54 protein-coding genes, 1 tRNA gene and 1 pseudogene (1 of these 56 only partly in view) are annotated in these 56,184 nt (G+C 64.7%); 18 read left to right on the forward strand and 38 right to left on the reverse strand.

Going from position 1 to position 56,184, the window contains the following annotated elements:
• Positions 1-209: 209 nt before the first annotated feature.
• Positions 210-1,364: an AI-2E family transporter gene (locus tag DVS29_RS18900; RefSeq protein WP_118182021.1), complete on the reverse strand. Its 1,155-nt coding sequence runs from the start codon at positions 1,362-1,364 to the stop codon at positions 210-212.
• 170 nt (positions 1,365-1,534) lie between these two features.
• Here DVS29_RS18900 and DVS29_RS18905 point away from each other — a divergent pair, with 170 nt between their 5' ends.
• The 4 genes and pseudogenes from DVS29_RS18905 to DVS29_RS18920 all read left to right on the forward strand — a co-directional run bounded on the left by DVS29_RS18905 (position 1,535) and on the right by DVS29_RS18920 (position 5,559).
• A complete protein-coding gene (locus DVS29_RS18905; protein ID WP_118182022.1) occupies positions 1,535-2,749 on the forward strand; it encodes a DUF2863 family protein in 1,215 nt (404 codons plus the stop codon).
• 243 nt (positions 2,750-2,992) lie between these two features.
• Positions 2,993-3,882, forward strand: a pseudogene (locus tag DVS29_RS18910) (response regulator transcription factor).
• Between the two features lie 104 nt (positions 3,883-3,986).
• On the forward strand, positions 3,987-4,661 hold the full coding sequence (locus DVS29_RS18915) for an energy-coupling factor ABC transporter permease (protein ID WP_118182023.1): 675 nt from the start codon (positions 3,987-3,989) through the stop codon (positions 4,659-4,661).
• A 289-nt stretch (positions 4,662-4,950) separates the two neighbouring features.
• Entirely contained in the window at positions 4,951-5,559 is a 609-nt protein-coding gene (locus DVS29_RS18920; protein ID WP_118182024.1) for a BspC domain-containing protein, read from the forward strand.
• 141 nt (positions 5,560-5,700) lie between these two features.
• Here DVS29_RS18920 and DVS29_RS18925 read toward each other — a convergent pair whose 3' ends face one another.
• Positions 5,701-6,882, reverse strand: coding sequence for a M14 family metallopeptidase (locus tag DVS29_RS18925; protein WP_118182025.1), 1,182 nt, complete (start codon positions 6,880-6,882; stop codon positions 5,701-5,703).
• A 51-nt stretch (positions 6,883-6,933) separates the two neighbouring features.
• A complete protein-coding gene (yaaA, locus tag DVS29_RS18930) occupies positions 6,934-7,716 on the reverse strand; it encodes a peroxide stress protein YaaA (RefSeq protein ID WP_118182026.1) in 783 nt (260 codons plus the stop codon).
• Between the two features lie 58 nt (positions 7,717-7,774).
• Between yaaA and DVS29_RS18935 the strand changes: the two genes are divergently transcribed.
• Positions 7,775-8,383, forward strand: a complete 609-nt coding sequence (locus tag DVS29_RS18935) for a putative toxin-antitoxin system toxin component, PIN family (protein ID WP_118182027.1) — start codon at positions 7,775-7,777, stop codon at positions 8,381-8,383.
• A 182-nt stretch (positions 8,384-8,565) separates the two neighbouring features.
• Positions 8,566-9,738 (forward strand): pyridoxal phosphate-dependent aminotransferase, encoded by a 1,173-nt coding sequence (locus DVS29_RS18940; RefSeq protein WP_118182028.1) that lies wholly within the window; start codon positions 8,566-8,568, stop codon positions 9,736-9,738.
• A 52-nt stretch (positions 9,739-9,790) separates the two neighbouring features.
• Here the strand turns inward: DVS29_RS18940 and DVS29_RS18945 are convergent, their stop codons facing one another.
• Positions 9,791-10,447, reverse strand: a complete 657-nt coding sequence (locus DVS29_RS18945; protein WP_118182029.1) for a glutathione S-transferase family protein — start codon at positions 10,445-10,447, stop codon at positions 9,791-9,793.
• A 197-nt stretch (positions 10,448-10,644) separates the two neighbouring features.
• Between DVS29_RS18945 and DVS29_RS18950 the strand changes: the two genes are divergently transcribed.
• The 6 genes from DVS29_RS18950 to DVS29_RS18975 all read left to right on the forward strand — a co-directional run bounded on the left by DVS29_RS18950 (position 10,645) and on the right by DVS29_RS18975 (position 17,516).
• Positions 10,645-12,207, forward strand: a complete 1,563-nt coding sequence (locus DVS29_RS18950) for a 3-hydroxyacyl-CoA dehydrogenase (protein WP_118182030.1) — start codon at positions 10,645-10,647, stop codon at positions 12,205-12,207.
• Positions 12,204-12,992, forward strand: coding sequence for an oxepin-CoA hydrolase, alternative type (locus DVS29_RS18955; RefSeq protein ID WP_118182031.1), 789 nt, complete (start codon positions 12,204-12,206; stop codon positions 12,990-12,992). Before DVS29_RS18950 ends, DVS29_RS18955 begins: the two co-directional genes overlap by 4 nt.
• Positions 12,989-13,726 carry a histidine phosphatase family protein gene (locus DVS29_RS18960; RefSeq protein ID WP_240655684.1) on the forward strand — a complete coding sequence of 246 codons (738 nt, stop codon included), beginning with the start codon at positions 12,989-12,991 and terminating at the stop codon, positions 13,724-13,726. Before DVS29_RS18955 ends, DVS29_RS18960 begins: the two co-directional genes overlap by 4 nt.
• Positions 13,727-13,806: 80 nt before the next feature.
• Entirely contained in the window at positions 13,807-14,904 is a 1,098-nt protein-coding gene (locus DVS29_RS18965) for a phosphotransferase (RefSeq protein ID WP_118182032.1), read from the forward strand.
• Between the two features lie 19 nt (positions 14,905-14,923).
• On the forward strand, positions 14,924-16,153 hold the full coding sequence (locus DVS29_RS18970) for an acyl-CoA dehydrogenase family protein (protein WP_118182033.1): 1,230 nt from the start codon (positions 14,924-14,926) through the stop codon (positions 16,151-16,153).
• A 661-nt stretch (positions 16,154-16,814) separates the two neighbouring features.
• A complete protein-coding gene (locus DVS29_RS18975) occupies positions 16,815-17,516 on the forward strand; it encodes a glutathione binding-like protein (RefSeq protein ID WP_118182034.1) in 702 nt (233 codons plus the stop codon).
• A 46-nt stretch (positions 17,517-17,562) separates the two neighbouring features.
• Here DVS29_RS18975 and DVS29_RS18980 read toward each other — a convergent pair whose 3' ends face one another.
• From DVS29_RS18980 to DVS29_RS19115, 28 genes are all read right to left on the reverse strand, one after another.
• Positions 17,563-18,033, reverse strand: a complete 471-nt coding sequence (locus DVS29_RS18980) for a MaoC family dehydratase (RefSeq protein WP_118182035.1) — start codon at positions 18,031-18,033, stop codon at positions 17,563-17,565.
• Complete coding sequence (locus DVS29_RS18985) at positions 18,030-18,491, reverse strand: MaoC family dehydratase (RefSeq protein WP_118182036.1); 462 nt, start codon at positions 18,489-18,491, stop codon at positions 18,030-18,032. The genes DVS29_RS18980 and DVS29_RS18985 overlap by 4 nt, the downstream gene beginning before the upstream one ends.
• A gap of 53 nt (positions 18,492-18,544) precedes the next feature.
• Positions 18,545-19,675, reverse strand: coding sequence for an acyl-CoA dehydrogenase family protein (locus DVS29_RS18990; RefSeq protein ID WP_118182037.1), 1,131 nt, complete (start codon positions 19,673-19,675; stop codon positions 18,545-18,547).
• A 10-nt stretch (positions 19,676-19,685) separates the two neighbouring features.
• Positions 19,686-20,879 (reverse strand): acyl-CoA dehydrogenase family protein, encoded by a 1,194-nt coding sequence (locus DVS29_RS18995; RefSeq protein WP_118182038.1) that lies wholly within the window; start codon positions 20,877-20,879, stop codon positions 19,686-19,688.
• A gap of 50 nt (positions 20,880-20,929) precedes the next feature.
• Positions 20,930-21,406, reverse strand: coding sequence for a DUF1178 family protein (locus DVS29_RS19000; RefSeq protein WP_118182039.1), 477 nt, complete (start codon positions 21,404-21,406; stop codon positions 20,930-20,932).
• A gap of 187 nt (positions 21,407-21,593) precedes the next feature.
• On the reverse strand, positions 21,594-22,223 hold the full coding sequence (locus DVS29_RS19005) for an NUDIX domain-containing protein (protein ID WP_118182040.1): 630 nt from the start codon (positions 22,221-22,223) through the stop codon (positions 21,594-21,596).
• Positions 22,224-22,273: 50 nt separating this feature from the next.
• Entirely contained in the window at positions 22,274-22,570 is a 297-nt protein-coding gene (locus DVS29_RS19010) for a DUF2818 family protein (RefSeq protein ID WP_118182041.1), read from the reverse strand.
• Complete coding sequence (gene nuoN / locus DVS29_RS19015) at positions 22,570-24,042, reverse strand: NADH-quinone oxidoreductase subunit NuoN (RefSeq protein WP_118182042.1); 1,473 nt, start codon at positions 24,040-24,042, stop codon at positions 22,570-22,572. The genes DVS29_RS19010 and nuoN overlap by 1 nt, the downstream gene beginning before the upstream one ends.
• 24 nt (positions 24,043-24,066) lie before the next feature.
• On the reverse strand, positions 24,067-25,557 hold the full coding sequence (locus DVS29_RS19020) for an NADH-quinone oxidoreductase subunit M (protein ID WP_118182043.1): 1,491 nt from the start codon (positions 25,555-25,557) through the stop codon (positions 24,067-24,069).
• Positions 25,558-25,571: 14 nt separating this feature from the next.
• The gene (gene nuoL, locus DVS29_RS19025; RefSeq protein WP_118182044.1) at positions 25,572-27,677 is read right to left on the reverse strand and encodes an NADH-quinone oxidoreductase subunit L; all 2,106 of its coding nucleotides are present in this window, start codon (positions 27,675-27,677) and stop codon (positions 25,572-25,574) included.
• 17 nt (positions 27,678-27,694) lie between these two features.
• The gene (gene nuoK / locus DVS29_RS19030) at positions 27,695-28,000 is read right to left on the reverse strand and encodes an NADH-quinone oxidoreductase subunit NuoK (RefSeq protein WP_118182045.1); all 306 of its coding nucleotides are present in this window, start codon (positions 27,998-28,000) and stop codon (positions 27,695-27,697) included.
• Between the two features lie 20 nt (positions 28,001-28,020).
• Positions 28,021-28,701 carry an NADH-quinone oxidoreductase subunit J gene (locus DVS29_RS19035; protein WP_118182046.1) on the reverse strand — a complete coding sequence of 227 codons (681 nt, stop codon included), beginning with the start codon at positions 28,699-28,701 and terminating at the stop codon, positions 28,021-28,023.
• Positions 28,702-28,824: 123 nt separating this feature from the next.
• Positions 28,825-29,313 carry an NADH-quinone oxidoreductase subunit NuoI gene (gene nuoI / locus DVS29_RS19040; protein WP_118182047.1) on the reverse strand — a complete coding sequence of 163 codons (489 nt, stop codon included), beginning with the start codon at positions 29,311-29,313 and terminating at the stop codon, positions 28,825-28,827.
• A 14-nt stretch (positions 29,314-29,327) separates the two neighbouring features.
• On the reverse strand, positions 29,328-30,392 hold the full coding sequence (gene nuoH / locus DVS29_RS19045) for an NADH-quinone oxidoreductase subunit NuoH (RefSeq protein ID WP_118182048.1): 1,065 nt from the start codon (positions 30,390-30,392) through the stop codon (positions 29,328-29,330).
• The gene (gene nuoG, locus DVS29_RS19050) at positions 30,393-32,729 is read right to left on the reverse strand and encodes an NADH-quinone oxidoreductase subunit NuoG (RefSeq protein ID WP_118182049.1); all 2,337 of its coding nucleotides are present in this window, start codon (positions 32,727-32,729) and stop codon (positions 30,393-30,395) included. It lies immediately after the preceding gene.
• Positions 32,730-32,912: 183 nt separating this feature from the next.
• Positions 32,913-34,241, reverse strand: a complete 1,329-nt coding sequence (gene nuoF, locus DVS29_RS19055) for an NADH-quinone oxidoreductase subunit NuoF (RefSeq protein ID WP_118182050.1) — start codon at positions 34,239-34,241, stop codon at positions 32,913-32,915.
• Positions 34,238-34,723: an NADH-quinone oxidoreductase subunit NuoE gene (gene nuoE, locus DVS29_RS19060; protein ID WP_118182051.1), complete on the reverse strand. Its 486-nt coding sequence runs from the start codon at positions 34,721-34,723 to the stop codon at positions 34,238-34,240. The genes nuoF and nuoE overlap by 4 nt, the downstream gene beginning before the upstream one ends.
• Positions 34,724-34,904: 181 nt before the next feature.
• On the reverse strand, positions 34,905-36,158 hold the full coding sequence (locus DVS29_RS19065; RefSeq protein ID WP_118182052.1) for an NADH-quinone oxidoreductase subunit D: 1,254 nt from the start codon (positions 36,156-36,158) through the stop codon (positions 34,905-34,907).
• Positions 36,159-36,167: 9 nt separating this feature from the next.
• The gene (locus DVS29_RS19070; RefSeq protein WP_118182053.1) at positions 36,168-36,770 is read right to left on the reverse strand and encodes an NADH-quinone oxidoreductase subunit C; all 603 of its coding nucleotides are present in this window, start codon (positions 36,768-36,770) and stop codon (positions 36,168-36,170) included.
• A gap of 20 nt (positions 36,771-36,790) precedes the next feature.
• Entirely contained in the window at positions 36,791-37,270 is a 480-nt protein-coding gene (locus DVS29_RS19075; protein WP_006052903.1) for a NuoB/complex I 20 kDa subunit family protein, read from the reverse strand.
• A 61-nt stretch (positions 37,271-37,331) separates the two neighbouring features.
• A complete protein-coding gene (locus tag DVS29_RS19080) occupies positions 37,332-37,691 on the reverse strand; it encodes an NADH-quinone oxidoreductase subunit A (RefSeq protein ID WP_118182054.1) in 360 nt (119 codons plus the stop codon).
• A gap of 174 nt (positions 37,692-37,865) precedes the next feature.
• Positions 37,866-37,950, reverse strand: a tRNA-Leu gene (locus tag DVS29_RS19085).
• Between the two features lie 113 nt (positions 37,951-38,063).
• Entirely contained in the window at positions 38,064-38,474 is a 411-nt protein-coding gene (gene secG / locus DVS29_RS19090) for a preprotein translocase subunit SecG (protein ID WP_118182055.1), read from the reverse strand.
• A 146-nt stretch (positions 38,475-38,620) separates the two neighbouring features.
• Positions 38,621-39,421, reverse strand: coding sequence for a triose-phosphate isomerase (gene tpiA / locus DVS29_RS19095; RefSeq protein WP_118182056.1), 801 nt, complete (start codon positions 39,419-39,421; stop codon positions 38,621-38,623).
• Positions 39,422-39,611: 190 nt separating this feature from the next.
• A complete protein-coding gene (locus DVS29_RS19100) occupies positions 39,612-40,628 on the reverse strand; it encodes an NAD(P)H-quinone oxidoreductase (RefSeq protein WP_118182057.1) in 1,017 nt (338 codons plus the stop codon).
• Positions 40,629-40,811: 183 nt separating this feature from the next.
• Entirely contained in the window at positions 40,812-42,950 is a 2,139-nt protein-coding gene (pnp, locus tag DVS29_RS19105; RefSeq protein ID WP_118182058.1) for a polyribonucleotide nucleotidyltransferase, read from the reverse strand.
• A 371-nt stretch (positions 42,951-43,321) separates the two neighbouring features.
• On the reverse strand, positions 43,322-43,591 hold the full coding sequence (gene rpsO, locus DVS29_RS19110) for a 30S ribosomal protein S15 (protein ID WP_118182059.1): 270 nt from the start codon (positions 43,589-43,591) through the stop codon (positions 43,322-43,324).
• Positions 43,592-43,744: 153 nt separating this feature from the next.
• Positions 43,745-45,103, reverse strand: coding sequence for a branched-chain amino acid ABC transporter substrate-binding protein (locus DVS29_RS19115; RefSeq protein WP_118182060.1), 1,359 nt, complete (start codon positions 45,101-45,103; stop codon positions 43,745-43,747).
• A 200-nt stretch (positions 45,104-45,303) separates the two neighbouring features.
• On the opposite strand from DVS29_RS19115, the gene DVS29_RS19120 reads away from it, so the two are divergent.
• Positions 45,304-45,855 (forward strand): hypothetical protein, encoded by a 552-nt coding sequence (locus DVS29_RS19120; protein WP_118182153.1) that lies wholly within the window; start codon positions 45,304-45,306, stop codon positions 45,853-45,855.
• 143 nt (positions 45,856-45,998) lie between these two features.
• Here DVS29_RS19120 and DVS29_RS19125 read toward each other — a convergent pair whose 3' ends face one another.
• The 6 genes from DVS29_RS19125 to DVS29_RS19150 all read right to left on the reverse strand — a co-directional run bounded on the left by DVS29_RS19125 (position 45,999) and on the right by DVS29_RS19150 (position 53,077).
• Positions 45,999-47,546, reverse strand: a complete 1,548-nt coding sequence (locus DVS29_RS19125) for a 2-isopropylmalate synthase (RefSeq protein ID WP_118182061.1) — start codon at positions 47,544-47,546, stop codon at positions 45,999-46,001.
• Between the two features lie 360 nt (positions 47,547-47,906).
• Positions 47,907-48,776: a CDP-diacylglycerol--serine O-phosphatidyltransferase gene (pssA, locus tag DVS29_RS19130; protein ID WP_118182062.1), complete on the reverse strand. Its 870-nt coding sequence runs from the start codon at positions 48,774-48,776 to the stop codon at positions 47,907-47,909.
• Between the two features lie 17 nt (positions 48,777-48,793).
• Positions 48,794-49,432: a phosphatidylserine decarboxylase gene (locus DVS29_RS19135; protein ID WP_118182063.1), complete on the reverse strand. Its 639-nt coding sequence runs from the start codon at positions 49,430-49,432 to the stop codon at positions 48,794-48,796.
• Between the two features lie 150 nt (positions 49,433-49,582).
• Positions 49,583-50,626, reverse strand: a complete 1,044-nt coding sequence (gene ilvC, locus DVS29_RS19140; RefSeq protein ID WP_276314320.1) for a ketol-acid reductoisomerase — start codon at positions 50,624-50,626, stop codon at positions 49,583-49,585.
• Between the two features lie 45 nt (positions 50,627-50,671).
• Positions 50,672-51,163 carry an acetolactate synthase small subunit gene (ilvN, locus tag DVS29_RS19145; protein WP_118182065.1) on the reverse strand — a complete coding sequence of 164 codons (492 nt, stop codon included), beginning with the start codon at positions 51,161-51,163 and terminating at the stop codon, positions 50,672-50,674.
• Between the two features lie 150 nt (positions 51,164-51,313).
• Complete coding sequence (locus DVS29_RS19150; RefSeq protein WP_118182066.1) at positions 51,314-53,077, reverse strand: acetolactate synthase 3 catalytic subunit; 1,764 nt, start codon at positions 53,075-53,077, stop codon at positions 51,314-51,316.
• Between the two features lie 407 nt (positions 53,078-53,484).
• Between DVS29_RS19150 and DVS29_RS19155 the strand changes: the two genes are divergently transcribed.
• The 5 genes from DVS29_RS19155 to DVS29_RS19175 form a co-directional block, all read left to right on the forward strand.
• Positions 53,485-54,048, forward strand: a complete 564-nt coding sequence (locus DVS29_RS19155; RefSeq protein WP_118182067.1) for an RNA polymerase sigma factor — start codon at positions 53,485-53,487, stop codon at positions 54,046-54,048.
• Positions 54,045-54,494: a DUF3619 family protein gene (locus DVS29_RS19160; protein WP_118182068.1), complete on the forward strand. Its 450-nt coding sequence runs from the start codon at positions 54,045-54,047 to the stop codon at positions 54,492-54,494. Before DVS29_RS19155 ends, DVS29_RS19160 begins: the two co-directional genes overlap by 4 nt.
• 16 nt (positions 54,495-54,510) lie before the next feature.
• Positions 54,511-55,266 (forward strand): DUF3106 domain-containing protein, encoded by a 756-nt coding sequence (locus DVS29_RS19165; RefSeq protein ID WP_118182069.1) that lies wholly within the window; start codon positions 54,511-54,513, stop codon positions 55,264-55,266.
• Between the two features lie 133 nt (positions 55,267-55,399).
• Positions 55,400-55,912: an RDD family protein gene (locus DVS29_RS19170; protein ID WP_240655693.1), complete on the forward strand. Its 513-nt coding sequence runs from the start codon at positions 55,400-55,402 to the stop codon at positions 55,910-55,912.
• A gap of 240 nt (positions 55,913-56,152) precedes the next feature.
• Positions 56,153-56,184 carry the start of a UDP-2,3-diacylglucosamine diphosphatase gene (locus DVS29_RS19175; protein ID WP_118182071.1) on the forward strand. The gene runs 913 nt beyond the window's last position, so 32 of the gene's 945 nt are visible here — the first part of the coding sequence; it begins with the start codon at positions 56,153-56,155; the stop codon falls past the right edge of the window.

The following is a 56,184-nucleotide window of genomic DNA, read 5'->3' on the forward strand; positions in this document are numbered from 1 at the left end:
GCAGTTTCCAACCCCGCAGCCTGCTGTTCACGCACACCACAATCACGCAACTTCAGTGCGCTGAACACGACCCGCAAACCACCCGCGAACCGCGCCTCATCGCACTTTCCCGCTTCCCCGCGCCCCGGTCCCGAAGCGCGAAAGACCGAGATTCTAGACACATGAACAGCCCCGCGCAACCCCACGGCGAAAAATATTTTCGCCGTGCATCATGACGCTTCGCGAGGCTCGTCGGACGCATCGTGCGCGGTGGCCGCAGCAGTACCCGCAGCAGCGCCTGAACTACTTCGCTGCCGCATCTCGAGCGCAAGCGCCCGAGCCTCCGGCGATCCGATCGTCCAGTCATGCAGCACGGCGTAGGCGACGGCGAGCAAGGTCGGTCCGATGAACACGCCCAGAAACCCGAACGCGAACGCGCCGCCGAGAATGCCGAGCATCACGAGAATGAGCGGCATGTCGCTGCTCTTGCCGATCAATATGGGCTTGACCACGTTATCGGCCATCCCCACGACGAGCACGCCCCAAATCACCAGAAAGATCGCCCAGCCCGTCGAGCCGCTGTGATACAGCCAGATCGCGGCCGGCAGCCAGACGATGACCGGGCCGCCCGGCGCGACCGACAGAAAGAACGTCGCGAGGCCCAGTAAAGCCGGCGCAGGCACACCGGCGATCCAGCAACCGACGCCTTCCAGTACGCCCTGCACGAGGGCCGTCCCGAGAATGCCGTAGACCACACCCTTAACGGTGCCGCCCGCGAGCGTGAGCAGATAGTCGGCGCGCGGACCGGCGATCCGCCGCATGCCGGCGTTCAGCCAGGCGGCCGCGCCCTCGCCCCCTGTATAGAAGAAAAACGCGAGCACGATGCTGAGCGCAAGCAGCCCCACTCCATGCGTGACCGCGATCGCCGCGGCAAGGATCCAGTGCCCCATCGGCTTCGCCAGTGCATGCAACTGCGCGACAAAATCGGCGCTGCTGCCCGTCACGCGCACCCAGAACGACTGGATGCTGTCGCCCACGAGCGGAATACGCACCACCCAGTCAGGCAGGCTGGGCGGCCCCGCATCGAAGAGACGCTGCACGAGCGCGATGATGTCGTGAACATGCGCGCCCAGTGCAACGCCCGCGTAGACGAACGGCCCGAGCAGCACGACGAGGATCAGCAGGACGATCAGCACCGCCGCGAGCTTCCTGCGCCCGCCCATCGCGCGGGCGAGTCGCCGGTAGAGCCCCCACGAGCTGTAGCTGAGAATTGCGCCCCACAGGAGTGGAGTCGTAAACGGCGCGAGCACCAGCAGCGAACCGCCGACGAGCACAATGAGTGCGAACACCGCCGCGAGCCGTTCGATCAGTTGATCCGATTTCAAGATAGACCTCTTTCTTTTGCTTCGTCCGTGAAACGATGTGCGTCAGCGAAGCGCCGCATCGTTCAGCAAAACGTCCACCGACAAGGCGATCCGCCACCTGCACACGCAAAAGATGGCGCGCGCCAGAAGAGACTAGAATATACGGTTCTCCGAACCTAATTTCCGGATTTATGCGCTCGCGAATCGCAAAACGCCTCCCTCCCGACGCCGACAAGCTCGTCGGCCTTTCGCTCGCGCTCTTCGCGTCGGGCAGCCGCATCGAAGACCGCTTCTGGGAAGCGAAGCTCGACACGCTGCTGACGAAGATCGTCCGCAACGGTAACCAGACCACGCTCGACGCCGCGCTCGATCACCTGCAGCACAATCATCCGGACGCCTACGGCGCGTTGGCCGACATGGCCGAAACGCACAGCGAGTCGTTCATCGTCGAGCACGATGGTGTGCAGCACGAAGCATTGCTGATCGCGGCGCCCGTGCTCGCGTGGACGCGCTACGCGATCCCGTCGGGGCCGCTGAAAAGCGACGCGGCCGACGCGCTGCGCGCCCACCTGCAGGCTCACGTGCTCGCCGACGGCACACGTGTCGCCATGGCACCGTTCCTGTACAGCATCGATCAACTGCCGCGACATCACGTCGAGACGTGGCGCGTCGCCCAGCAACTCGCCCAGGCGGCGATCGGCAGCGGCAACGTCAAGCTGAACTTCGGCGAACTGCCGGAGACCTCGCCGATTCTCGCCGACCCGCGCTTCCTGCTGGCCGTCGTGACGAGCCCGGTCGGCGCGCCGGTGTTTCGCTGGCAGGAAGAAGAGCACGGCTCGCGCATCGAGCGCGGTCAGTGTCTCGAACAGTGGTCGACCCAGGGCGGCGCGAATCTCGCGGTCGTGCTGCCGGGCTGCGAATTCGAATGCCTGCTGCCGGACGCGTACTACTCGGCCTGCCGCGACGCCGACGAGCGCGTGCGCCCGCACACCGTGTCCACCGCCGTGCGCTATCTGTACGACACGATCGGCGCGGCGCCGCAGGAACTGCGCGCGGTCGTCGCCGGGTTCGGCGAGCGGCGCATCGACGAATACCGGATCGGTTTCACGAAGCGCGGCAGCAACGACGTGATCTACGGCGTCGTCTGGCCGCTCTACGGACGCGAGAACGCGGAAACCGGGATCGACGAAGAGCCGCAGGAAGCGTCGACCGGCGAAGGTCCGCTCGAAGAAATCGTCGCGCTGCTGAAGGAAACGGGCGTCACGGAAATCCGCCGCCACTCGGGCCGCTTCGAGCCTGAATATTGCGACGACTGCGGCGTCCCGCTGTACGCCGACCCGCTCGGCGAGATCGTGCACGCGGAAATGCCCGAAGACGCGGAACCTGCCCAGCCGCATTTTCACTGAGCGGGCGCAGTATTTTCCGCTTTTCATAGTCAGCCGTCTTACCCGACAAGGCCTCGCTTTGTGCGAGGCCTTGTCGCACGGGGCTTTCGCGTCGTCGCGCTCGCGTCGACACATCGTCCTATATCGTCTGGCCAGGCCGACGCAGCCCCACAAATTTGCCATCATGCCTCTCAGAGCGCATCACGACGCGGCCGTCGCGCCGTTCGAACCGCGCATCTCGCAACGACCATCTGGAGGCAGGGCATGCGGTTTTCTCTTCTCAATCCCGACGCGGAACGCCGCGAAGGGCTCAAGGCGTTGATCCGTCAGATCGACCGGCACGCACGCTTCAGCGAAGCTCACGACTGGCGTCAGGCAGACCGCGCGCTGCGTCGTACGCCACCCGATCTGCTCGTCATCGACTGGGAAGACTCGATGAGTCTCGCGGACCTGCGCAAGCTGGTTGCGCAGCATCCGTCGCTGGCCATCGCGGTTCTGACCGACGAGGCGTCGCTGTCATGGGTTCGCGCGCTCGTCGACGAAGGCATGCTGGGCATCATCCCGCGCGGCACCAATCCGGACCTGATCGTGCGCGCGCTCGAAATCGTGGTGCTGGGCGGCCACTATGTGCCCGCGTGCGCGCTTCATACCAGCAAGGACAAGGAACGCTCCACGGACGTCGCCGTGCGCCCGTTCAATCCGGTCAACCCGGGACCGAAGCGCGTGCGTCCGGTCATCACCCTGTCGCCGCGACAGGAGCAGATCATGCGCTGCGTCCACATGGGCAGCACGAACAAGATGATCGCGCGCACTCTCGGCATCAGCGAGGGCACGGTAAAAATTCATCTCACGAGCATCTTCCAGCAACTGGGGGCACCCAACTGGGGGCACCCAATCGCGCGGCGGCGGTCGCCATTTACAACGGCTGGATGGCTGCGCAGCTCGAGGTGCTGCGCAGCGGCACGACTTCAAAACCCCGGCCCAGGCATGGTCAACATGGTGTGGTGCCGCTGCGACGCCGCGGCGCCAAGGCGTTCGTCTACGCACTGCCGGCGCCGGGCCAGTCCACGTCCCTGCCAATGGCCGCCGAACCGACGGTTCCGTTCGGCAAGCCTCGTCCGTCCGACGATCCACCCACGCCCGAAGCTGCCTGACGGATAGCCGGTGGACAGCCCGTGGACTGCCGGTGAGCCTCGTTGCCCCGTCTGGCATGGAATCCGCTCACACCTTTTGGGGATCAACGAGTAATATGAGAAACATGGGTTTTCTCTACACACCGCTTCCATTGTGGGTCGCTGCCGGTGGCTGGGTCGTCGCCGCGGGGCTCCTCGCGCTCGCATTGTGGAGAAGGCCGTTCAAGCGTCTTCAGGACGCCACGCTGCAGCACGTGTGGCTCGCGATCATCGTGGCAATCGCGGTGCTGTGGGCCACCAACGCGTGGCTCGACGACGGCACCGTGATGCACCTGCTGGGCGCGACGCTCGTCGTCACGCTATTCGACTGGGCGCTCGCGCTGGTCGCGATGGGCGTCGTCACGGGGCTCGCCGCGGTCGTGTTCGACGCGCAATGGCAAGGCATCGCGATCACGTTCCTGATCTTCGGCGCATTCCCCGTCGCGGTGTCCGCGCTGATCCAGCGTGCATGCATCGCGTGGCTGCCTCGCAACCTGTTCGTCTTCATCTTCGGGCAGGGCTTCCTGTCTCCCGCCATCACGGTCGCGCTCACCTCCGGCCTCGCGCTGGCGGTACACATCGGGCTGTCGGACGGCTCGCTCAAAGTGGTGCCGATCGGCTACGCGTTCAGCGTGCTGCTGCTGGCGCTCGGCGAATCGTGGTTCACCGGCATGTCCACCGCGTTGATCGCCGTCTACCGGCCGGCGTGGGTCACCACCTACGACGTGCGACGATACCGGCTCGGCGGCCCGCGCACCTGAGCGCGCCGGGCTTGCCCGCTCCTTCCCTCGCGAACAGCAAGACAACGGAGACAGCGCCCATCAGCCGCGTTTGACACGTTCCGCGCGTGCCCTTCCGCGCAATGGCACAATGTCGTCCCGGGCGTGCCGACACGAGTGTCGGTCTTCAATGAATCGGCCTTCAATCGTCGCGCTGTGCAAAGCGATCGAGTGTTTCCACCACGACCCGTTAAAATAGTTGTGTCACGATTGAACTCTCATTAGCCGTTGGGCATCTTATGTGCCTGAGATCTGAACAGCATCTAACTTGATGGATCGCACCACCGTACCGCGCCGATTGCTGCGCCTGGTCGGCCGGGTGATGGTCGTGGTGTCGGGCGTATCGCTCGCGCTGTCCGTCCCTGCGTTCGCCGACCAGCTCGAACAGCACAACGAACTCGTCAACAAATTCATCACCGACATGCACGCCGATCCGCTCGTCGCGGACTGCGCGGCGCATGCGGACTTCGTGGTCAGCACGTCCACTGCCTTCGATCACGTCGACTTCCCGCCCTCCTCGTTCGACAGCTCGCACGCCACGGTCACGCCGTGGAACGATTCGTTCGACGAAGGCAAACAGCGCGTGAAGGTCGACAACATCGTGACCATCGAAGGTCTCGGCATCCGCACGAACAACGTCGGCGATCCGATGGACCTGAAGTTCCGCTGCGGCTATCTCGGCAACCAGATGCTCGCGTTCAGCTGGAACGATCCGGTGCCGATGGCGAAACCGCGCTCGGAGCTGGGCGGGTCGAGACACAGCGCGAAGGGTCACCACGTCGCAAAGAAATCCACCGGCAAGGCCGCGAAGGGCAAGGCAACCGGCAGCAAGTCCAGCGCGTCGAAATCGACGAAGAGCAAGAAGAAGACGACGCATTGATGCGTCGCCGATCGCAAGCGAAACAAGCTCGGCAAAAGCGACAAGAGCCGCAAGCGCACAAGCAAAAAGCGGGAGCCGGCAACGGCTCCCGCTTCTTTCCCGCACTCACGCACCGCAAGCTCGGCGATCACCAAGCCCGCATCACTGCGCCGCGCGATACCCCTCGATATGCATCAGGATCGCGTGCAGCATCGCCGCACCGAGCGACGCGCTGCGCTCGCCGTTCCAGCCCACGCGCGCATCCGGCAGATTCGCGTTGTCCTTGAACGGCATTTCGAGCGTCAGGGAAAGACACCCATAGCGGTGCCCGATGTACTTCGACGCGAGCTTCAGCGCATCCTCGCGGTACTTGCTCGCCGCGTAGCCGTATTTGTCCTGGAAGTCGACGCTCGCGAGCTTGAAGGTTTCGATGAACGCCTTCTGCTCGTGCCCCTGCGCTTCGGTGAAGCCCGGCAGCATCTCCGACCCGGCCACGAACACATACGGCAGCGCCTCGTCGCCGTGGATGTCGAAGAACATGTCCACGCCGGTCGCTTCGATCGCATCGCGCACGAGCAGCACTTCCGGGCTGCGCGCCGCGTCCGGCTCCATCCACTCGCGGTTCAGATTGGCGCCCGCCGCGTTGGTGCGGAGATTGCCGTGCACGCTGCCGTCCGGATTCATATTCGGCACGATATGAAAGACCGCGTGATCGAAGATACGGCGCGCGACCGGATCGCCCGCCCAGTCGCCCCAACCCGCCAGCCGCTTCACCAGCCCCTCGACGAACCACTCCGCCATCGTCTCGCCCGGATGCTGGCGCGCGATGATCCAGATCCGCTTCAGCTTCGCGCCTTCCGCGCCGTCCAGGACCTCGGCGCCCGGCGCGCCGAGCGTCAGCATCGACATCGGCCGGCCCTCGACGGTACGTCCCAGTTCGGTCAGCGTCGCATGCGGCATCTGCTGCACGGCGCCGAGAAACTCCGAGTGACGCTCCTCGCTGTACGGCTCGAAGTACGCGTAGTAGATGCGATCGAACTCCGGCGTGTGATCGATCGTCAGCACACGGCCGTCGTACGCGGTCGGCACGCGGAACCAGTTCACGCGGTCATAGCTCGCCATCGCCTCGTAGTCTTTCCAGCCTTCGGCGAACGCGCACTCCGACGCGTTCTCGAAGGTCATCACGCAGCGCTCGCCGCGCGCGCCGGATAACCGGAAGTAGAACCACTGCGCGAACTCCGCGTGCGAATCGCGCCGCACGCGCAGACGGATCGCATCCGCGCTTTCGCAGGCGACGACCTCGATCGCGCCCGCGTCGAAATTGCTGGTAATCGATAAAGTCATAGCTGTTCCCTGCGACTGACTGTCTGCTGTGCTCGCCCGCAAGCGCCGTGCTCAGGGCGCGATGCGCCGGCGGAACACATAGGTGGAATCGTTCGACGCATCCGCATCGAATGCATAGCCTTCGGCGTCGAAGCCTTGCAGCGCCGTCGGCTCGTCGAGCCGATGCTCGACCGCGTAGCGCGCCATCAGGCCGCGCGCCCGCTTCGCATGAAAGCTGATGACCTTGTAACGCCCGCCCTTCCAGTCCTCGAACACCGGCGTGACGACGGGCACATCGAGCAGCTTCGGCTTCACCGAGCGGAAGTATTCGGTCGAAGCGCAGTTCACGAGCACGCGCGCGCCTTTCCGGTTGCGCGCGAACTGCTCGTTGAGCGCCTCGGTGATGCGCGGCCCCCAGAACGCGTACAGATCCTTGCCGCGCGCGTTCTCGAAACGTGTGCCCATCTCGAGCCGGTACGGCTGCAAGAGATCGAGCGGACGCAGCAGCCCATACAGCCCGGACAGCACGCGCACGTGGTTCTGCGCGTAGTCGAGATCCGCCGCGGACAGCGTCTTCGCGTTGAAGCCCTCGTACACGTCGCCGTTGAACGCGAGCACCGCCTGCTTCGCGTTGCTCGCGTCGAAGGTGGTGGACCAGTCGGCGTAGCGCTGGAAATTGAGCTGTGCGAGCGGATCGGACAGATCCATCAGCGACGCGATCTGCTGCGGCGACAGCCGGCGCAGGCCGTCGATCAGTTCGGCCGCGTCGTCGATGAAATCGGGAAGCGTGTGCTTGCGGATGTGAGGCGGGGTGTCGTAGTCGAGAGATTTCGCCGGCGACAGAACGATTATCATAGAGGCTTTCAGGCACGCCGTGCCTGGCGGTCAAAAGACGAAAGCCAGATTGTAACGAATGCCCGATTCCGCTGCCTCGCGTCCTTCTCCTTCCACGGCTTCCGCGGCTCCCTTGCGGGCCGTGCTCGATTCGAATGTGTGGATCGACATTCTCGTGTTCGACGATCCGCACACGCGCCCCATTCTCGCCGCGCTCGAACAGGGCACGCTGTGCGCGCCGATCGACGCGCGCTGCCTCGGCGAACTCGCGCGCGTGCTCGACTATCCGCAGTTCGTGCAGCGCGCGGTGGACAAGGCCGCGGCGCTCGCCACAGTCGCACGCCTCACGGTGCCGGTCGATCCGCCTGCGCGGGACGCCACCGACGCAGCGCAGGCACAAGCCGACGCGCGTCCGCTGCCGAAATGCAAGGACCGCGACGACCAGAAGTTTCTCGAACTGGCGCACGCATCGAGCGCCGACTGGCTCGTGTCGAAAGACCGCGCGGTGCTGAAGCTCGCAAAGCGCGTCGCACGCGACTTCGGCTTTCGCATTGCGCAGCCGGCGCCGTTCGTCGAGCAAAGCGGTCTCGGTGTCAGCACGAGCAATGGCCCGAGCAAACCAGCAACAGGAGCAACAGCAGCACAACCCGCAGCACAGCAGTCTTCAGCCGAACAGACGCCCGTCTAGCGGACAAATGCGCGAAAACCCGCGCCCCGCGTCCGGACTCGCCGCACGCTAGCGCGCGATTCCCTACAATCGACGTCTGACACTCCACGCCACCGTCGCCAGGACGTCATCGTCAGACCGCCAGACCGCCGGAACCAGAACAGCAACCGAACCGCAGCCTGCCCACCGCCCCGGACCCGCTCATGAACGCACCGAACGATACGCCGCACTCGCCCAGCTTCCCGTCCCGCCTGCCGAGCGTCGGCACGACGATCTTCACCGTGATGAGCGCGCTCGCGGCGGAGAAAGGCGCGGTGAATCTGGGCCAGGGCTTTCCGGATTTCGACTGCGATCCGCGCATCGTCGATGCGGTCAGCAACGCGATGCGCGCCGGCCACAACCAGTACCCGCCGATGGCCGGCGCCGCGCCGCTGCGCGAAGCGATCGCGAACAAGATCGAGCGCGTGTACGGCCGCCGCTACGACGCGGGCAGCGAGATCACCGTGACGGCGGGCGCCACCCAGGCACTGCTGACGGCGATCCTCTGCGCGGTGCATCCTGGCGACGAAGTGATCGTCGTCGAGCCGACCTACGACAGCTATCTGCCGTCGATCGAACTGGCGGGTGGCAAGCCGGTATTCGTCACGCTCGAAGCGCCGGACTACGCGATTCCGTTCGACCGCCTCGCCGCCGCGATTACGCCGAAAACGCGGCTCCTGCTGATCAACACGCCGCACAATCCGACCGGCACCGTCTGGCGCGCGGAAGATATGCAGAAGCTCGATGCGATCCTGCGCGGCACCAATGTGCTCGTGCTGTCCGACGAGGTGTACGAACACATGGTCTACGACGGCGCGCCGCATGAAAGCGTGTCGCGCTATCCGGGTCTCGCGGAGCGCAGTTTCGTCGTGTCGAGCTTCGGCAAGACCTTCCACGTGACGGGCTGGAAGATCGGCTATGTCGCAGCTCCTGCCGCGCTCACCGCCGAGTTCCGCAAGGTCCACCAGTTCAACGTGTTCACCGTGAACACGCCGATGCAGCTCGGGCTCGCGAGTTACCTCGCCGATCCCGCGCCGTATCTGAACCTGCCCGCGTTCTACCAGCAGAAGCGCGACTTCTTCCGCGCCGGCCTCGCGAACTCGCGCTTCAAGCTGCTGCCGTGCGAAGGCACCTACTTCCAGTGCGTCGACTACTCGGCGATCAGCGACCTGCCCGAAGCGGAATTCGCGACGTGGCTCACCGGCGAGATCGGCGTCGCGGCGATTCCGGTGTCCGCGTTCTATCACGAGCCGCACGAATCGGGCGTCGTGCGCTTCTGCTTCGCGAAACAGGAGAGCACGCTCGCGACCGCGCTCGAGCGGCTCGCGAAGCTCTGAGTCAGTCACGGAGCGCGCGATGCGAACAAACCCGACGGCATCCCTAGCGCGCTCAATTGCCCTTCCAGATGGCGCCTCTCGCGAACGCCGCCTTGCGGTCCGCGTTCACCTTCAGTGCGGCGGCCCGGTCGCTGAACGCCTGCAGATAAGCGCGCCAGTCGATGCCCGCCTCGGCCAGAAAGTCGCGGCCGTAGACGATCTGCGTCGACTGCCCGACGAGCGGCAGGCTCGCATAGCCCGCGGCATCCGCCACGGAAAAACGCTCGCCACGCACGAACGGCGCGAACTTCGCGAGCCGCTTGAAGCCCTCAATGTGCCGAACCAGCAGCTTCTCGGTGCGCCCCTTCGTCGCGTCCGTGATGGTGCCGCCGAAGAACGCCTGCTTGTACAGATTGCGCGCGACCAGTTCGAGATGCACGTCGATGAAGAACATCAGTTCGCGCTCCTTCGCCGCTTCCCACGGGTCCGCGGAAAAGATCCGCTTCTCGGGATACGATGCGGCGAGATACTCGACGATCGCCTGCGACTCGCACAGCGAGCCCTGTTCCGTGACAATGAACGGGATCTTGCCGAGCGGCGAATGCGCGAGCATCGGCTCGGCCTGCGAGGGCGCCGTCGGTACTTCCTCATACGGAATGCCGTACTCGAGCAGCACGAACTTCACCTTGTTGAAGTAGTTCGACTGCGCAAAACCATGCAGCTCAATCATCCGGTGTCTCCTTCCGGTTCGAGGTCGAAGGTGGCGCAGGCAGCGGCGGCGAGAAGCTGTGCCAAACAGCGCCGACGCATCGCGCGCGATGCATTCGCCGGGCCATTGCGAGATCTCCATGATGGCCCCGCAAATGAATTGCAGGACAAATCGCACGATCGTGCTATCTTAAAAATAACCATGGAGTCACGCAAGTCATGACCTCTCGCGAATCAACCAGAGCCATCGAAACGATCGGCATCGTCGGCACCGGCGCAATGGGCCGCGGCATTGCGCAGATCGCCTCGCTGTCGGGCCTGACCGTGCGCCTGTTCGACACGAACCCGGCCGCCGTCGGCGCCGCGCGCGACTATCTCGCGGACACGTTCGCCAAACTCACGTCCAAGGGCAAGCTCGACGACGCGAAAGCACGCGCCGCGCTCGCGTGCGTAAGCGGTGCGGAATCGCTCGCCGCTTTCGCGGACTGCGATCTCGTGATCGAAGCGATCCTCGAAAAGCTCGACGTGAAGCGCGAGCTGTTCCGCGAGCTCGAAGGCATCGTCGGCGAAACGTGCGTGCTCGCGTCGAACACGTCGTCGCTGTCGATCACCGCGATCGCGGCCGGCTGCAGCCGCCCCGAGCGCGTCGCGGGCTTCCACTTCTTCAACCCGGTGCCGCTGATGAAGGTTGTCGAAGTGATCGACGGTCTGCGCGGCGACCGCGCGGCCGGCGACGCGCTGATGGACCTCGCGCGCCGCGTCGGTCACACGCCGGTGCGCGCGAAGGACATGCCCGGCTTCATCGTCAACCACGCCGGCCGCGGGATGAACACCGAAGGCCTGCGCGTCGCGGGCGAAGGCGTCGCGAGCTTCGCGGACATCGACCGGATCATGCGCGAGCAGGCCGGCTTCCGGCTCGGGCCGTTCGAGCTGCTCGACCTCACCGCGCTCGACGTGTCGCATCCGGTGATGGAGTCGATCTACCACCAGTTCTACGAGGAGCCGCGCTTTCGTCCGTCGCCGATCACCGCGACGCGGCTCGCGGGCGGTCTGATTGGCCGCAAGGCGGGCGAAGGCTTCTACGCGTATCCCGACGGCAAGCAGCAGGTCGAAGCCGTTGCACCCGCGCCTACCGCGCTGCCGGCGCGCGTGTGGGTGAGCCGCCAGCATCCGGAAGCGCGCGAAGCGCTGCTGCCGATCATCGCGAAGACCGGCGTGCCGCTCGACGAGAGCGCAACGCCGGCAGCGGACGCGCTGATCGTCGTCACGCCGTTCGGCACCGATGCAACCACGGCCGCAGTCGAAGAACAGCTGGACGCGCGCCGCGTGGTCGCGATCGACACGCTGTTCCCGGTAGCCGAAGCGCAGCGCCGCACGCTGATGACGACGCCCGCCACCACCCGCGCCGCGCGCGACGCCGCGCACGCGCTCTTCGCGCACGACGGCGTGCCCGTCACCGTGATTCGCGATTCGGCGGGCTTCGTCGCGCAACGCGTTGCCGCGACGATCGTCAACATCGGTTGCGACATCGCACAGCAGCAGATCGCGACACCCGAGGACATCGATCTCGCGGTGACGCTCGGACTCGGCTATCCGAAGGGCCCGCTCGCACTCGGCGACGCCCTCGGCGCGGCGACCATCCTCACGATCCTGCGCAACATGACCGCGGTGCTCGGCGACCCGCGCTATCGCCCGTCACCGTGGCTCGCGCGGCGCGCGCAGCTCGGCCTGTCGCTGACCCAGGGCGATGCCGCCGATGCCCCTGATGGAGCCGCACAATGAGCGCCGAACTGCTCGCGTCGACCGCGCCTGGACATGACGGCACGCTGGTGCTGACGCTGTCGAACCCCGGCATGCGTAACGCGCTGCACCCCGACATGTACGCGGCCGGCATCGAAGCGATCGACAGCGCGGACCGCGACCCGTCGATCCGCGCGATCGTGCTGACCGGTGCCGACAACTTCTTCTGCGCGGGCGGCAATCTGAACCGCCTGCTCGAGAATCGCGCGAAAGATCCATCGGTGCAGGCGCAAAGCATCGATCTGCTCGGCGAATGGATCACCGCGCTGCGCGAATCGCGCAAGCCGGTGATCGCAGCAGTGGAAGGCGCCGCGGCCGGCGCGGGCTTCTCGCTCGCGCTCGCTTGCGATCTGATCGTCGCAGCGGAAGACGCGAAGTTCGTGATGTCGTACGCACGCGTCGCGCTGACGCCGGATGGCGGCGGCTCGTGGTTTCTTGCCCGCGAGCTGCCGCGCCAGCTCGCTACCGAAGTGCTGCTCGAAGCAAAGCCCATCAGCGCGACGCGACTCTACGACACCGGCGTCGTGAATCGCGTCGTGAAGCCGGGCACCGCGCGCGATGCCGCGCTTGCGTGGGCCGACGAGCTCGCGCAGCTGTCGCCGAACGCGACCGCGCGGATCAAGTCGCTGGTCGGCGCGGCGCCCGAACAGCCGCTCGCCGCGCACCTCACGGCCGAGCGCGACAGCTTCGTCGCGTCGCTGATGCATCGCGACGGCCTCGAAGGCATCAGCGCATTCCTCGACAAACGCAAGCCCGACTACTCATGAGCCTGCCCGAGCCTCTCGACACGTCCGCATGGCAGCCGCCGAAGCGGCGCCGCATCTACCTGATGCGTCACGGCGACGTCACCTATTTCGACGACACGGGCCGGCCGATCCACCCTGAAACCGTGCCGCTCAACGAGCGCGGCTGCGCGGAAGCGAGCGCCGCCGGGCGCGCGTTCGCGGAACAGGCGCTGACGTTCGACCGCGTGATCGTCAGCGGCTTGCCGCGCACGATCGAAACCGCGCGCCGCGTGCTGGCGGAAACCGGACAGCGTGCCGAGCTCGAAGTCGAGCCGACGTGGGAAGAGATCCGCGGCGGCAAGCTCGGCACGATTCCGGCCGCGAATCTCGAAGCGGCGTTTCTCGGCGCGTTCGATGGCATCGTCCCCGAAAGCACGCAGTTCCTCGGCGGCGAAACGATCGGCGCGCTGTTCGACCGCGTGCTGCCGGCGCTGCACGGACTGCGCGAAGACGCCGCATGGGACACGGTGCTGCTCGTGCTGCACGGCGGCGTGAACCGCGCGATCCTGTCGCACGCGATCACGGCGGGCGGCCGCACGTTCTTCGGCCACCTCGCGCAGGCGACTGGCTGCATCAACGCGCTCGACGTCGGCGACGAACCACGCGACTGGGTCGTGCGCACCGTCAATTACAGCCCGAGCGCACCGTTGCATCGCGATACCCGCAGCACCACGATGGAAAAGCTCTACGCGCAGTTCCTGCAGACACGCGGATAGCGCGTCGCTCGCGTGCGAACGCCACAACCGATGCAGCCAGCCGGCACGCATCGCGACATGACAACGGGAGGAGACACCCGATGACGCAACCGAACCCGGACTACGCCGCCTTCGAAGGCACGCGCGAGGTCGCGCCCCGTCACCGCTTCGATCACGATGCGTTGTCCGCGTGGCTCGCGCAGCACGTCGAAGGCTTCGCGGGTCCGCTCACCGTCGAGCAGTTCGCGGGCGGCCAGTCGAACCCGACCTTCAAGCTGATCACACCGTCGCGCGCGTACGTGATGCGCGCGAAGCCCGCGCCCGTCGCGAAGCTGCTGCCGTCGGCGCATGCGATCGAACGCGAGTATCGCGTGATGGATGCGCTCGCGGACACCGACGTGCCGGTCGCGAAGATGCTCGCGCTGTGCGACGACGAAAGCGTGATCGGCCGCGCATTCTACGTGATGGAGTTCGTCGAGGGCCGCGTGCTGTGGGACCCGGCACTGCCCGGCATGTCGCCTGCGGAGCGCGGCGCGATCTTCAACGAGATGAACCGCGTGATCGCGGCGCTCCATAAGGTCGATCCCGCGAAGGTGGGCCTCGCCGACTACGGCAAGCCCGGCAACTACGTCGCGCGGCAGATCGGGCGCTGGAGCAAACAGTACCAGGCATCCGAGACCGAATCGATCGATGCGATGAACCGGCTGATCGACTGGTTGCCGCAGCATCTGCCCAACGCGGCCGACGAGCGGACCACGGTCGTGCATGGCGACTTTCGCCTCGACAACCTGATCTTCGATCCGCACGAGCCGCGTGTGCTCGCGGTGCTCGACTGGGAGTTGTCGACGCTCGGCGACCCGCTCGCCGACTTCGCGTATCACTGCATGACGTGGCACGTCGACCCCGCGCAGTTCCGCGGCATCGCAGGGCTCGACTGGGCCGCGCTCGGCATTCCGGACGAGCCGCACTATGTGCAGCGCTATCGCGAGCGAACCGGCTTCGGCATTCCCGGCGACTGGAACTTCTACCTCGCGTACAACATGTTCCGCATCGCGGCGATTCTGCAAGGGATCATGAAGCGCGTCGTCGACGGTACGGCCGCGAGCGCGCAGGCACTCGACGCGGGCCGCCGTGCGAAGCCGATGGCCGAGCTCGCGTGGCAGTACGCGCAGAAGGTGTCCACCTCTTCCCAACCTTGAGCGAACCACGAGGTCACAGATGAATTTCGACTACACCCCGAAGGTCGACGCGTTGCGCGAACGGCTGCTCGCGTTCTTCGACGAGCACATCTATCCGAACGAAGCCGCGTTCGCCGCGGAAATCGCGAAGAATCGCGCGGAAGGCAACGCGTGGGTGCCGACCGAACTGATGGAAACGCTCAAGGCGCGCGCCCGCGAGGCCGGGCTGTGGAATCTGTTCCTGCCTAACTCCGAGCGCGGCGCGGGTTTGACCAATCTCGAGTACGCGCCGCTGTGCGAGATCATGGGCCGCGTGCCGTGGGCGCCGGAAGCGTTCAACTGCAACGCGCCCGATACCGGCAACATGGAAACCATCGAACGCTACGGCAGCGACGCGCACAAGCGCGAATGGCTCGAACCGCTGCTCGAAGGCCAGATCCGCTCGGCGTTCCTGATGACCGAGCCCGAAGTGGCATCGTCGGATGCGACCAACATCCAGACCCGCATCGAGCGCGACGGCGATCACTACGTGATCAATGGCCGCAAGTGGTGGTCTTCCGGCGCCGGCGATCCGCGCTGCAAGGTCTTCATCCTGATGGGCAAGACCGATCCGGCCGCGGAGCGTCATCGCCAGCAGTCGATGATCTTCGTGCCTGCGGATGCGACGGGCGTCACCGTGCATCGTCCGCTGACGGTGTTCGGTTACGACGACGCGCCGCACGGTCACATGGAGATCTCGCTCGACAACGTGCGCGTGCCCGCGTCGAACATCCTGCTCGGCGAAGGGCGCGGCTTCGAGATTGCGCAGGGCCGGCTCGGCCCGGGCCGCATCCACCACTGCATGCGCCTGATCGGGCTCGCGGAGCGCGCGCTGGAACTGATGTCGAAACGCGTGCTGAAGCGCGTCGCGTTCGGCAAGCCGATCGCGTCGCAGACGGTCACGCAGGAACGCATCGCCGAGGCGCGCTGCATGATCGATCAGGCACGTCTGCTGACGCTCAAGACCGCGTACATGATGGACACCGTCGGCAACAAGGGCGCGCGCGGCGAGATCGCGATGATCAAGGTCGTCGCGCCGAACATGGCCTGCCAGGTGATCGACTGGGCGATGCAGGCGCACGGCGCCGCGGGCATGAGCGACGATTTTCCGCTCGCCTATGCATACACGACCGCGCGCACGCTGCGCTTCGCCGACGGCCCGGACGAAGTGCACCGCAACGCGATCGCGAAGCTCGAGCTGTCGAAGTATCTGGATCGCGACGCGGGTTGATCACGTTCTAACGTCGCAATGCGGAAGTTGCGGCAGCGCGTTGATGCACGCCTGCCGTACGCGTTCGACGACGTGCGCCCAATCTTCATCCACCGATGTCTGGCGGAACAGGCGCGTGGTGGATGGATACCATGGCGTCGTGTCGCCCGTCTTCATCCAGCGCCAGTCGGTCGGCATCGCCGACAGCAGCGGCGGCGCGAGCGCGTCCAGCGCGGCCGCGAATTAGCCGAGTGCAAACAGCCCGGCTGCCGCGTGTTCGACGTCGCCGCTTGCGGGTTCAGCATCGACAGGTTCCATTGCTCATCTACCGTAACCAGACCGGAGCCGCCGGCATCGATCTGCAACGACGACGCTTAAGGTCGATCGCTCATTGTGCAGGAATGCCTGGTATCCGCGGGACGATTCGTGCATGGATTCGCCGCTTTTTATCGCGGGCCATGCCGCAACTGCCGACACTACTGCGCAGCGCTCAACGGCGTCGCGCATTGATCGCGCTTCGCTGCATGCTCAACGAGTGAAAGCCAGCCTTAAGCGTCCTGCCGCGCGCCCTGCAGCATCAAACGATCTGTGCTGTAATTTTCGCCTGCCGCGGTGGACTCTGCGCATCTGTGCGCGCTGACGCCGCTATCCGGAACCGCACAACGCACGCAAGGAAACGACGATGATCGACGCTTATAGCTGGGCGACCCCGAATGGTCACAAGGTCCACATCATGCTCGAAGAAACGGGGCTCGCGTATCGCGTGCACGCGGTGGACATCGGCGCCGGCGACCAGTTCAAGCCCGAGTTTCTCTCGATCAGCCCGAACAACAAGATCCCCGCGATCACCGACTCCGAAGGCCCCGGTTCGACCGACGGCAAGCCGTTCCCGCTGTTCGAATCGGGCGCGATTCTCGTCTATCTGGCCGAGAAGACCGGGAAGTTTTTGCCCACCGATCCGGCGGCACGCTACGCGACGCTGCAGTGGGTGATGTTCCAGATGGGCGGCCTCGGCCCGATGCTCGGCCAGGCGCACCACTTCCGCATCTATGCGCCGCAGCAGATCGAATACGCGGTGAACCGCTATACGAACGAAGCGAAGCGGCTCTATAACGTGATGGACGCGCAGCTCGGCAAAACCCGCTACCTCGCCGGCGACGACTACACGATCGCGGATATCGCCGCGTTTCCGTGGACGCGTTCGTGGCAGAACCAGGGCATCGATCTCGATGCGGTGCCGAACGTGAAGCGCTGGCACGAAGAGATCGCCGCGCGGCCCGCAGTGCAGCGCGGCGTCGAGGTGCTCGCGTCGGCACGCAAGCCGTTGATGGACGACAAGGCCAAAGAGATGCTGTTCGGCACCACGCAGTACACGAAGCGGTGAACGCGCGCAGGCGCCGCGGCGGCTCAAACACGAACCCGAACCCGCGCTAGAAGTAGTGGCGCGTGATGAACTCGGCGACACACACCGACCGCTCACCGCCCTGCCGTTCGAATGTCACGAGCCACTCGACCTGCACGCCGTCGCCGTCGATCGGCGTGCTTTTCACCACCGCGAAGCTCGCGCGCACCAGCGAGCCGACCGGCACCGGCGACATGAAGCGCACCCGGTTGAGCCCGTAGTTCACGCCGAGCCGATGCTCGACGTGAACGGTCTTGAACAGCAGCGATGGAATCAGCGCGAGCGTCATGAAGCCATGCGCGACCGGACCGCCGAACGGCGATTCGCGGCGCGCGCGTTCCGGGTCGACGTGAATCCATTGCGTGTCGCCGGTGGCATCGGCGAAACGATCGACGCTCGGCTGGTCGATCGTCTGCCAGCCGCTCACGAACGGCGCGGCACCGACCAGCGCGGCGAACCCTTCCGCGTCGGCGATCACGGACGGCGCACCGGCCGTCATGCGCGTGCCTGCGCGGGATCGCGCAGCCCGAAAATACCCTTCGAACGCACAATCAGCACGATCTCGTCGTGCTGATTCACGCATTCCCATTCGGTCGACACGATGCCGCGGTCGGGCTTGCTCTCCATCACGCGCTTCGCGACGATCTTGTTGCGCATCCGGATCGTGTCGCCGACGCGCACCGGCTTGACCCAGCGAATCTCGTCGATGCCGGGCGAGCCCATCGACGTCGAATCCGCGAGGTAATTTCGCACCAGCAGACCCATCATCGCCGAACACGTGTGCCAGCCGCTCGCGACCAGTCCGCGGAACGGCGATGCGGCTGCCGCGGCATCGTCGAGGTGAAACGGCTGCGGGTCGAACTGTTCGGCAAACCGAACGATTTCATCGCGCGCGAACGTGTACTCGCCGACGTCGATCGCCATGCCGATTTCCATATCTTCATACGCAACGGTCATGCTGTGCTCCTCGTCCGTTTGCTCCCGCCGGAAGGCCGTAGAAAGCCGCGCGCTCAGGCTTCGCTCGTCGCGAACGACGGCAGCGCGGCAAAGCGCGCGAGATGATGATCGACGTCGCCGAGCGTCGTTTCGATCATCGTCAGGCGCTTGAACAGATGTGCGGCCGCGACTTCGTTCGTGACGCCCATGCCGCCGTGCAACTGGACGGCCTGCTGGCCGACAAAACGCGCCGCCTGCCCCACCCGCACCTTCGCCGCCGAGACCGCCTGGCGCCGCACGTCGGCATCCGCATTCGCGTAACGCACGGCCGCGAGATAGGTCAGCGAGCGCGCCTGTTCGGCGTGGATCAGCATCTCGACCATCCGGTGCTGCAGCGCCTGGAAGCGTGCGATCGGCGCGCCGAACTGCTGGCGTGTCTTCGTGTAGTCGACGGTGGCGTGATTCAGTGCATCGAGCGCGCCGACGGCTTCCGCGCACAGCAGCACGATGCCGTAGTCGGCGATCCGCTCGAGCGTTGCGGCGCCATGCTGGGAGCCGCCCAGGCGCCGCGCGGGCGTCGCATCGAACGCGAGCGTCGCCGCGCGCTGGCCATCGATGGTCCGGTAGTCGTCGAGCTTCACGCCCGACGCGCCACGTTCAACCACGAACAGCGCGATCTCGCCATCCAGCCGTGCGGGCACGATCCAGTAGTCCGACTGCGCGCCGTGTTGCACGAGCGATTTCGTGCCGCTCAGTGCGTAGGCATCGTTCGCACCGCCGCCGGTTGCGATGGTCGCGATCTCGAACAGATCGTGACGCGCATGCGGCTCATGGAAAGCGATTGCGAGACGGATCTCGCCCGTCGCGGCGCGTGCCAGTAACGCGGCATCGTCTTCACTATTGCCAGCCACGCGCAGCGCCTCGATCCCCACCGCAGTCGCCCAGTACGGCTCGACGACTAGCGCGCGTCCCAACTCCTGCATCACGACCAGCATATCGACCGCGCCGCCGTCGAAGCCGCCCTGCGCCTCAGGCACCGGCAACGCGGTCAAGCCGAGCTCGGCAAACGCCTGCCAGTGTTCGTGCGACACGCCGTCCTTCGAGTGTACGATCGCCTGGCGCGCCTCGAAGCCGTATTGCTTGTCGAGATAGCGGCGCAGCGCGTCGGCGAATTGCTGCTGTTCGTCGGTAAAGTTGAAGTCCATGCGCCGCTCCTCACAGTCCCAGAATCATCTGCGCGATGATGTTCTTCTGGATTTCGTTCGAACCGCCGTAGATCGACGTCTTGCGGTAGTTGAAGTAGTACGCCGCGAGCGGCGCCGCATCGTCGTCCACGATGCTGTGTTCGCGCTCGCCCGTGAGGAACGCCGGATCGAATGCCGCGGCCACCGGGCCCACGGTTTCGACCATCAGCTCGGTCAGCGCCTGCTGGACTTCGGTGCCCTTGATCTTCAGCATCGATGCCTCGGGCCCCGGACCACGCCCGCCCGCTTCGCTGCTCACCACGCGCAGCACCGTGACTTCGAGCGCCATCAGCTCGATCTCGAGATTCGCGACCTTTGCGCCGAACACCGGATCGTGCAGCAGCGGTTTGCCGTTCTTCCGCTGGTTCAGCGCAAGCTTCTTCAGGAATTCGAGCTCGCGTTTCGACTGGCCGACACGCGCGATGCCCGTGCGCTCGTGGCCGAGCAGGTACTTCGCGTAGGTCCAGCCGCGGTTCTCCTCGCCGACGAGGTTTTCGACGGGCACCTTCACGTCTTCGAGGAAGACTTCGTTCACCTCGTGCTCTTCGTCGAGCATGATGATCGGCCGCACGGTGACGCCCGGCGTCTTCATGTCGATGAGCAGGAACGAGATGCCCTCCTGCTTCTTCGCGCCGCTATCAGTGCGCACGAGGCAGAACATCATGTCGGCGTACTGACCGAGCGTGGTCCACGTTTTCTGGCCGTTCACCACATAGTGATCGCCAACGCGCTCGGCCTTCGTGCGCAGCGACGCGAGATCCGACCCGGAGCCCGGCTCAGAGTAACCCTGGCACCACCAGTCGGTACCATCGAGAATGCGCGGCAGGTAGTGGCGTTTCTGCGCTTCGCTGCCGTATTTCATCAGCACCGGCGCGACCATCGACACACCGAACGGCAGCACGCCGGGCGCGCCGATGCGGGCGCATTCTTCGTCCCAGATGTGACGCTGCGTCGCGTCCCAGCCGGGGCCGCCGTACTCGCGCGGCCACGCGGGCGCGGACCAGCCGCGCGTGCCGAGCAGGCGGTGCCAGCTCGCGAAGTCTTCGCGATTCAGGCGTTTGTGGTGGTGGACTTTGTCGCGCAGCTCGTGAGGCAGATTCGCTTCGAGCCAGGCGCGGACGTCGGCGCGGAACGCGTCGTCGGCGGGGGTGTAGTCGAGATTCATGCGCAGCGTCTCCTGGCCGCGGCCGGTGCCGCCGCGCGGAGACCGCTGCGTTACTGCAACGGTTCCTTCAGTGCGTCGGGCACGGGCAACGGCATCACATCGATGCCTTCTTCGACCAAGGCGCGCGCATCTTCGAGCGTTGTCACGCCACGAATGTTGCGAGCCGGCGCTTCCTCATAGTGGATGCGCCGCGCCTCCTCGGCGAAGCGGTCGCCCACGTTCTCCGTCTTTTCAAGGACCTCGCGCAGCGCGCGCATCACGCGCGCCTGGATCGCGCTGACATCCGGATTCGCGCCGCCTGCCACCGCGGCTGCCGCACTGGACGCACTGGCCGCACCCGGCTGGCTGCTTTCGGTCGCACCCGACAGATTGAGGCGCGGCGCCGACGGCAGGCGGTTCACCTGGGTCGCGCCGCACATCGGACATTCGACGAGCTTGCGGGACAACTGCGACTCGAAGTCATCCGCCGAAGCAAACCAGCCTTCGAACCGATGGCCATCCGGACACTGTAAATCGAGGACCTTCATAGGGAATCAGGGCTTGCGTAGAGTGTAGCGCAAAATCGAAAATTGTGAACGGTCGTTCGCAAAATTCACATACGCGTGGAGCCTGATTCTAACGCGCTGCACGGGTACGCGCCGAGATCCTCTGGATGCCGGCTACTGGCGGGCGGCTTTACCGCCCCCCTGCCCGCGTGTCCAGCGACGGGCACCGTCAGGCATCCTTCGCCGGATCGGACGTCGTCCACGTTCCGGACAGCACCTTCTCGAGCCAGAACGCGCCGAGGATCGTCTTCACGTCGGAGATCTGGCCGGTCCGCACCCACTCCAGCACATCGGCCGCGGGCGCGGTGAAGAGTTCGAGGAACTCGCCCTCGTCGAGCTTGCGCTCGCCTTCGGTGAGGCCCTTCGCCAGGAAGATGTCGATGAATTCGGTGGAGTACGAAATGATCGGATGCACGCGCGCGAGGTACACGTATTCGCGCGCCGAATAGCCGGTCTCCTCGCGCAGTTCGCGCTTCGCGCACGCAAGCGCGCCTTCGTTCGGATCGAGCTTGCCGGCGGGAAACTCGTACATCACCTTGCCCATCGGATAGCGGAACTGGCTCTCCATCAGCACGCGGCCATCGTCGAAGAGCGGGATCACCATCACCGCGCCGGGGTGCTTCACGTACTCGCGCGTGCCGTCGGTGCCGTCGGGCAGACGCACGGTGTCGCAGTTCACGGTGAGGAATGGCCCGCGATGCATCATTCTGCTTTCGGTGCAGACTTCATGCAGGTCGGCGCTGTGATCCGGCAGACCGGTTGCGAGTGAAACGGAGATGGGTTTGGACGGCTGTGTCATGAGCGACCTCTGGGAGGAATGCGGCGCCCACGACACCCGCGCGGACGCCGTCAGCGGCGTTTGACGAGATACTGCCAGGCGAAGCCGGGAAACGCGGCGACGACGAACAGGCTGAAGGTGATGGCGTAAAACTGCCAGCCCTGCTCGAAACGGTTGCCGGCACGGGCTTCCAGCAGGAAGCCGAGCGCGCCGACGGCGAAGTACAGCACGATCAGTTCGCCGATCCTGAGCCACGCGCTCTTCTTTTCCGCGCGCATCGGCACGAAAGCGAAGAGACGCTGGTTCAGGAACGGCAGGTTGGCGCCCACGAGCGCCACCAGCACGATAAACCAGCCCGCAGCCGACATCAGATCGACAGCGTGTGCGTGATCGCCGTCAGGCAGGCCGACATCAGCGGACCCGGCACGATACCGAGCACGAGGATCGCAACGCCGTTCACCGCGAGCAACGCACGCTTGAAGCCATCGGCTTCGATCGGCGACGTATCCGTCGGTGCGTCGAAGTACATCAGCTTGACGATGCGCAGGTAGTAGAACGCGCCGAACAGCGACGTGATCACCGCGAGCACCGACAGCCACGTGAGGCCGGCGTTCATCGCGCCTTCGAGCACCGCGAGCTTCGCGTAGAAGCCGACCGTCGGCGGAATGCCCGCGAGCGAGAACATCATCACCATCATCACGAACGCGTACACCGGGCTGCGCTGGTTGAGACCCTTGAAGTCGTCGAGCGTTTCAGCTTCGAAGTCGCGGCGCGCGAGCAGCATCACCATGCCGAACGTGCCGAGCGTCGTGACGAGATAGACGATGCTGTAGAACATCGCCGAACCGTACGCGCTCGCCGCGCCGGACACCTTGCCGTCCACCACGCCGGACAGCAGGCCGAGCAGCACGAAGCCCATGTTCGAGATCGCCGAGTACGCGAGCATCCGCTTGATGTTGCGCTGGACGATGCCGGTGATGTTGCCGACGATCATCGACAGCGCCGCGAGGATGATCAGCATTTCCTGCCAGTCCACGGCCAGCGGCAGCAGGCCCATCACGAGGAAGCGCAGACCCCACGCGAACGCCGCGACCTTCGGGCCACCGCCCGTCAGGAGCGTCATTGCGGTCGGCGCGCCCTGGTAGACGTCCGGCACCCACATGTGGAACGGCACGGCGCCCATCTTGAACGCGACACCGGCCACGATGAAGATCACGCCGAACAGCAGCACGACGTCGTTGATGTGACCCGACGCGACCGCCTTCAGCACGTCGTCGAGCTGCAGCGAGCCGGTCGCGCCATACAGCATCGAGATGCCGTACAGCAGGAAGCCGGAAGCCAGCGCGCCGAGCACGTAGTACTTCATCGCCGCTTCGTTCGACTGCGTCGCGTTACGACGCAGCGCGATCACCGCGTACAGCGACAGCGACATCAGTTCGAGGCCGAGGTACAGCGTGAGGAAGTTGTTGCCCGAGATCATCACGAGCTGGCCGAGCAGCGAGAACATCCCCAGCAGGAAGAAGTCGCCGCGGAACAGATCGCGATCTTCGAGGTACTTGCGCGAGTAGACGATCGACACGGCGTAGCCAAGCGACACTACCGCCTTCATCGCGCTCGCGAACGAGTCGACCACGTACATCTTCGAGAAGAAGTAATGCACCTGCGGATCGAACGCCTTCAGCGCGAACCAGATGCCGGCCGCGACCGACGACCACACCGCGATGTAGTACGTCGTGCGGCGTCCCGCCTGGCCGACGAACGTGTCGTTCAGCCACGCGACGACGACCGCTGCCATCAGCAGCGCGTCGGGCCACAGAGCGTTCATGGAAGCGTTTTGCATGATTGATTCAGTCTCCGCTCTGGCTTACTGGGACAACGGCAGCTTCGACTGCGCGACGTGCGTAAGAAGGTTATCGACCGACACGTGCATCACGTCGGTGAAAGGCTTCGGATGGATGCCCATATACAGCGTGAGCAGCGCGAGCACGCCGAGCATCACGAACTCGCGGCGGTTCACGTCGAGCAGGTCCTTCACGTGGCCGTTGCCGACCGCGCCGAAGTACACGCGCTTGTACATCCACAGCGTGTACGCCGCGCCGAGAATCAGCGTGAGCGCCGCGCCGCCGGCGATCCAGAAGTTGAACTGCACAGCCGCCAGAATCACCATGAATTCGCCGACGAAACCGGAGGTGCCCGGCAGGCCGCAGTTGGCCATCGAGAACAGCATCGCGAACGCGGCGAACTTCGGCATCACGTTGACGACGCCGCCGTAGTCGGCGATCTGGCGCGAGTGCATGCGGTCGTACAGCACGCCGATGCACAGGAACATCGCGCCCGACACGAAGCCGTGCGAGATCATCTGCACGATCGCGCCTTCCACGCCCATCTGGCTGAAGATGAAGAAACCGAGCGTGACGAAGCCCATGTGCGCGATCGACGAATACGCGACGAGCTTCTTCATGTCCGCCTGCACCAGCGCGACGAGACCGATGTAGATCACCGCGATCAGCGACAGCGTGATCACGACCGGCGCGAGGAAGTGACTCGCGTCAGGCGCGATCGGCAGCGAGAAGCGCAGGAAACCGTACGCGCCGAGCTTGAGCATGATCGCCGCCAGCACGACTGAGCCGCCCGTCGGCGCTTCCACGTGCGCGTCCGGCAGCCAGGTATGGACCGGCCACATCGGCACCTTGACGGCGAACGCGAGGAAGAACGCTATGAAGAGCAGCACCTGCGGCGTCATCGGGATCTTCGCGGCCTGCCACGTGGCGAGATCGAACGTGCCCGTCTGCGTGTACAGGTAGATCAGCGCGATCAGCATCAGCAGCGAGCCCATCAGCGTGTACAGGAAGAACTTGAACGCCGCGTACACGCGGTTCGGTCCGCCCCACACGCCGATGATGATGTACATCGGGATCAGCGTCGCTTCGAAGAACACGTAGAACAGCATGCCGTCGGCCGCGCTGAACACGCCGACCATGATGCCCGACAGGATCAGGAACGCAGCCAGGTACTGGCCGACGTTCTTCGTGATCACTTCCCACGCGGAGATCACGACGATCACCGTGATCAGCGCGGTCAGCACGACGAACCACATCGAGATGCCGTCCACGCCCAGGTGATACGTGATGTTGAAGCGTTCGATCCAGTTCGACTTCTCTTCGAACTGCAGACCGGCTGTGGTCGAATCGAAGCTCGTGATGAGCGGCAGCGTGGCGATGAAGCTCGCCACCGAGCCGATCAGCGCGAGCCAGCGCGCCGGGCCGGGATTCTTGTCGCTGCCGACCGCGAGCACGAGGAGGCCGAAAATGATCGGCATCCAGATCGCGATACTGAGGATGGGATAGTTATGCATTCTCGTCCCTCGCCTTATTTGCCGCCGAGCGTTACAAACAGGGTCAAGAGCCCCAACATGCCGATGATCATGGCAAACGCGTAGTGGTAGATGTAACCGGATTGCAGGAAACGGATCACGCTCGCGAACCAGCCGATGAAGCGCGCGCTGCCGTTGACGATACCGTCGATGACGACGACGTCGCCCTCTTTCCAGAGGCCGCGGCCGATCGCGACAGCGCCGCGCGCGAACACGACCTCGTTGATCTTGTCCATGTAGTACTTGTTGTCGAGCAGCGTGTAGATCGGACCGAACGCGCGGCGAACCACGGCCGGCAGGTCCGGACGCTTCAGGTACATGAACCACGCGGTGACGATACCCGCGAGCGCGAGCCACACCGGCAGACCCGACACCGAGCTCAGACCCATCGCGACCCAGCCGTGGAATTCTTCGGCCATCTCCTTCAGCGCCGGATGGTTGTCGCCGATGAAGATCACGCTGCTGTACGCGACGCCATGCTGGAAGAAGTCGCCGTACAGCATCGGGCCGATCGCGATCGCGCCGATGATGACCGACGGAATGGCCAGCAGTACGAGCGGCAGCCACACCACCCACGGCGTTTCGTGCGGCTCGTGTGCATGACCGTGGCCGTGGTCGTCATGACCGTGTGCGTCATGACCGTGGCCGTGATCGTCGTGGCCATGTGCGTCGTGACCGTGCGCAGCCGCGTGCGCGGCTTCGATGCCCATCGGCGAGTCGGGATGCTTCGGACCGCGGAAGCGCTCCTCGCCATGGAACACCATGAAGTACATACGGAACGAGTACAGCGCCGTGACGAACACGCTCGCGGTGACCGCGAAGTACGCGAAGCCCGAACCCGGCAGATGAGACAGCTTCACCGCGTCGATGATCGAGTCTTTCGAGTAGTAGCCTGAAAAGAACGGCGTGCCGATCAGCGCGAGCGAACCGATCAGCGACGTGATCCACGTGATCGGCATGTACTTGCGCAGGCCGCCCATGTTGCGCATGTCCTGATCGTGGTGCATGCCGATGATCACCGAACCGGCGCCGAGGAACAGCAGCGCCTTGAAGAACGCGTGCGTCATCAGGTGGAACACGGCGACCGAGTACGCCGATGCGCCGAGCGCGGCGGTCATGTAGCCGAGCTGCGACAGCGTCGAATACGCGACCACGCGCTTGATGTCGTTCTGGACGATGCCGAGGAAGCCCATGAAGAGCGCCGTGATCGCGCCGATCACCATGATGAACGACAGCGCGGTGTCCGACAGTTCGAACAGCGGCGACATGCGCGTCACCATGAAGATACCGGCCGTCACCATGGTCGCCGCGTGAATCAGCGCGGAGATCGGCGTCGGGCCTTCCATCGAATCCGGCAGCCACACGTGCAGCGGGAACTGCGCGGACTTACCCATCGCGCCGATGAACAGGCAGATACAGGCCACCGTCAGCAGACCCCAGCTCGTGCCCGGGAACGACAGCGTGGCGAGTTCGTGGCTCTTCGCGAACACTTCCGCGTAGTTCAGCGAGCCGCCGTACGCGAGCAGCAGACCAATGCCGAGCAGGAAGCCGAAGTCGCCCACGCGGTTCACGAGGAACGCCTTCATGTTCGCGTAGATCGCGCTCTCACGCTTGAAGTAGAAGCCGATCAGCAGGTACGACACGAGACCCACCGCTTCCCAGCCGAAGAACAGCTGCAGGAAGTTGTTGCTCATCACGAGCATCAGCATCGAGAACGTGAACAGCGAGATGTACGAGAAGAAGCGCTGGTAGCCCGTCTCTTCGTCGGCCATGTAGCCGATGGTGTAGATGTGCACCATCAGCGACACGAAGTTCACGACGCACATCATCATCGCGGTGAGCGAGTCGACCAGGAAGCCGACTTCCATGTTCAGCTTGCCGACCGTCATCCATTCGTAGATCGTCGCGTTGAAGCTCGCGCCTTGCATGACGTCGAGAAACACGACGACCGACAGGACGAGCGAGATGAACACGCCGAGGATCGTGATCGAGTGGGCGCCCTTCCGACCCACCGTGTTCCCGAACAGCCCCGCGATCAGCGAGCCGACGAGCGGTGCGAGCGGAATCGCCAGCAGCAGGTTTTCGTTGAGTGTCGTTGACATAACAGCAGTGCCTGAATTTAACCTTTGAGCTGATCGAGATCCTCGACGTTGATCGTGTCGAGGCTGCGGAACAGGGTCACCAGAATGGCGAGGCCGATCGCCGCTTCGGCTGCCGCGACGGTCAGCACGAAGAACACGAAGATCTGGCCATGCACGTCGCCGAGGTAATGCGAGAAGGCGACGAAATTGGTGTTCACCGCCAGCAGCATCAGCTCGATCGCCATCAGGATGATGATCACGTTGCGACGGTTCAGGAAAATGCCGACGACGGCAATCGCGAACAGGATCGCGCCGAGTACGAGGTAATGAGCAAGGGACAACATGTTTTTCTCCTCCTGTTCGCTCAGCCGTTGCTGCCCGGCGCGGTGGTGCCCGCTGCCTCGGCCTGCGCGGCGGCTTCCGGCGCCGCCCGCTCCACCGGCATCTTCACGATGCGCACGCGGTCCTGACGGCGCACCTTGACCTGATCCGACACGCGCTGACGCTTGCTGTCCTTCTGGTGGCGCGTGGTCAGTGCGATCGCCGCGATGATCGCCACCAGCAGCACGAGGCCGGCGACTTCGAACGCGAAGATGTAGTCCGTGTAGATGATCTTGCCGATCAGGCGCGTGTTCGACCACGAGCCCGCGGCTGCACCCGCCGCCGCGGCCGACGTGTCGGGCACGGGCGAGATCGTCGCGCCGTAGCCGTGCCACAGGATCAGCGCGGTCTCGACGACGATGATCGCGCCGACGATCGACGCCATCGGCACGAAGCGGCGGAAGTCGCGTCGCAGTTCGTCGAGATTGATGTCCAGCATCATCACGACGAACAGGAACAGCACCATCACCGCGCCGACGTAGACGAGCACCAGCAGGATGGCGAGGAACTCGGCCTCGAGCAGCATCCAGATCGCGGCCGCGTTGAAGAACGCGAGCACGAGGAACAGCGCGGACGCTACCGGGTTGCGCGAAGTGATCACCTTCAGCCCTGACACCGTCAGGAGCAGCGCGAAGATGTAGAACAGTACGGTCGTGAATTCCATGATTACCGGTTCATCGTTAGGCCATCGTCAGCCATGGTTCTTTGGCACGGGTTCGACCCTGTACCGCGGCGCGCTGTTACTGCGTGGCGCCTGCCTGCCGCGTCGAACGCTCCACTCCTGCGATCAGCGGTACGGTGCGTCCGCTGCCTTGTTCGCAGCGATTTCCGCTTCGTAACGATCGCCCACTGCCAGCAGCATGTCCTTCGTGAAGTACAGGTCGCCGCGCTTCTCGCCGTGATATTCGAGGATGTGCGTCTCGACGATCGAATCGACGGGGCAGCTCTCTTCGCAGAAACCGCAGAAGATGCATTTGGTCAGGTCAATGTCGTAGCGCGTCGTGCGGCGCGTGTTGTCCGCGCGCGTTTCCGATTCGATCGTGATGGCGAGCGCCGGGCACACCGCTTCGCACAGCTTGCAGGCGATGCAGCGCTCTTCGCCGTTTTCATAGCGGCGCAGCGCGTGCAGACCGCGAAAGCGCGGCGAGATCGGCGTTTTTTCTTCCGGGAACTGCACGGTGAACTTGCGCTTGAACGTGTAACGACCCGTCAGCGCGAGACCCTTGATCAGTTCGGTCAGGAAGAAAGTCTTGAAGAAGTTTTGAATTGCGGTCATGGAGTCACCCGCCCTTATTTCCAGATATTCAACGGCGACATGATCCAGAAGCCGACCACCACCAGCCAGACGACGCTGACCGGAATAAACACCTTCCAGCCGAGACGCATGATCTGGTCATAGCGGTAGCGCGGAAACGTGGCACGCACCCAGATGAATACCGACAGCAACGCGAACACCTTGAACACCAGCCAGAAGATGCCCGGAATGAACGACAGGAAGCCGAACGGAGCCGACCAGCCGCCGAGGAACAGCGTCGCGGCGAGCGCCGAGATCACGATCATGTTGATGTACTCGGCGAGGAAGAACAGCGCGAACGCCATACCCGAGTAATCGATCATGTGACCCGCGACGATTTCCGATTCGCCTTCCACCACGTCGAACGGATGGCGGTTCGTTTCCGCGATGCCCGACACGAAGTAGACGACGAACATCGGCAGGAGCGGCAGCCAGTTCCACGACAGGAAGTTGATGCCGTACGACGCGAAGATGCCGTGTTCCTGCGAACCGACGATGCCCGACAGGTTCAGCGTGCCGGCCGTCATCAGCACGACGACGAGCGCGAAGCCCATCGAGATTTCGTACGAGACCATCTGCGCGGCCGCGCGCATCGCGCCGAGGAACGCGTACTTCGAGTTCGACGCCCAGCCGGCGAGAATCACGCCGTACACGCCGATCGACGAGATCGCCATCGCATACAGCAGGCCCGCGTTGATGTCGCCGAGCACCGCGCCCGCCTGGAACGGAATCACCGCCCACACCGCGAACGCCGGCACCACCACCATCACCGGCGCGATCAGGTAGATCCAGCGGCTCGCCTGCGCCGGCTGGATCACTTCCTTCAGCAGCAGCTTCAGCACGTCGGCGATCGGCTGCAACAGACCCGCGGGACCCACGCGGTTCGGGCCGAGACGCACGTGCATCCAGCCGATGAGCTTGCGCTCCCAGAGGATCAGGTAAGCGACGCACAGCAGGATCGCCACCGCCACCACGAGGATGCGCACCAGCGCCCACACCGTGGGCCAGGCCACCCCGAGCAGCTGGGTGCCGCCTGCGTTGATCGTATCGAACAAGCTCATTTACGCCTTCTCCACCACCAGTTCACCGAACAGGCTGCCGAGCGCCGCACCGGCAGGCGTTGCCGCCGACACGCGAACGACCGTCGCAGCGAGATTCGCATCGCGCACTGCCGGCAGCTGCACCGACAGATCCCCCTGGCGCACGCGGATGGCGTCGCCGTCCTTCAACCCGAGCCGGTCGAACAGTTCCGCCGGCAGACCCGCCACGTTCGCGTTGCGCGCGGCGACCGTCAGATGCAGCGACGGTGCGCGGCGCACGATCGGATCGGCGTGATAGATCGGCACATCGGCGATCCGCTCGAAGCTGCCGTTCGCCGCCGCGGCCTTCGCGCCGCGCGCGACGGTGACGCCCGTGCCGTTCGACAGACGCGCAGCGAAGCTGCCGTCGCCGAGCGCGGCCGTGCGCACTTCTTCCGACGTGTCGAAAGCGAAATCCGGCGCGTCGAGCAGGCTGCCCAGCACGCGCAGCACCTTCCATGCGGGACGCGTTTCGCCGAGCGGACGCACGACGCCGTTGAAACCCTGCACCGTGCCTTCCGCGTTGACCAGCGTGCCGGCCGTTTCCGTGAACGGCGACACCGGCAGCAGCACGTCGGCGTAGTCGAGGCCGGTCTTGAACGGCGTCAGCATCACGACCATCTCGGCGGCCTTCAGCGCGGCGAGCGCCTGCGCCGGGTTGGCCGTGTCGAACTCGGGCTCGACGTTCAGCAGCACGTAGCCCTTGCGCGGCTGCGCGAACACCTCGGCGGCATTCAGACCGCCGTCGCCCGGCAGTGCGCCGACGAGATGCGCGCCAACCGTGTTCGCGCCTTCGGTCAGGAAGCCGAGCTTCGCGCCCGTGTTGTCGGCGATCCACTGCGCGGCGGCATGGATCAGCGCGAACTGCGGATGCTGGACGGCGCCGTTGCCGAGCAGCACGACGCGCTGCTCGCCCGCGGCGAGCGCGGCTGCAGCGGCCTTGTGCGCATCGGATGCGGACGTGCCGGCGAAGGCTTCGGGAACCGCGACACCCTTCACGTCGGCGAGCGCGGTGGCGATGCCGGCGAGCTCGTCGAGCCATGCGGACGGCGCAGCGACGATACGATGCGAACCCGGGATCAGCGCGTCATCGTTCGAGGCCTGCAGGAACGTGATCGTCGCGCCCGACTTCGCGGCCTGGCGCAGACGTGCGGCGAAGAGCGGATGATCGCGGCGCAGGAACGAGCCGATCACGAACGCCGTATCGACGACGGACAGATCCGCGATCGCGGCGCCGAGCCACGGCGCGCCGTTCAGCGGCGCGGAGAAATCGATCTGGCGCAGACGGAAGTCGACGTTCGGCGTGCCGATCGCGTTCTTCGCGAGCGCGTTCAGCAGGAACAGTTCTTCGACCGTGCTGTTCGGGCTTGCGAGCGCCGCCAGCGCATTCGCGCCGTGGTCGCCCTTGATGCCCTTGAAACCCTTGACCACGTATTCGAGCGCGGTCTGCCAGTCGGTTTCGACCCACTTGCCGCCCTGCTTCAGCATCGGCGACGTCAGACGCTCGGCGCTGTTCAGCGCTTCGTACGAGAAGCGGTCCTTGTCCGAAATCCAGCATTCGTTGACCGCTTCGTTCTCGAACGGCAGCACGCGCATCACGCGGTTGTTCTTCACCTGCACGACGAGGTTCGCGCCGACGGAATCGTGCGGGCTCACCGAGCGGCGGCGCGACAGTTCCCACGTCCGCGCGCTGTAGCGGAACGGCTTGCTCGTGAGCGCGCCGACCGGGCACAGGTCGATCATGTTGCCCGACAGTTCCGAATCCACCGTCTTGCCGACGAACGACGTGATTTCCGAATGCTCGCCGCGGCCCAGCATGCCCAGCTCCATCACGCCGGCCACTTCCTGGCCGAAGCGCACGCAGCGCGTGCAGTGGATGCAGCGGGTCATCTCTTCCATCGAGATCAGCGGGCCCACGTTCTTGTGGAACACCACGCGCTTCTCTTCGCTGTAACGCGACGACGACTTGCCGTAGCCGACCGCCAGATCCTGCAGCTGGCACTCGCCGCCCTGATCGCAGATCGGGCAGTCGAGCGGGTGATTGATCAGCAGGAACTCCATCACGGATTGCTGCGCCTTCACCGCCTTGTCCGACTTCGTGCGAACGATCATGCCCTGCGAGACCGGCGTCGCGCATGCGGGCACGGCCTTCGGCATCTTCTCGACTTCGACGAGACACATCCGGCAGTTGGCCGCGATCGACAGCTTCTTGTGGTAGCAGAAGTGCGGAATGTATGTATCGACCTTATGCGCAGCCTGGATCACCATGCTGCCTTCCGGCACTTCGACCGACTTGCCGTCTATTTCAAGTTCAACCATGATGGTTAATCTTCCTTAACCTGTTACCGCTCAATCGTTCGCCCCGTTCGCCGCGCGAGTGCGCTATTGCACGATTCGCTGCAGCGACGAATTCCGCGTTTGACCTGTGGCACTACGCTTTTGCAGCCGGACGGCGCCGCGCGGGTGTGGGACCTGCGCGCGCCGTACTGCTCAACCGCTCGATCAGGCAGCGACCGTTTCTGCCGCCGCGTGCGCGCCCGCGTGTCCGCCGACAAGGCAGCGCTTGTTCGCGACGTGATATTCGAACTCGTCCCAGTAGTGCTTGAGCATGCCGCGCACCGGCATCGCCGCCGCATCGCCGAGCGCGCAGATCGTGCGGCCCATGATGTTCTCGGCAACCGAGTTCAGCAGGTCCAGATCTTCCTGGCGGCCCTGGCCGTGCTCGATACGGTGCACCACGCGATACAGCCAGCCGGTGCCTTCGCGGCACGGCGTGCACTGGCCGCACGATTCCTCGTAGTAGAAGTACGACAGACGCAACAGCGAGCGCACCATGCAGCGCGTCTCGTCCATCACGATCACCGCGCCCGAACCGAGCATCGAGCCGGCCTTCGCGATCGAGTCGTAGTCGAGGTCGGTCTGCATCATCAGATCGCCCGGCACCACCGGCGCCGACGAACCGCCCGGAATCACTGCCTTGATCTTCCTGCCGCCGCGCATGCCGCCCGCGAGTTCCATCAGCTTCGAGAACGGCGTGCCGAGCGGAACCTCGTAGTTGCCCGGACGCTCGATGTCGCCGGACACCGAGAAGATCTTCGTGCCGCCGTTGTTCGGCTTGCCGAGTTCGAGGTACGCCTGCGGGCCGATTTCCAGCAGGAACGGCACGGCGGCGAACGTCTCGGTGTTGTTGATCGTGGTCGGCTTGCCGTACACGCCGAAGCTCGCCGGGAACGGCGGCTTGAAGCGCGGCTGGCCTTTCTTGCCTTCGAGCGATTCGAGCAGCGCCGTCTCTTCGCCGCAGATGTACGCGCCATAACCATGGTGCGCGTGCAGCTGGAACGAGAACGGCGAGCCCATGATGTTGTCGCCGAGATAGCCGGCCGCGCGCGCTTCTTCCAGCGCCTCTTCGAAACGCTTGTACGTTTCGAAGATTTCGCCGTGGATGTAGTTGTAGCCGACCGTGATCCCCATCGCGTACGCGCCGATGGCCATGCCTTCGATCAGCGAATGCGGATTCCAGCGCAGGATGTCGCGGTCCTTGAACGTGCCCGGTTCGCCTTCGTCCGAATTGCAGACGAGGTACTTCTGCCCCGGGAACTGACGCGGCATGAAGCTCCACTTCAGGCCGGTCGGGAAGCCCGCACCGCCGCGGCCGCGCAGACCCGACGCCTTGACGTCGGCGATCACCTGCTCGGGCGGAATCTTTTCTTCGAGGATGCGGCGCAGCTGCTTGTAGCCGCCGCGCGCTTCGTAGTCTTTCAGATGCCAGTTGTCGCCGTTCAGTCCGGCGAGAATCAGCGGCTTGATGTGACGGTCGTGCAGAGAGGTCATTTCGACAGTTCCTCCAGCAGCTGGTCGATCTTCTCGCGGCTCATGAAACTGCACATGCGGTGGTTGTTCACGAGCATGACCGGTGCGTCGCCGCACGAGCCCATGCACTCGCCTTCCTTGAGCGTGAACTTGCCATCCGACGTGGTTTCGCCGAAGTCGATGCCGAGCTTCTGCTTCAGGTATTCGGCGGCGCTTTCCGAGCCGCCATCCGGGCCGAGCTGGCACGGCAGATTCGTGCAGAGCGTGATCTTGTATTTGCCGACGGGCGACGTCTCGTACATCGTGTAGAAGGTTGCCACCTCCTGCACCGCGACGGCCGGCATGCCGAGGTAGTCCGCGACGAACTGCATCAGTTCGGGCGACAGCCAGCCATGCTCTTCCTGAGCGACGGCCAGCGCCGACATCACGGCGGACTGTTTCTGATCGGCGGGGTACTTCGTCAGCGCGCGATCGATTTCTTTCAGGCCTTCAGCTGAGATCATTTTCAGACACGACTCTTTTCAATTCCTACCGAACGAAAACCTGCCGCGAAAAAGCACAGCGACAGACGTGGCGTTCCTGGGGTGATACGCGGCACGCGCCTTTCGATGCTGCCGGCAACGCGCCGTGGTACGGGTACTGCGGGCGCGGCCACGCGAGCCGCGCTGCACCGGCCGCTACGATTTAGCGGTCGACTTCACCGAACACGATGTCCTGCGTACCGATGATCGTCACTGCGTCGGCGATCATGTGGCCGCGGGCCATTTCATCGAGTGCGGACAGATGCGCGTAACCCGGCGCGCGGATCTTCAGGCGATACGGCTTGTTCGCGCCGTCCGACACGAGATAGATGCCGAACTCGCCCTTCGGATGCTCGACGGCGGCGTACGCTTCGCCTTCGGGCACGTGGAAGCCTTCGGTGAAGAGCTTGAAGTGGTGAATCAGCTCTTCCATGTTCGACTTCATGTTGACGCGCGACGGCGGCGCAACCTTGTGGTTGTCCGTCATCACCGGGCCCGGATTCTTGCGCAGCCACTCGATACATTGTTTCGCAATGCGTACGGACTGGCGCATCTCCTCGACACGCACGAGGTAGCGGTCGTAGCAGTCGCCGTTCACGCCCACCGGGATGTCGAAATCCAGGCGGTCGTACACTTCGTACGGCTGCTTCTTGCGCAGATCCCACTCGATACCCGAGCCGCGCAGCATCGCGCCGGTGAGGCCGAGCTGCAGCGCGCGTTCCGGGCTGACCACGCCGATCCCGACGAGACGCTGCTTCCAGATCCGGTTGTCGGTCAGGAGCGTTTCGTATTCGTCGACGCAGCGCGGGAAGCGGTTGAAGAAGTCGTCGATGAAGTCGAGCAGCGAACCCGAGCGCGCTTCGTTCATCTTCGCCAACGCTTTCGCATTGTGAATTTTCGACGCCTTGTATTGCGGCATTGCGTCAGGCAGATCGCGATAGACGCCGCCCGGACGGTAGTACGCCGCGTGCATCCGTGCACCGGACACCGCCTCGTACACGTCCATCAGGTCTTCGCGTTCGCGGAATGCGTACAGGAACACCGCCATCGCGCCGACGTCGAGCGCGTGCGCGCCGATCCACATCAGGTGGTTCAGCACCCGGGTGACTTCGTCGAACAGCACGCGGATGTACTGCGCGCGCTCCGGCACGTCGATGCCGAGCAGACGCTCGATCGCCATCACGTAGCCGTGTTCGTTGACCATCATCGACACGTAGTCGAGACGGTCCATGTACGGCACCGACTGGATGAAGGTCTTGTTTTCCGCGAGCTTCTCAGTGGCGCGATGCAGAAGGCCGATGTGCGGATCGGCGCGCTGGATCACTTCGCCGTCGAGTTCGAGCACGAGGCGCAGCACGCCGTGCGCTGCCGGGTGCTGCGGACCGAAGTTGAGCGTGTAGTTCTTGATCTCTGCCATGGCGTGTTCTCAGTGTTTCAGGCCGCCATAGTGATCCTCGCGGATCACGCGCGGCGTGATTTCCCGCGGCTCGATCGTCACCGGCTGGTAGACGACGCGCTTCTCTTCCGCGTCGTAGCGCATCTCGACGTAGCCGGAAACCGGGAAATCCTTGCGGAACGGATGGCCGATGAAGCCATAGTCGGTGAGAATGCGGCGCAGGTCGGGGTGACCTTCGAACACGATGCCGTAGAGGTCGAACGCTTCGCGCTCGTACCAGTTCGCCGAATTCCAGATGTCGACGACGGACGGCACGAGCGGCACGTCGTCATCCGGTGCGAACACGCGCACACGCAGACGCCAGTTGTTCGAGATCGACAGCAGATGCAGTACGGACGCGAAGCGCGGGCCGTCATACGCGCCGTCGCCGTAGGCCTGGTAATCGACGCCGCACAGGTCGATCAGCTGTTCGAAACCGAGCGAGCGGTTGTCGCGCAGCGTCTTCGCGATGTCGAGGAATTCGCTTGCCTTGACGACGATCGTGAGCTCGCCGATTGCTTCGGTAACGCTCTGCAGGCGGCCGCCAAAAGCCGCCTCGAGGTTCGCCTTGAGAGTCTCGAGTTTGCTTGCCATATTGTGGGGAAGGCCGGGGATTATTGACGGGCGATCGTGTTGGTGCGACGGATCTTCGCCTGCAGCTGGATCACCCCGTACACCAGGGCTTCAGCTGTGGGCGGGCAACCCGGCACGTACACGTCGACCGGCACGATGCGGTCACAACCGCGCACGACCGAATACGAATAGTGGTAGTAGCCGCCGCCATTCGCGCACGAACCCATCGAGATCACCCAGCGCGGTTCGGCCATCTGGTCGTACACCTTGCGCAGTGCGGGCGCCATCTTGTTGCACAGCGTGCCGGCGACGATCATCACGTCCGACTGACGCGGACTCGGACGAAACACCACGCCGAAACGGTCGAGGTCGTAACGGGCAGCGCCCGCATGCATCATCTCCACCGCGCAGCACGCGAGACCGAACGTCATCGGCCAGAGGGAGCCGGTGCGCGTCCAGTTGATCAGCTTGTCAGCCGTGGTGGTGACAAACCCTTCCTTCAAGACCCCTTCGATACTCATTGCTTTCTACTCCAGACGGGCGGCGAGCACGTGCCGCCCACGCTAACCGGCGATTAACCCGTCATTCCCAGTCGAGGCCGCCTTTCTTCCAGATATAGGCGAAGCCCAGCAGGAATTCGAGCAGAAAAATCATCATTGCCATGAAGCCCGGCCAGCCGATGTCGCGCAGGGCCACGCCCCACGGGAACAGGAACGCGGTCTCAAGGTCGAAAATGATGAAGAGGATGGCCACGAGGTAGTAGCGCACGTCGAACTTCATGCGCGCGTCTTCGAACGCTTCGAAGCCACACTCGTATGGAGCGTTCTTGTCGCTGTCGGGCCGGTTCGGACCGAGGATCTTGCCGATGCTGACCAACGCCACGCCCAAACCGGTGCCCACGAGGAGGAACAACAAGACGGGGAAATAGGCTGCGAGGTTCAAGACTGTCCTCAATCGGTTGGTTCTGGATGACGCCGGAGAATATACATGGAAAGTATACGCCCCTTCGTGAAATCGCTTCGATCTGCCTGGCGATGCAAGCCCATCGCAATCCGGAGGCTAGAAGCGAAAATGCCAGCCCGGCTGAAGAAGCAAGCGGCTGGCATTAGATAACATTGGTGCCGACGGCGAGACTCGAACTCGCACAGCTTTCGCCACTACCCCCTCAAGATAGCGTGTCTACCAATTTCACCACGTCGGCACTGTCTGCAATCCGGGAAAACTACTTCGGTAACCCGCGAATCGCTTCAAGACTTGAATTGTAACCCGTCTACGCAGTTTGTTCAACGCACAAAAGCGGTCGGATCGAAAATTTTATTTCGGCACGTCCTGGCCAGGAGCGGACGCTGCAGACGCAGTTGCCGGTGCTGCCTGAGTGCTTGCCGAAGTCGCCGCCGAAGCTGCTGCAGGAGCCGAAGCAGAGGCCGCCGATGCGGGTGCGGGAGCCGACGTCGTCGCACCGAGAATGCCCGCGGAAGGCCGCGAGTGATAGGAACCGATGTAGGTCAACGCGAGCGTCGAAACGAAAAAGACCGTGGCGAGAACCGCGGTGGTGCGCGACAGGAAGTTCGCGGAACCGCTTGCACCGAAGAGGCTTCCCGATGCACCGCTGCCGAACGCCGCGCCCATGTCCGCGCCCTTGCCGTGCTGCAGCAGAACGAGGCCGATAACGCCCAGCGCCGACAGCAACTGGATCACGACAATCAATGTTTTCAGATACAGCATGACACTCACCCGAGTCTTCGTTTAGCCGCGCAACGCACGATGCGTCACGCGAAATTCATATTGGCCGCTTGTGAGGCAACTGCCCCGGCAAGCAACCCCTTCTTGCCTTAGCGTCAACCGTACCATGTACAAGCCAGCCGCATCCTTCAAGGGGTAGCGTCCGCTGCCCCTACCGTTCCACGCGCGACCTCGCCGGCCGCGGCGCAGATCGCGAGAAAATCTTCATCGACGAGCGATGCGCCGCCGATCAATCCGCCGTCGATATCCGGCTGACGAAAGAGCTCACCCGCATTGCCCGGCTTCACACTGCCGCCATACAGCAACGGCACATCGGCCACCGTCGCGCCCTGCGCCGCGAGACGCGAACGCAGGAACGCATGCACCTGCTGAGCCTCGGTGGATGTCGCACTCTTGCCCGTGCCGATCGCCCACACCGGCTCATACGCGACGACGATCTTCGCGGCATCGTCCGCTAGCTTCTTCAGTACGGCGTCGAGCTGCGCGCCGACCACCTGCTCGGTCTCGCCCGCTTCGCGCTGCGCAAGCGTTTCGCCCACGCAGACGATCGGCGTCAGACCCGCGAGCAGCGCACGCTGCGCCTTCACCGCGACGAACTCGGCGCTCTCGCCGTGATATTCACGACGCTCCGAGTGCCCGACGATCGCATACGTCGCACCGAAATCCAGCACCATTTCCGCGGCGACTTCGCCGGTATAGGCGCCGCCCTGATGCGCGGACACGTCCTGCGAACCCCACTTCACGCGGCTGCCCGCGAGCAGCGCCTGAGCCTGCGCCAGATACGGACACGGCACGCACACCGCGACACCAACCTGCTCCGGCAACGAACCGGCACCGATCGCGACCGCCTCCAGCAGCGCCCTGTTGCTACCGAGGCGCCCATGCATCTTCCAGTTGCCGACTACCAGCTTTGCTCGTTGTTTCGCCATCGTCTCGTCTTGTCCCTGAACGGCCTCGGCACCCGCTTTGAGTCAAAGCGTGAGTCACGGTACGAGTTACGGCGCAACCACAGCCATGTACTCGCCCTGCCGGGCCGATTGAAATCGTGTCGTAATCAAGCGGCGCACGCAAAACACGCAATTTTACTGTGCGCCGGTGAACTGGGTCAAACCGGAACCGTCAGGCGTCCCCACCCCAATTCAGCACGATCTTGCCGACGTGCGTGCTGGATTCCATCAACGCATGCGCGTCGGCGGCCTGCGCGGCCGCGAACGTGCGGAACACGACCGGTTTGATACGCCCTTCCGCGATGTGCGGCCACACGCGCGCATGCAGCTGCGCGGCGATCTTCGCCTTGAACTCGACGGGCCGCGGGCGCAGCGTCGAGCCCGTGATGGTGAGCCGGCGGCGCAGCACTTCGTTCAGGTTGACCTCCGCCTTCGAGCCGCCGAGCATCGCGATCAGCACGAGGCGGCCGCCGTTGGCGAGCGCGCCAAGTTCGCGCGGCACGTACGAGCCGCCGACCATGTCGAGGATCACGTCGACGCCGCGATCGTGCGTGAGCGACTTCACGACCTCAACGAAGTCTTCCGTCCTGTAGTTGATCGCACGCTCGGCGCCGAGCGCTTCGCACGCGCGGCACTTGTCGTCCGAACCCGCGGTGGCGAACACGCGAAAGCCGAGCGCATGCGCGATCTGGATCGCCGTCACGCCGATGCCGCTCGAGCCGCCCTGCACGAGCAGCGTTTCGTTCTCGCCGCCCTCGCCCGCGCCGAGCTGCGCGCGATCGAACACGTTGCTCCACACCGTGAAGAAGGTTTCCGGCAGCGACGCTGCCTCGATGTCGGTGAGACCTTCGGGCACCGGCAGGCACTGGCCGAGCGGCACCGCCGCGTATTCGGCATAGCCGCCGCCCGCGAGCAGCGCGCACACGCGATCGCCGATCTTGAGACCGAACGGATTGTGCTTTGCGTCCAGCATTCCGCCGACGATCTCGCCCGCGACTTCGAGCCCCGGCAGCTCCGACGCGCCCGGCGGCGGCGCATACGCGCCCTTGCGCTGGAACACGTCCGGGCGGTTGACGCCCGATGCCGCCACCTTGATCAACACTTCGCCCGCCTTCGGCTCCGGCATGGGCCGCTCGGCCAGCTTGAGCACTTCAGGCGCGCCGAATTCGGTAATCTCGATCGCTTTCATCTACGCCACTCCGGGTATTGGATTGCGCTGCGAACGCGCTGCGCGACGAGGGGCGAAAAGCTGCGCCACCGTTGCTGCGCCAGACCCTCGAAGCGGCTGGCGCGCATACGCACTGCAATCCCTTCTCCGATGAAAAACGGCCGGTGCGTCATCACGCAGCCGGCCGTCAATCACTCTACCGCATTACTGCTGGGTCGGTTCGCCCTGCGGTGCGCCTTCGTTCAGCAGCGCCTTCGCAGAGAGCCGCACACGGCCCTTTTCGTCCGTCTGGATGACCTTGACCTTCACCTGCTGGCCCTCCTTCAGATAGTCGTTGATGTCCTTGATACGCTCGTTCGCGATCTCGGAGATGTGCAGCAGACCATCCTTGCCCGGCAGCAGGTTCACGATCGCGCCGAAATCCAGCAGCTTCAGGATCGTGCCTTCGTACACCTGGCCGACTTCCACTTCCGCCGTGATGTTCTCGATGCGCTTCTTCGCTTCGGCCATGCCTTCGCTCGATGTGCTCGCGATCGTCACGACGCCGTCATCGGAGATATCGATCGTCGTGCCCGTTTCTTCCGTCAGCGCGCGGATCACCGAACCGCCCTTGCCGATCACGTCGCGGATCTTTTCCGGGTTGATCTTGATCGTGATCATGCGCGGCGCGAATTCCGACAGCTCCATGTTCGCACCGGCGACCGCCGAGGTCATCTTGCCGAGGATGTGCATGCGGCCTTCCTTCGCCTGCGCGAGCGCGACCTGCATGATTTCCTTCGTGATGCCCTGGATCTTGATGTCCATCTGCAGCGCGGTCACGCCAGCTTCCGTACCCGCCACCTTGAAGTCCATGTCGCCGAGGTGATCCTCGTCGCCGAGAATATCGGTCAGCACCGCGAACTTGTTGCCTTCGAGGATCAGGCCCATCGCGATACCCGCGACGTGCGCCTTCATCGGCACACCGGCGTCCATCAGCGCGAGACAGCCGCCGCACACCGACGCCATCGACGACGAACCGTTCGATTCGGTGATTTCCGACACGACGCGGATCGAGTAGCCGAACTCCTCGGCGCTCGGCAGGCACGCGACGAGCGCGCGCTTGGCCAGACGGCCGTGGCCGATTTCGCGGCGCTTCGGCGAACCCACGCGGCCCGTTTCGCCGGTCGCGAACGGAGGCATGTTGTAGTGGAGCATGAAGCGGTCGCGGTACTCACCTTCGAGCGCGTCGATGATCTGCTCATCGCCCTTGGTGCCGAGCGTCGCGACCACGAGCGCCTGCGTTTCGCCGCGCGTGAAGAGCGCCGAGCCGTGCGTGCGCGGCAGGACACCCGTGCGGATTTCGATCGGGCGCACCGTGCGTGTGTCGCGGCCGTCGATGCGCGGCTCGCCGTTCAGGATCTGCGAACGGACGATCTTCGCTTCGATGTCGAACAGCACGTTGCCGACCGTCGCCTTGTCCGCCGCGACGGTGCCGGCTGCTGCGGCTTCTTCTTCGAGCTTCGCCGACGTGGCCGAATAGACTTCCTTCAGCTTCGTCGAGCGTGCCTGCTTGTCGCGCAGCTGGTACGCAGCGAGCAGTTCCGGCTGGGCGATTTCGGTCACGCGGGAAATCAGCGCCTCGTTCTTCGCCGCCGGCTGCCAGTCCCACTCGGGCTTGCCGCCTTCACGCACCAGTTCGTGGATCGCGTCGATGGCCTTTTGCATCTGCTCGTGGCCGAACACAACCGCGCCGAGCATCACGTCTTCCGGCAGCTGGTCCGCTTCCGATTCGACCATCAGCACCGCGCGCTCCGTACCGGCGACGACGAGGTCGAGACGCGATTCCTTGATCTGCGAGCGCGTCGGGTTCAGCACGTACTCGCCGTTCAGGTAACCGACGCGCGCCGCGCCGACCGGGCCGTTGAACGGCAGGCCGGACACCGCGAGCGCGGCCGATGCGCCGATCAACGCGGGGATGTCGGCCGGCACTTCCGGGTTGATCGACATCACGTGCACCACCACCTGCACTTCGTTGTAGAAGCCTTCCGGGAACAGCGGACGCAGCGGCCGGTCAATCAGGCGCGAGATCAGCGTTTCGCCTTCCGACGGACGGCCTTCACGGCGGAAGAAGCCGCCCGGGATCTTGCCCGCGGAGTAGGTCTTTTCGATGTAGTCGACGGTCAGCGGGAAGAAATCCTGGCCCGGCTTCGGGTTTTTCGCGCCGACGACCGTCGCGAGCACGACCGTATCTTCGACGTCCACCAGCACCGCACCGCCGGCCTGACGGGCGATTTCGCCCGTTTCGAGGCGAACGGTGTGCTGGCCCCATGTGAATTCTTTGACGATCTTGTTGAACATGGACATAGTGACTCCTTCATTCATTGTGGTGTCGCGCGGCGTGCCCGAAGGACTCGCGGTGCGACATGGCGAAGGCTCAGGCTGCGAGGGAAGAGGAGTGATATGCCATTCCAGCGGAACACGCCCCGCATGATCTGCTGGAATGACACAGGCTCTGCCCTGTAGCCCGGCCGTCTCGTTCCGGCTCCCTTTACTTCACTGGCGGTGCAGCACCGCTCTTTCTCCACCGCTTCATGCTTTACCACTGCGCGGGTACTGCACCTTCACTGCTACGCTTGCGGCCGACCCGCCGTACCTTCCAAAAACAAAATGCCTGTATCAGTTCACTGACACAGGCATTTGCTGACGGATCGTCGATTCGCGCAAACCGCGCCGGCTTACTTGCGCAGGCCCAGCTTTTCGATCAGCGCGCGATAGCGGTCGGCGTCCTTACCCTTCAGGTAGTCGAGCAGCTTGCGACGGCGGCTCACCATGCGCAGCAGACCGCGGCGGCTGTGGTGGTCCTTCGAGTGCGACTTGAAGTGGACGGTCAGTTCGTTGATACGGGTCGTGAGCAGCGCGACCTGAACTTCGGGGGAGCCGGTGTCGTTGGCGCCGCGCGCGAACTGGGCGACAACGTCGGACTTCTTGATTTCTGCAACAGTCATTTGATTTCCTTTGAAACTGACAGGCGGTCACGGAAGAAAGGCCGTGCCGTGCGGTTACTTTTGATGCCTACTTGACTACCAAAACTACGGGTACGACTTACAACAAGCTGCGTATTGTAGCACAGCGCGCCTGCGCCGCGAACTCCCCTATGGCTATGGCCGCGCCATCCTGCAGGTGGTCGGCGGCACGGTCTTCTCCGGCGGCAGCGCCAGCACCGTGCGAAAACCATAGCCGGAGCCCTCGTTGTCGAAGCGCACGCCGGGCGTCCCAGCCTTGTCCATCTCCATCACGTAAAGGGGCTGGATCAGCTGATGATCGTCCGCGCGCATCCACGATGCATGGAAGCCGTTGTCGAAGCGCAGCCCTTCGAGCGCCTTCGCGACCGCCTCCGGTTGCGCCGAATGCGCGCGATTCATCGCGTCGGCGAGCATCTGGATCATCAGGCTCATCCGCAGCACCGGGTAGTCGTCCTGCGCGGCAGGAAAGCGCTTGCGGAACGCCGCATACCACGCGTCGGACGGCGCGCCGCCGGCGTTCGGGTGCCAGTCCGCGACCGCGAGCACACGGTGGACGCCCGCGTCGCCGAGCGCCGCCGGCGCGCCGAGGCTGTTGCCGTAGAACGTGTAGAACTTCGTATCCAGGCCCTGCTCGCGTGCGGCCTTGACGAGCAACGTCAGGTCGTTGCCCCAGTTGCCGGTGATCACCGCGTCGGCGCCGCTCGCGCGGATCTTCGCGATGTACGGCGCGAAATCCTTCACCCGGCCGATCGGATGAAATTCGTCGCCGACGATCGCGATGTCCGGCCGGCTCGTTGCCAGCGCGCTCCGCGCGAGCGTGCTGACGTCGTGGCCGAAGCGGTAATCCTGGTTCAGCAGATAGACCTTCTTCACCGTTCGATCGCGTCCCAGCACGTCGACGAGCGCATCCATCCGCATGCCCGCGTGCGCATCGAAGCGGAAATGCCAGAAGCTGCAGTTCGCGTTCGTGAGGGCCGGGTCGTCCGCCGAGTAGTTGAGGAACACCTCGCGGTTATCCGGATCGCGCGCGTTCTGGCGGTCGATCGCGGTGATCAGCGCCGCGGCGACCTCCGAGCTGTTGCCCTGCATCACGAAACCGATGTGCTGGTCCTCCGCCGCGCGCAGCTGCACCAGCGCCTCCTCGGGACTGCCCTTGCTGTCCAGCACGACGAGTTCGAGCGGATGCGCGCCGTCCGCGAGCTTCACGCCGCCCTGCGCATTCACCTCTTCGATGCCGAAGCGCAGATTGCGCTCGACGGCCGCACCGGCGTTCGCGAACGGCCCCGACATCCCCTCGATCAGCGCGAGACGGATCGGCTCGCCGGTGGCGGTTGCGGCCTGCGCCGCGCCGCACGGCAGCGCGCCGGCCGCGCCCAACGCAAACGCCGCCGCAACGAACGACGCCACGCGCGCGAACGTCCGGCGCACACGGATAGAAGCGCGGATAGAAGGAATGCGCACGCGTGACGCCGCGCGGATTGCAATGCTGCTCATCGTGATGGTGCCTTGGGTGATCCGGTGACGGTTCGATCGGTGGAAGCGCGGATCATAGGGTGCGCCGGCGCCGCGGGCAAGCCTGCTGGCCGTTCGGCCGATGCCGGACGGTTGCGCGCAGTCGGTGCAACGCGCCCGCGAGGCGTGTCAAAATGACGGGATTCCAGAACAACATCGCGCTCCCGCCATCGGAGGATTTCATGTTCGTCCGTTCCCCTACCGCGCTCGTGTCGGCCTGCGCCGCCATGCTGTCGCACGCGCCGCTGCGGCGTGTCGCGCTGGCCGGGTTGCTCGCGCTCGCCGGCTGCGCCCAGCCGTGGCAGCAATACCAGGCCGGCGCGGATCAGTCCACCATCGTCGCGCGCCTCGGCCCGCCGGGCGAGACCTACGATCTGCCGAACGGCGGCAAGCGCCTGATGTGGCCGACCCAGCCGATGGGCGAAACCACCACCGCCGCGGATATCGACGCATCCGGCAAGATCGTCAGCGTCCGCCAGGTGCTGCAGCCGCTCGAGTTCTACAAGGCCGAGATCGGCAAGTGGACGAAGTCCGACGTGCTGGTCAACTTCGGCCGTCCGGAGGAAACCGCGTATTTCCCGCTGATGAAGCGCCAGGTGTGGACCTACCGCTATCTGGAGGACAACGTCTGGTACATGCTCTACAGCTTCTACTTCGACGACAGCGGCGTGCTGCGCACTACGCAGAAGACGCCCGACCCGCTGCACGATCCGGACCGCCGCAACCTGTTCTGACCGCTGACCGCGCGCGGGACCACCCGCGTCGCGCAGACAAACGAAAGCCCCTTGCACTCAATCCGAGCGCAAGGGGCTTTTCCTTTGCTGCGGCACGACCCTCGCGGCACGACCCTCGCGGCCGCGCGCGCCTCAACGCACGATCACGAACGCTGCGGGTTCAGCTTGTCCGCGTTCGAATGCAGCTTGTTCAGCGCCGAGATATACGCCTTCGCCGACGCCGCGACGATGTCCGGATCGGTGCCGACGCCGTTCACGATCCGCCCCGCCTTCGACAGACGCACCGTCACCTCGCCCTGCGCCTGGGTGCCGGTGGTGATCGCGTTGACCGAGTACAGCAGCAGTTCGGAGCCGCTGCCCACTTCGGTTTCGATCGCGTTCAGGGTTGCGTCGACCGGACCGTTGCCCGCCGCTTCGCCGGTCGTTTCCTTGCCGTCCACCGCGAACACGACGCGCGCGTGCGGACGCTCGCCCGTCTCCGAATGCTGCGCCAGCGACACGAACCGGTAGTGCTCCTTCTCGAGCGCCTCGCCCGACTCTTCGGTGACGATCGCGATGATGTCCTCGTCGAAGATCTCGGCCTTGCGGTCCGCCAGTTCCTTGAAGCGCGCGAACGCGTTGTTGAGTTCGGCTTCGCTGTCGAGCGTCACGCCCAGCTCCTGCAGGCGCTGCTTGAACGCGTTGCGGCCCGACAGCTTGCCGAGCACGATCTTGTTCGCGCTCCAGCCCACGTCTTCCGCGCGCATGATCTCGTAGGTGTCGCGCGCCTTCAGCACGCCGTCCTGGTGGATGCCCGACGCGTGCGCGAACGCGTTCGCGCCGACCACCGCCTTGTTCGGCTGCACGACGAAACCGGTGATCTGCGACACCAGCTTCGACGCCGGCACGATCTGCGTCGTGTCGATGCCGAGGTCGAGGCCGAAGTAATCCTTGCGGGTCTTCACCGCCATCACGATCTCTTCGAGCGACGTATTGCCCGCGCGCTCGCCGAGACCGTTGATCGTGCATTCGACCTGACGCGCGCCGCCGATCTGCACACCCGCGAGCGAGTTCGCGACCGCCATGCCGAGGTCGTTATGGCAGTGCACCGAGAACACCGCCTTGTGCGAGTTCGGAATGCGCTCGCGAAGCGTCTTCACGAGGTTGCCGTACAGCTCCGGCACGCCGTAGCCGACCGTGTCGGCAATGTTGATCGTGGTCGCGCCTTCGGCGATCACGGCTTCGAGCACGCGGCACAGGAAATCCATGTCCGAGCGGCTGCCGTCTTCCGGCGAGAATTCCACGTCGTCGGTGAACTTGCGCGCGAAACGCACCGCGAGGCGCGACTGCTCGAGCACCTGCTCCGGCGACATGCGCAGCTTCTTCTCCATGTGCAGCGCCGAGGTGGCGATGAACGTGTGGATGCGGAAGCGCTCGGCGGGTTGCAGCGCATCGGCGGCACGTTGAATATCCTTGTCGTTCGCGCGGGCGAGCGAGCAGACCGTGCTCTCCTTCACCATCGACGCGATCGTGCGGATCGCATCGAAATCGCCGTTCGAACTTGCCGCGAAACCGGCCTCGATCACGTCGACTTTCATCCGCTCCAGCTGCTTCGCGATGCGGATCTTCTCTTCCTTCGTCATCGACGCGCCGGGCGACTGCTCGCCGTCACGCAACGTCGTGTCGAAAATGATCAACTTGTTGTCTGCCATTTCGGGGCTCCTCGGGGACTCGTGTCTAACGATTCTGGAAACGGATTACGGAATTCGGGTGTTCGCGCCACCGGCGGCGACGTGACACAACGAACGAGGCAGACGGAGGGCGAGAACGATCAGCGCGGCAGGCGCGCTAGCGCTAGCACGCGTAGCGGCGCGCCGGCTTGCAGGAGAAGGAGGGAGAACATGTGCTTGTCCATCCGGCAAATATAGCGGCAATCCCGGAAACACGCAATTGAGAGTAACCAGGGCGGCGATAGCGGCTCGCTTCTTTCGCGCCGGCCGAAGAAAAACGGCAGCCACGCAGGCTGCCGTCCGGATGTCACGTAAAGCACCGCGAGGCGGCCGCCCTGCCCGTCACCCCTTGCGCTGCGACGAACGTGCCGGATTCGCGCGGCCGCGCGCGGCCTGCCACGCCCAGAACACGTAGCCCGACAGGCCGTACAGCACGAACAGGCCGAACAGCATCAGCGGCGGGTCGGACGAAACCAGCACGAACGCGACCACCACCAGCAGGATCGCCGCGAACGGCACCCGGTGACGCACGTCGAGCGCCTTGCCGCTGTAGAACGGCGCGTTCGACACCATCGTCACGCCCGCGTACACCGTCAGCACGAACGCGACCCACGGCAGCCACACGAGCTTCACGGGCACGCGGTTATCGGTGGCGAGCCACACGAAGCCCGCGATCAGCGCGGCCGCGGCCGGGCTCGGCATGCCCTGGAAGAAGCGCTTGTCGACGACGCCGATGTTGGTGTTGAAGCGCGCGAGCCGGAGCGCCGCGCCCGAGCAGTAGACGAACGCCGCGAGCCAGCCCCAGCGGCCCAGGTCTTTCAGCACCCACTCGTACATCACGAGCGCCGGCGCGACGCCGAACGACACCATGTCGGAGAGACTGTCGAACTGCTCGCCGAATGCGCTTTGCGTATGCGTCATGCGCGCGACGCGACCGTCCATGCCGTCGAGCACCATCGCGACGAAGATCGCGATCGCCGCGACCTCGAAGCGCACGTTCATGGCCTGCACGACCGCGAAGAAGCCGCAGAAGAGCGCGGCCGTGGTGAACGCGTTGGGCAGCAGATAGATGCCGCGTTTTCTCAGGAACTGCTGCCGCTGCGCACGCCGGCTGTCGACCTGCACCGGCTCCTGCTGCATGCTTTTGTTACGGCGAAACGGCCGCGGCAGCGGCGCGGCGTTCGTGCGGGGCCGGCGTTTGAATGCCGCCATCGAAACCTCCTTGCGCCTCAGAGTTCAGCGAGAATCGTCGACGACGCGGAGACCTTCTCGCCGATCGACACGCGCGGACGGCTGCCCACCGGCAGGTACACGTCGACGCGCGAGCCGAAGCGGATGAAGCCGTAACGCTGGCCGCGCGTGAGCGGCTCGCCTGCCCGGACGTAGCAAAGAATGCGCCGCGCGATGAGGCCTGCGATCTGCACCGAGGTCACGGTGTGGCCGCTCGCGAGATCGATGACGAGCGCATTGCGTTCGTTCTCGGTCGATGCTTTATCGATTGCGGCATTCAGGTAGGCGCCCGGGAAGTATTCGACCTTGCGCACCGCGCCGTCCACCGGCGAGCGCTGCGAGTGCACGTTGAACACGTTCATGAACACGCTGATCTTCAGCGCCTCGCGGTTCGCGTAAGGATCGAACGCGGTTTCGACCGCGACGATGCGGCCGTCGGCCGGGCACAGCACGGCGTTGGCCTGGGTGGGAATCGGCCGCGACGGGTCGCGGAAGAACTGCACGACGAAGATCAGGATCAGCCAGAACGGCCACGCGAGGCCGAAGCCCGCGACGGCGTGGATCAACAGCGCGACGACCGCGGCGATCGCGATGAACGGCCAGCCTTCCCGCGCGATGATCGGATGAGGGTAATTCATGGATGGTTTCTGGTTTTTTGTAAAACCGTAGGATAGCAAAAGCCGCCCACGGTTCTGCACCTGAGGGCGGCTTTCCGGACGGCGCGAGCCGCAATCCGGCATGCTTCGTCAGCACGCACGGATCGCGGCACGGCGCGCGTTACAGGCTCATCAGTTCTTCGACTGGTCGACGAGCTTGTTCTTCGCGATCCACGGCATCATCGCGCGCAGCTTCGAGCCGACCTGCTCGATCTGGTGCTCGGCCGTGATACGGCGGCGCGACTGCAGCGTCGGCGCGCCGGCGCGGTTCTCGATGATGAAGCTCTTCGCGTACTCGCCCGTCTGGATGTCCTTCAGGACGTCCTTCATCACCTTCTTCGTTTCGTCCGTGACGACGCGCGGACCCGTCACGTACTCGCCGTATTCGGCGTTGTTCGAGATCGAGTAGTTCATGTTCGCGATGCCGCCTTCGTAGATCAGGTCGACGATCAGCTTCAGTTCGTGCAGGCACTCGAAGTACGCCATTTCCGGCGCGTAGCCCGCTTCCACCAGCGTCTCGAAGCCAGCCTTGATCAGCTCGACGGTGCCGCCGCACAGCACGGCCTGCTCGCCGAACAGGTCGGTTTCGGTCTCTTCGCGGAAGTTCGTTTCGATGATGCCGGCACGGCCGCCGCCGTTCGCCACCGCGTACGACAGCGCGATGTCGCGCGCCGCGCCCGACTTATCCTGCGCGACCGCGACGAGGTGCGGCACGCCGCCGCCGTTCTGGTACGTGTTACGCACCGTGTGACCCGGCGCCTTCGGCGCGATCATGATGACGTCCAGATCCGCGCGCGGGATCACCTGGCCGTAGTGCACGTTGAAGCCGTGCGCGAACGCGAGGGCAGCGCCCTGCTTGGCGTTCGCGTGGACTTCCTTCGCGTAGACCTCGGCGATCTGCTCGTCGGGCAGCAGCATCATCACGACGTCGGCGCCCTTCACGGCTTCCGCCACTTCCTTCACCGTGAGGCCCGCGTTTTCAGCCTTGCTCCACGATGCGCCGCCCTTGCGCAGACCGACCGTGACGTTCACGCCGCTTTCCTTCAGGTTCAGCGCGTGTGCATGGCCTTGCGAGCCGTAGCCGATGATCGTGACCTGCTTGCCTTTGATGAGGGAGAGGTCGGCGTCCTTGTCGTAGAAAACTTTCATGTCTGTTCCTTGGCGATATTCAGTGATGTTCGGATACTGCGAATGCTGCGTGGTACTGCGTTGCTGCCGGCGTCACACCTTGAGGATGCGCTCGCCGCGGCCGATACCGGAGCCGCCCGTGCGGACGGTTTCGAGAATCGCGGTGGCGTCGAGCCCTTCGATGAACGCATCGAGCTTCTCGCTCGCGCCGGTCAGCTCGATCGTGTAGGTCTTTTCGGTGACGTCGATGATGCGGCCGCGGAAGATATCCGACATCCGCTTCATCTCCTCACGTTCCTTGCCGACCGCCCTTACCTTGATCAGCATCAGCTCTCGTTCGATGTGGGCGCCCTCAGTCAGGTCGACCACTTTCACCACCTCGATCAGGCGGTTCAGATGCTTCGTGATCTGTTCGATCACGTCGTCCGAGCCAATGGAGACGATGGTCAGGCGCGACAGCGATCGGTCTTCTGTCGGTGCCACCGTCAAGGTTTCGATGTTGTAGCCGCGTGCCGAGAACAGGCCGACCACGCGCGACAGCGCGCCCGGTTCGTTCTCGAGCAAAACGGAAATGATGTGTCGCATGATTCGTCTCGCGTGTGTGTTCGTTGATCCAGATGTCGATGTGCGATCTGCGCGGTCCACGCGGCCCCGGGCGTCAGCGCCTCGTTGCGGCGCCCTTCGTGAGGGCGGACAACGGTGCGCGCGCGTCGAAGCCCGCGTGACGGACCGGCGTTACAGATCCTCCGAGCCGAGCAGCATCTCGGTGATGCCCTTGCCGGCCTGGACCATCGGCCAGACGTTTTCGGTCGGGTCGGTCTGGAAATCGAGGAACACCGTGCGATCCTTCAGGCGCAGCGCTTCCTTCAGCGCCGGTTCCACGTCCGCGGTCTTCTCGACGCGAATCCCGACGTGGCCGTACGCTTCGGCAAGCTTCACGAAGTCCGGCAGCGCATCCATGTACGAATGCGAATAGCGCTTGCTGTATTCGATCTGCTGCCACTGGCGCACCATGCCCAGATAGCGGTTGTTCAGCGAGATAATCTTTACGGGCGTGCTGTACTGCAGGCAGGTGGACAGCTCCTGGATGCACATCTGGATCGAGCCTTCGCCCGTGATGCACAGCACGTCGTCGTCCGGATGGGCCATCTTCACGCCCATCGCCGCCGGCAGGCCGAAGCCCATCGTGCCGAGCCCGCCGGAATTGATCCAGCGGCGCGGCTTATTGAAACGGTAGAACTGCGCAGCCCACATCTGGTGCTGGCCAACGTCCGAGCAGACGAACGCGTTGCCGTCGGTCAGCTCCCACGCCTTCTCGACCACGTACTGCGGCTTGATGATTTCGCTCTTGCGGTCGAACTTCAGGCAGTCTTTCGCGCGCCAGCCTTCGATGTCCTTCCACCATTCCGCGAGCGCTGCGGTGTCGGGACCGTGTTCGGCGTGCTGCAGCTGCTCGATCAGTTCCTTCAGCACTTCCTTCACGTCGCCGACGATCGGGATGTCGACCTTCACGCGCTTCGAGATGGACGAAGGATCGATGTCGATGTGAATGATCTTGCGCGGGCGCGACGAGAAGTGCGCCGGGTCGCCGATCACGCGGTCGTCGAAACGCGCGCCGATCGCGATCAGCACGTCGCAGTGCTGCATCGCCATGTTGGCTTCGAACGTGCCGTGCATGCCGAGCATGCCGAGGAATTTCCTGTCCGACGCGCGATAGCCGCCGAGGCCCATCAGCGTGTTGGTGACCGGATAGCCGAGCAGATCGGCGAACTGGTTCAGCTCACGCGACGCATCCGCGAGGATGATGCCGCCGCCCGTGTAGATATACGGACGCTTCGCCTGCAGCAGCAGCGCGACGGCCTTGCGGATCTGGCCGGAGTGGCCCTTCGTGACCGGGTTGTACGAGCGCAGCGAAACGGTCTTGATCGGCTCGTAGGTGCACGGCGTTTTCGACACATCTTTCGGAATGTCGATCAGCACCGGGCCCGGACGGCCGGTACGCGCGATGTAGAACGCTTTCTTGACGGTTGCGGCGAGGTCGCGCACGTCCTTCACGAGGAAGTTGTGCTTCACGCACGGCCGTGTGATGCCGACGGTATCGCATTCCTGGAAGGCGTCCTGGCCGATCGCGGCGGTGGGCACCTGGCCGCTGATCACGACCATCGGAATCGAATCCATGTAGGCGGTCGCGATGCCGGTCACCGCATTGGTGACACCTGGGCCGGACGTGACGAGGCAGACACCGGTCTTGCCGGTGGAACGTGCGTAGGCGTCGGCGGCGTGCACGGCAGCCTGCTCGTGACGCACCAGCACGTGCTGGATCTTGTCCTGCTTGTACAGCTCGTCGTAGATGTAGAGAACGGATCCGCCGGGATAGCCCCAGATGAACTCGACGTCTTCGTCGGCCAGTGCCTTCATCAGCACCGTGCCGCCGATCGACTCGGCTTCGGGAATGGGTGTCGTATCCGACGTGGAGAATTCCGCGCTGGGCATATTCATCGTTTACCTTTCAAATTTTCGGCAAAAAATTGATCGGGTGCTCTCTGCCGGGCTTGTGGCTCGGGTTCAAGCGGCGCGTCCAGTTGACAGGTTAGCTTCTTGGGCCAACCCGAATGAGACAAGTCACTTATGTTGCGAACCAGCGAAGTTAGCCGGTATTTTCAGGATGGTCAAGCAATTATTGCCGCCGCGGCCCGCGGTGGCCGTGCGAAGCGCCGTTTCCGCTGCGCAGCGATAAGGGGCGAAAACGGCCTGAACACATCGGGCGTCACCTTTCGCCCACCCTTCGATCGGCCTCACCGTGACTACCACGGTAGCCGGGGGTCGTAAAAGTTTGCTAGCATCCGCAGGTTTACGACATTTTTCCATCGATTGCGCGCGACCTTTCTGCGCGGAAATCCACCCGGATGGCATCAGACAAAGAACTCGCCGATTTTCTGGCGGGCGTCGAAAGGCGCGCGTTCAAACAGACGGTCTACGCCGTGCGGGACGACGACGCGGCACTCGACATCGTGCAGGACGCGATGATCAAGCTCGCCGAAAAATATGGCGACCGCCCCCCTTCCGAGTTGCCGCTCCTGTTTCAGCGTATTCTCCAGAATGCGACGCACGACTGGTTCCGCCGCCAGAAAGTGCGCAACACGTGGGTCAGCCTGTTCTCGTCGCTCGGCAATGCGGATGACGACGAGTTCGACCCGCTAGAATCGTTCGAAGCCGAGGCAGGCAGCGCCGGCGCCGAGAGCAGCGAGCAGCGCATCGAGCGCGAGCAGGTCCTGCAAATGATCGACGACGAAATCCAGAAGTTGCCGGCACGTCAACGGGAGGCGTTCCTCATGCGTTACTGGGAAGATATGGATGTCGCCGAGACTGCCGCCGCCATGGGCTGCTCCGAAGGCAGCGTGAAAACGCACTGCTCCCGGGCTACCCACACGCTGGCGCAAGCGCTCAAGGCCAAAGGAATCACGCTATGAGCTCCGCTCTCGATACTAAAGAACTCGAGTTTGCGCGGCAGGTGCGCCGCGCACTCGACGAAAACGCGGCCAGCATTCCGCCCGCAACCGTCGACCGGCTCGCCGCCGCGCGCCGCGCCGCACTCGCCCGCAAGAAGCCCGAAACCGCGACCGCACCCGCGTTCGCGCCGGTGTTCGTCACCGTCGGCGCCGGTGGCGCGGGCGCGCTCGGACTGTCCGGCGGCCCGTCGAACGATGCCGGCCGCCGCTTTTCGGCGCTGCGCCGCTTCGCGCTCGCGTGGCCGATCCTCGCGCTCGCCGCCTGCCTCGTCGGCATTGCGTACTGGGAAGACCATCAGCGCACGGCGGAACTCGCCGATATCGATGCACAGATGATCAACGACGACCTGCCGCTGAACGCCTACCTCGATCACGGCTTCAACGCTTACCTGTCGCGCGCGCGCTGAGCGGGAGACCATCCGGGTGAATTACAAGCGCGGCCTTGCCGTAGTCTTTGGTTGCGTAATCGCGGCGCTGGTGTCGTTCGCCGCGACGTACCCGCGCTTCAACCCGCCTCCCGCACCGGCCGCTGCGCCGGGCGCGCCCGCCGGCGGCAAGCCGGCGGCGCCGGTCGCCGGCGCTTCGGCGCCTGCCGTGTCTCCCGAAGGGCCGCTCGCCTGGTCGAAGCTGACCGACGTGGAACGCACCGCGCTCGCGCCGTTCGCGAGCCAATGGAACACCTTCAGCGAAGAGCGTCAGCGCAAATGGCTAAAGATCGCGTCGCGTTACGCGAAAATGTCGCCTGAAGCGCAAAAAAGGCTGCACGATCGGATGGCCGAGTGGGCCCGGCTCACGCCCGAACAGCGGCGCGTGGCGCGCGAGAACTACCAGGTGTCGAAGGAACTGCCGCGCGAGGCTCGCCAGAACGCGTGGAAGACCTATCAGCAGTTGCCGGAAGAGCAGAAGGAAAAGCTCGCCGCGCTGGAGAAGAAGCGCCGTCCGACCGTCGTCAGCGCGCCGCCGTCCGGCAAGGCCGAGATCAAGGGTATCGAACGTCTCGTGAACGCGCACGACCGTACCGCGAGCGGCGTCGCCGTGCCGTCGCCGGCACCGGCGCCCGCTTCCGCTGCGCCGGCCGCATCGGCTGCGCCCGCCATTCCGGCGGCCGGCAGCTTCGTGCCCGCCACGCCGACGCCCGTGTCGCCCGCGGACGCGCCGTCGATCTTCAAGGGGTCGTGAGCGGCAGCTCGTTCAACCGCCGCCTGCCCGCACTCCCCACACTCCGGTTTTCGACCTCACGCCCATCGCGCCCGTGTCCAGCCAATCCGCCAAACCCGCAACGGATGTTTCGCGCGACGACGACGCGCCGGCCATCGATTCCACCACCCTCCCGCCCGTCGAGCCCGCCACCCCGAGCGTGCGCCGCCGTCTCGCGACGATGCTCTATGAAGGCGTGATCCTGTTCGGCATCGTGTTCATCGCGGGCTACCTGTTCAGCACGCTGACTCAGCAGCGCAACGGGCTCACGCATCACAACCTGCTCGCCGCCTGGATCGGGCTCGTGCTCGCGGTGTACTTCGTGTGGTGCTGGACGCACGGCGGCCAGACGCTGCCGATGAAAACCTGGCGCCTGCGTGTCGTCGCCGCGAACGGCGAGCCGCTCAGCGTGCCGCGCGCGATTGCGCGCTACCTGCTCGCGTGGCTGTGGTTCCTGCCGCCGCTCGCGCTGCATCCGCTCCTCGGCATCAGCGTGCCGCAGACGCTGATCGTCGCCGCGGTCTGGATCGTGATCTGGGCTGCGTCCGGACGGATCGGCGCGAGCCGCCAGTTCCTGCACGACCGGCTCGCGGGCACGAAAATCGTCGCGATTTCGCCACGTTCCTAAGAAACCGCATGGGCGCATCCGGCGCCCATTCGAGTCACGCCGCCCGCCTGGCAATACCGCAACGGTGACGGAAACCGCGCGGAAAACCGCGCCGCTAAAGGTGCCCGGAAATTCTTGCGCCTCCTCACCTCAACGCCTCGCGAAACTCGCCGTCTTTCGTAATAAGAACGTCTCGTGACTGTCACGGCGTCGTCATGCACCCATGGCCGAATGCGCATACCGCAACCGAACGCGTGAGCCATGGACCAGAATCCGTCCGCGACTTCCCTCTT

It is taken from the genome of Paraburkholderia phosphatilytica, from assembly GCF_003443895.1.
Classification (GTDB): Bacteria; Pseudomonadota; Gammaproteobacteria; order Burkholderiales; family Burkholderiaceae; genus Paraburkholderia; species Paraburkholderia phosphatilytica.

Excerpts from the sequence above, each read along its gene's own strand:
- DVS29_RS18905 (WP_118182022.1), top strand. The coding sequence starts at position 1,535 with ATGCGCTCGCGAATCGCAAAACGCCTCCCTCCCGACGCCGACAAGCTC.
- DVS29_RS18915 (WP_118182023.1), top strand. The coding sequence starts at position 3,987 with ATGGGTTTTCTCTACACACCGCTTCCATTGTGGGTCGCTGCCGGTGGC.
- DVS29_RS18920 (WP_118182024.1), top strand. The coding sequence starts at position 4,951 with ATGGATCGCACCACCGTACCGCGCCGATTGCTGCGCCTGGTCGGCCGG.
- DVS29_RS18925 (WP_118182025.1), bottom strand. The coding sequence starts at position 6,882 with ATGACTTTATCGATTACCAGCAATTTCGACGCGGGCGCGATCGAGGTC.
- yaaA (WP_118182026.1), bottom strand. The coding sequence starts at position 7,716 with ATGATAATCGTTCTGTCGCCGGCGAAATCTCTCGACTACGACACCCCG.
- DVS29_RS18935 (WP_118182027.1), top strand. The coding sequence starts at position 7,775 with ATGCCCGATTCCGCTGCCTCGCGTCCTTCTCCTTCCACGGCTTCCGCG.
- DVS29_RS18940 (WP_118182028.1), top strand. The coding sequence starts at position 8,566 with ATGAACGCACCGAACGATACGCCGCACTCGCCCAGCTTCCCGTCCCGC.
- DVS29_RS18945 (WP_118182029.1), bottom strand. The coding sequence starts at position 10,447 with ATGATTGAGCTGCATGGTTTTGCGCAGTCGAACTACTTCAACAAGGTG.
- DVS29_RS18950 (WP_118182030.1), top strand. The coding sequence starts at position 10,645 with ATGACCTCTCGCGAATCAACCAGAGCCATCGAAACGATCGGCATCGTC.
- DVS29_RS18955 (WP_118182031.1), top strand. The coding sequence starts at position 12,204 with ATGAGCGCCGAACTGCTCGCGTCGACCGCGCCTGGACATGACGGCACG.
- DVS29_RS18960 (WP_240655684.1), top strand. The coding sequence starts at position 12,989 with ATGAGCCTGCCCGAGCCTCTCGACACGTCCGCATGGCAGCCGCCGAAG.
- DVS29_RS18965 (WP_118182032.1), top strand. The coding sequence starts at position 13,807 with ATGACGCAACCGAACCCGGACTACGCCGCCTTCGAAGGCACGCGCGAG.
- DVS29_RS18970 (WP_118182033.1), top strand. The coding sequence starts at position 14,924 with ATGAATTTCGACTACACCCCGAAGGTCGACGCGTTGCGCGAACGGCTG.
- DVS29_RS18975 (WP_118182034.1), top strand. The coding sequence starts at position 16,815 with ATGATCGACGCTTATAGCTGGGCGACCCCGAATGGTCACAAGGTCCAC.
- DVS29_RS18980 (WP_118182035.1), bottom strand. The coding sequence starts at position 18,033 with ATGACGGCCGGTGCGCCGTCCGTGATCGCCGACGCGGAAGGGTTCGCC.
- DVS29_RS18985 (WP_118182036.1), bottom strand. The coding sequence starts at position 18,491 with ATGACCGTTGCGTATGAAGATATGGAAATCGGCATGGCGATCGACGTC.
- DVS29_RS18990 (WP_118182037.1), bottom strand. The coding sequence starts at position 19,675 with ATGGACTTCAACTTTACCGACGAACAGCAGCAATTCGCCGACGCGCTG.
- DVS29_RS18995 (WP_118182038.1), bottom strand. The coding sequence starts at position 20,879 with ATGAATCTCGACTACACCCCCGCCGACGACGCGTTCCGCGCCGACGTC.
- DVS29_RS19000 (WP_118182039.1), bottom strand. The coding sequence starts at position 21,406 with ATGAAGGTCCTCGATTTACAGTGTCCGGATGGCCATCGGTTCGAAGGC.
- DVS29_RS19005 (WP_118182040.1), bottom strand. The coding sequence starts at position 22,223 with ATGACACAGCCGTCCAAACCCATCTCCGTTTCACTCGCAACCGGTCTG.
- DVS29_RS19010 (WP_118182041.1), bottom strand. The coding sequence starts at position 22,570 with ATGTCGGCTGCGGGCTGGTTTATCGTGCTGGTGGCGCTCGTGGGCGCC.
- nuoN (WP_118182042.1), bottom strand. The coding sequence starts at position 24,042 with ATGCAAAACGCTTCCATGAACGCTCTGTGGCCCGACGCGCTGCTGATG.
- DVS29_RS19020 (WP_118182043.1), bottom strand. The coding sequence starts at position 25,557 with ATGCATAACTATCCCATCCTCAGTATCGCGATCTGGATGCCGATCATT.
- nuoL (WP_118182044.1), bottom strand. The coding sequence starts at position 27,677 with ATGTCAACGACACTCAACGAAAACCTGCTGCTGGCGATTCCGCTCGCA.
- nuoK (WP_118182045.1), bottom strand. The coding sequence starts at position 28,000 with ATGTTGTCCCTTGCTCATTACCTCGTACTCGGCGCGATCCTGTTCGCG.
- DVS29_RS19035 (WP_118182046.1), bottom strand. The coding sequence starts at position 28,701 with ATGGAATTCACGACCGTACTGTTCTACATCTTCGCGCTGCTCCTGACG.
- nuoI (WP_118182047.1), bottom strand. The coding sequence starts at position 29,313 with ATGACCGCAATTCAAAACTTCTTCAAGACTTTCTTCCTGACCGAACTG.
- nuoH (WP_118182048.1), bottom strand. The coding sequence starts at position 30,392 with ATGAGCTTGTTCGATACGATCAACGCAGGCGGCACCCAGCTGCTCGGG.
- nuoG (WP_118182049.1), bottom strand. The coding sequence starts at position 32,729 with ATGGTTGAACTTGAAATAGACGGCAAGTCGGTCGAAGTGCCGGAAGGC.
- nuoF (WP_118182050.1), bottom strand. The coding sequence starts at position 34,241 with ATGACCTCTCTGCACGACCGTCACATCAAGCCGCTGATTCTCGCCGGA.
- nuoE (WP_118182051.1), bottom strand. The coding sequence starts at position 34,723 with ATGATCTCAGCTGAAGGCCTGAAAGAAATCGATCGCGCGCTGACGAAG.
- DVS29_RS19065 (WP_118182052.1), bottom strand. The coding sequence starts at position 36,158 with ATGGCAGAGATCAAGAACTACACGCTCAACTTCGGTCCGCAGCACCCG.
- DVS29_RS19070 (WP_118182053.1), bottom strand. The coding sequence starts at position 36,770 with ATGGCAAGCAAACTCGAGACTCTCAAGGCGAACCTCGAGGCGGCTTTT.
- DVS29_RS19075 (WP_006052903.1), bottom strand. The coding sequence starts at position 37,270 with ATGAGTATCGAAGGGGTCTTGAAGGAAGGGTTTGTCACCACCACGGCT.
- secG (WP_118182055.1), bottom strand. The coding sequence starts at position 38,474 with ATGCTGTATCTGAAAACATTGATTGTCGTGATCCAGTTGCTGTCGGCG.
- tpiA (WP_118182056.1), bottom strand. The coding sequence starts at position 39,421 with ATGGCGAAACAACGAGCAAAGCTGGTAGTCGGCAACTGGAAGATGCAT.
- DVS29_RS19100 (WP_118182057.1), bottom strand. The coding sequence starts at position 40,628 with ATGAAAGCGATCGAGATTACCGAATTCGGCGCGCCTGAAGTGCTCAAG.
- pnp (WP_118182058.1), bottom strand. The coding sequence starts at position 42,950 with ATGTCCATGTTCAACAAGATCGTCAAAGAATTCACATGGGGCCAGCAC.
- rpsO (WP_118182059.1), bottom strand. The coding sequence starts at position 43,591 with ATGACTGTTGCAGAAATCAAGAAGTCCGACGTTGTCGCCCAGTTCGCG.
- DVS29_RS19115 (WP_118182060.1), bottom strand. The coding sequence starts at position 45,103 with ATGAGCAGCATTGCAATCCGCGCGGCGTCACGCGTGCGCATTCCTTCT.
- DVS29_RS19120 (WP_118182153.1), top strand. The coding sequence starts at position 45,304 with ATGTTCGTCCGTTCCCCTACCGCGCTCGTGTCGGCCTGCGCCGCCATG.
- DVS29_RS19125 (WP_118182061.1), bottom strand. The coding sequence starts at position 47,546 with ATGGCAGACAACAAGTTGATCATTTTCGACACGACGTTGCGTGACGGC.
- pssA (WP_118182062.1), bottom strand. The coding sequence starts at position 48,776 with ATGGCGGCATTCAAACGCCGGCCCCGCACGAACGCCGCGCCGCTGCCG.
- DVS29_RS19135 (WP_118182063.1), bottom strand. The coding sequence starts at position 49,432 with ATGAATTACCCTCATCCGATCATCGCGCGGGAAGGCTGGCCGTTCATC.
- ilvN (WP_118182065.1), bottom strand. The coding sequence starts at position 51,163 with ATGCGACACATCATTTCCGTTTTGCTCGAGAACGAACCGGGCGCGCTG.
- DVS29_RS19150 (WP_118182066.1), bottom strand. The coding sequence starts at position 53,077 with ATGAATATGCCCAGCGCGGAATTCTCCACGTCGGATACGACACCCATT.
- DVS29_RS19155 (WP_118182067.1), top strand. The coding sequence starts at position 53,485 with ATGGCATCAGACAAAGAACTCGCCGATTTTCTGGCGGGCGTCGAAAGG.
- DVS29_RS19160 (WP_118182068.1), top strand. The coding sequence starts at position 54,045 with ATGAGCTCCGCTCTCGATACTAAAGAACTCGAGTTTGCGCGGCAGGTG.